This window comes from Pseudomonas sp. Irchel s3f7, from assembly GCF_900187615.1.
Classification (GTDB): Bacteria; Pseudomonadota; Gammaproteobacteria; order Pseudomonadales; family Pseudomonadaceae; genus Aquipseudomonas.
The window spans coordinates 1-56,965 of record NZ_FYDO01000027.1 but is presented as its reverse complement, the minus strand read 5'-3'; the positions used below and the strand labels follow the sequence as shown (position 1 = coordinate 56,965).

Genomic DNA, 56,965 nt, shown 5'->3' with positions numbered 1-56,965 from the left:
TTATGCATCACCCGGAGCTTTCATGACTTCCCCGAAACAACCGCCGGTCGCCGACGCTTTGAGCGACGAACAGGCAGAGCTGCCAGACAGCGTCGACTCCAGCGCCGACAGCGAAACCCAAGCCGAGATCCCCGCGTTCAAGTTCCCGTTCAAACCGGGTGAGCTGGCGTCCGCCAAGGGTTCCAACCAGCCGTGGTACAAAAACGGCGCCAAGAACGGCCACACCAAAACCCCGGGAATGGCACCGCCGGGGACTCGTCGGTCGATGGGTAAGCGCTAGGCCTTCGACACATGGAACAGCCATTCGCTGCCCCACTCAGGCAACGTTTGCCCAGCCAGGTCGTCGACAATAAACTCGGGCTCTTTTTCCCCGGATTCTGGCGGACACTCCTTCACGGCGGTGTTCAGGGGAATGTGCGAGTTGATTTCCATCGGATAAATGCGCATCCGAGGTCATGAGACGGCGATTCAGCGGAATCAGAGTGGAATCGGCTCCCGGCGGATCGCACGCATGCCAACGCTTTCATACAATCGCCGCGCCTGAAGGTTGTCTTCCCTCACCTTCAGGTCGACAAAACCCTCGCGCCGCTGCTGGAACACCTTGAAGGCCTGCAACAGCAGCGCTCGCCCCAGTCCCCGCCCCTGGAACCGTGGATGCACCACCAGATTCTTGATGTAGGCGCTGGTCCAGCAGTGGCACACGCCCACGACACCTTCGTTGTCCAGGGCGATGAAACACAGCGCCGGGTCATATTCCGGGTCGGTTTCGAATTGCCGTTGCCACATGTCCAATGTCGCCACGCGACCGCCGCCATCGAGATAACCGAGTTCCATCAAACGGTGCACGGCGTCGGCGAGTTCGGGGCGGTATTCAGTCAATTGCAGATCCGCAGGCCAATTGATGGCCGGCACGGCTTCAGTGAGGTCGCGCCGCATTAACCAACAAAAATCTTCAGTCAAGACTCAATAACCCTGCTCGGCGACAGCCTTGGCCGCGGTGATCAGGCACTGGGTCAGTTCTGGTGATGAAAACTTGGTCAGCACCGCGTTTGCTCCCGCCACTCGAGCTTTCTCGGCATTCATCGCGCTGTCCAGCGAGGTGTGCAACAGTACATAAAGGTGGGCGAAATCCGGGGTTTCGCGCAGGGTGCGGGTGAACGCGTAGCCGTCCATCTCCGACATTTCGATGTCCGAGACGATCAGGTTGATCTGCTGGGCAGTGCCTTGCAGGTCCAACAAGCAGTCGATGGCTTCCTTGGCGCTGCGGGCAGTGTGGCATTGCAGACCGAGGTTGCGCAGGGTGTGCACCGATTGTTGCAGGGCGACCTGGCTGTCATCGACCACCAGAATTCGCGCGCTGCCCAGGATTTCGGCGTCTTCCATGCTCAGTTCGGTCGGGGCTGCTTCGATTTGCACTGGGGCGATGCCGTGGATGACTTTTTCGATGTCCAGCACCTGCACCAGCGTGCCATCGACCGAGGTGACGCCAGTGATGTACGCCCGCCCGCCGCCCGAACCGAAGGGCGGTGGGCGGATGTCGGTGGTCAGGCAATGAACGATCTTGCTCACGGCTTGCACGTGCAGGCCCTGCTTGGAGCGGCTGACGTCGGTGACGATCAGGCAGCCGCCGTTCGGGTCTTCCAGCGGCCGCTCGCCGATGGCACGGCTGAGGTCGATCACCGACAGCGACGCACCGCGCAGCGTGGCGATGCCTTTGACGTGGGGATGGGACTCCGGCAGCTTGGTCAGCGGCGGGCAGGGAATGATTTCGCTGACTTTGAGCAGGTTGATCGCCATCAACTTGCCGCTGCGCAAGGTAAACAGCAGAAGCGAAAGTGAATCTGCGCGGGCTTTGGTGGTGGACATAAGAACCTTCTCGGGAAAAAGGTGATGGGCTGTCGCGGGATCGACGACAGCTATTGATGCCGGGTTATCGACTTGTTTGGGGCAGGCTTTAGGGGGAGTGCCTCATCTCGGACCAAACGGTGAAACTTTGTGGCGAGGGAGCTTGCTCCCGCTGGAGGGCGAAGCACTCCCCCCTGCATTCCATCAGGCAGAGCTCGGCGGCAACAAATACGACTGCTGCGCAGCCGAGCGGGAGCAAGCTCCCTCACCACAGAAGTGGCTATCGCCAGATACACTCATTTACTTCATCCCCAACCGCTTGGCCATCCGCCCCAGGTTCGCCCGATCCAAGCCTAGCTCACGGGCCGCACTGGCCCAGTTGTGGTGATGCCGCTCCAGGCAGGCGCCGATCAGTTGGCGTTGGTAACGCTCGGTGGCCTCGCGCAAATCGCCCGTTACGGCATCCATCATGGCAGCGGCGGGTTGTACTTCGGCGGTTTCGGCGCTGGCGTTGGGCAAGTCCAGATCGGCCGCACTCAGGCTGAGGATTTTCGGTCGCTCCTTGCAGCTGCCCAAGGCTTTCAAGGCGCTGCGGCCGATCAGGTGCTCCAGTTCGCGCACGTTGCCGGGCCAGTCATAGGCCAGCAGTGCCGCCTGCGCATCGGCGTTCAGGCGCAGGCTGTTGAGGCCCATGCGCGAGCGGTTCTGCTCCAGGAAGTAGCCGCTGAGCAACAGCACATCACGGCTGCGATCACGCAGGGCCGGGACCAGCAGTGGATAAACGCTGAGGCGATGATAAAAGTCGGCACGGTAGCGGCCGCTGCGCACTTCTTCGGCCAGGTCGCGGTTGGTGGCCGCGATCAGGCGCACGTCGACCTGATGTTCCTTGTCCGAGCCCAGTCGCTGCAATTGACCGCTTTGCAGCACGCGCAGCAATTTGGCCTGGACCGTCAGCGACAACTCGCCGACCTCATCGAGAAACAGCGTGCCGCCATTGGCCAGTTCGAATTTGCCGCGACGGTCATTCATCGCCCCGGTGAAGGCGCCGCGAACATGGCCGAACAACTCGCTCTCCACCAAGGTGTCCGGCAGTGCGGCGCAGTTGAGGCTGATGATCGGCTTGTCGGCGCGGGGCGAGGCGGCGTGAATGGCCTGGGCCACCAGCTCTTTGCCGACCCCGGTTTCGCCGGTAATCAGCACGGTGAGATCGCTGCCGCCGACCAGATTGATTTCCTCCACCAGCCGCTTGTGCGCCTTGCTCTGGCCGATCATCTCGCGAGTCTGCTGACCGCTGGCCTGGCGATAGACCTCGGCGCGCTGGTGCTCGTCCTCCACCCGATTGTTCAATCGCTCGATGCGTTCTGCGGCGTTGACGGTCGCGGCGGCTAGGCTGGCGAAGGCTTGCAGGGCATCCAGTTCGATCGGTTCAAAACGCTCGGGGTCGAGGGCGTCCAGTGTCAGCAAACCCCACGGACGCTCATCGATAAACAGCGGGCAACCCATGCAGTCGTGGACTTCCAGATGATCATCCAGGCCATCGACCAAACCGTCATACGGGTCGGGCAGATCGCTGTCGGCGGCGAAACGGGTCGGTCCCGGGCTGGCAAGCAGCGCTTCGAAACGCGGGTGCTCGCTGACTTTGAAGCGTCGGCCCAGTGTGTCGGTGCTCAAACCGTCAACGGCCAGCGGCACCAGCCATTCGCCATCGAGGCGCAGCAGCGCGGCCGCGTCGCACGGGAGCAGGGCGCGCATCGCTTCGAGCAGGCGTCGATAGCGCTCGCCTTCGGGGAGTTCGCGGGACAGGTCAGAGACCAGTGGCAAGAGTGCGGTCAGCAGGGATTTTGCAGTCATAGTGACTCCATGTAGTCGGTATGACTATAAAGCACGTCGTGTCTAAATGACTATAGAGTTATCAAGCTGTTGATTTATAACGATTTAATAGTTGGCATGGAAACTGATACGTATACAGCAAACAGTCAGTCGTCCTGGAGTCACCTTATGCTGAGCGTTCAAGACCGTGCCATCGTCAAATCCACCGTGCCGTTGCTCGAAAGCGGTGGTGAAGCGCTGATCACTCACTTCTACCGCATGATGCTCTCCGAATACCCGCAAGTCCGCCCGTTGTTCAACCAGGCCCACCAGGCCAGCGGTGATCAGCCACGGGCGCTGGCCAACGGCGTATTGATGTATGCGCGCCACATCGACCAGCTCGACCAGTTGGGCGACCTGGTGGCCAAGATCATCAACAAGCATGTGGCCCTGCAGATTCTGCCGGAACACTACCCGATTGTCGGCAGCTGCCTGTTGCGGGCCATCGCCGAAGTGCTGGGCGAAGAAATCGCCACACCAGAAGTGATTGCGGCGTGGGGCGCGGCCTACGGTCAACTGGCGGACATCCTGATCGGTGCCGAAGCCAGCATCTATGACCAAAAGGAACAAGCACCGGGCGGCTGGCGCGGAGCGCGGGAATTCTTCGTCGCGGCCAAGGTTGAAGAGAGCGCGGAAATCACCTCCTTCTACTTCGAGCCGGCGGACAAAGGCCCGATTCTGGCGGCTGAACCCGGCCAGTACATCGGCATGAAACTGACCCTTGATGGCGAAGAAATCCGTCGCAATTATTCGCTGTCGGCGCTGGCGAACAAGGGCCAGTACCGCATCAGCGTCAAGCGTGAAACGGGTGGTCGTGCCTCCAACTTCCTGCACGATCAGTTGCAAGTCGGTGCGAGCATCCAATTGTTCCCGCCAGCGGGCGATTTCACCTTGAGTGCCAGCGACAAGCCGTTGGTGCTGATCAGTGGCGGTGTCGGCATCACCCCGACCATTGCGATGCTCGAAGCGGCGCTGCAAACCCAGCGGCCGATTCACTTTATCCACTGCGCACGCAACGGCAGTGTCCATGCCTTCCGTGACTGGATCGACGGGCTGGCCGAGCGTCATCCACAACTCAAGCGCTTCTATTGCTACTCCGAGGATGACGGCGTGAGCCCGGCGGCGGACAAGGTCGGGTTGTTGAGTCAGCAGCAGTTGCATGAGTGGCTGCCGCAAGAGCGCGATCTGGATGCCTATTTCCTTGGGCCGAAAGGTTTCATGGCGGCCGTCAAACGCCACCTGAAAGCCTTGGGTGTGCCGGAGAAGCAGAGCCGTTACGAGTTCTTCGGGCCGGCTGCGGCGCTGGAGTAAGTCGGCGGGCGCGGTGATCCAGACTCATCGCGTCGCCTTCATCGCGGGCAAGCCACGCTCCCACAGGGTTTTGTGTCGTTCCCATCTATCAGGACCGACACAAAACTCTGTGGGCGTGGCTTGCCGGCGATTGCATCACCTCGGTCTTGAGCTGAAGAAAGTTGGAAAGTTAATCCCTTCTTAACCGCCTTATCGTTTATTCCCCCGAATCCCCCGGACACGTTCCTGACTCTCAAAGGTCCGGATCAGCGTGTAGACTGGCGGGCATTCGGATATTGAAGGGAAACACGATGAGCGAGGAAACCATGCGGTTGGGCCGTGAACGGCGCTATCTGGTGTTGCTGGGCATCATTTGCCTGGCGCTGATCGGCGGTGCGCTGTACATGCAAATTGTCCTGGGCGAAGCGCCTTGCCCGCTGTGCATCCTGCAACGGTATGCGCTGCTGCTGATCGCAATCTTTGCCTTCATTGGTGCGGCCATGCGTTCGCGTCGCAGCATCACGGTATTTGAGACCCTGGTGGTGATCTGCGCGCTGGCCGGTGTCGGCGTTGCCGGGCATCACGTCTATACCCAGTTCTATCCGGCGGTCAGCTGCGGCATCGATGTGCTGCAACCGATCGTAGATGGCCTGCCGTTGGCGAAGATCTTCCCGTTGGGCTTTCAGGTCGACGGTTTCTGCTCCACGCCGTACCCGCCGATCCTCGGTCTGTCGCTGGCACAGTGGGCGCTGTTCGCCTTCGTGCTGATCGTGGTGTTGGTACCGCTGCTGACCTCGCGAAACCGTAAAGCACTGCGCTAAGGTCTGCTGCTGACGCATTTTTGTCGGACAAAAAAAGCCCCGGCCCTCGATAAAAGGGCCGGGGCTTTTTCGTATGGGCGAACGCATTTCAGGGCTCGAGTGAGAAGACCGTGACAGGCGTCAGTCGAGGGTGCGACACGTGTGCGACACGTTGTCACAGTGCGTGTGTCGCAGGGCATTACAGAGTGCGGGATTAGCGCCTGATTACGTAACGGAATTGGCCGCATTCGGGAATTTCACGATTTAGTCATGTCGATCTGAAACAGCCCGTTTTAACAATGCCTGACGAATTGCCAAAGCCCTTGTGACATAGGGGCTCTGGCGAGGTCGTGGGCGCCGGCAAAGCCTTCCGACCTGTCTGAATCGCGGAAGGTAGACCTACTAATTTTGGTGTTTTTGTTGAGAATGTATTTCGATAAGATGCGCCACTTTTACGAAAATGGTGAATGATTGTTGCCGGTTCGGATAAAAATTATTTCGGGATGAGACATGGTTTATAAAACGTTACATATCTACAATCGCCCGCACTGAATTCCCGGCACTGCTCAATCCTTAACCAGGTGCTGAGCAGGAGAAGTGTCGAGAGAGCTTCACGCGACGCCCAGGTGTCGGTGCCTCCAACTATCCGCACCAAATGGAATTGGTCTGTAACAAGGCCTTTGACCACGAATTCGAATAAGAACTCACCGCTAGCCCAGGATTTGTCGAAACGCGTCTGACGCACGACGGGCAGGCCCTTATTCAATCCAAGAAAAATGCCAACCCTTGGCAGGGTGAAGTGTTGGCGATCAAAACCCAACTGCATTGCGCAAGCTGCTTTAGAGGTCGTGAGATGAGTAAAAACAGGTACCCCAGACTACTAGGCTTATTGCCGCTGATCGGCACGTTGCTGCTGTCAGGCTGCAACATGACCTTGCTCAATCCCAAGGGCCAGGTTGGTCTGGACGAGCGAAACCTGATCATCACCGCAACGCTGCTGATGCTGTTGGTCGTGGTTCCGGTCATCGTCATGACGTTCCTGTTCGCCTGGAAATACCGCGCGTCCAACACCAACGCTACCTACACCCCGAAATGGAACCACTCCACCAAGATCGAGATCGCGGTGTGGGCTGTTCCGGTGCTGATCATCATTGCCCTGGGTTACGTCACCTACAAGTCGACCCACGCCCTTGACCCGTACAAGCCGCTGGAATCCGACGTGAAGCCGGTGACCATCGAAGTGGTCGCGCTGGACTGGAAGTGGCTGTTCATCTACCCGGAACAAGGCATCGCCACGGTCAACAAGATCGTGTTCCCGGCACACACCCCGATCAACTTCAAGATCACTTCCGACGCCGTGATGAACTCGTTCTTCATCCCTGCGCTGGGCGGCCAGATCTACGCGATGGCAGGCATGCAGACCAAGCTGCACCTGATCGCCAACGAAAACGCTGAAATGGACGGTATCTCCGCCAACTACAGCGGCGCCGGTTTCACCGGTATGAAATTCAAGGCGATCGCCACTTCCCAGGAAGAATTCGACGCCTGGGTAAGCGAAGTCAAAAAGGCACCTAAACAGCTTGAACAAGCTGAATACGCAGCCCTTGCCAAGCAGAGCCAGAACAACCCAGTCGAGCTCTACTCCTCGGTGACGCCGAACCTGTTCCAGACCATCGTCGACAAGTACGAAGGCATGAAACCAGGTCCGAAAGTGAAGCACGAGAAGAAAGAGAAGGAAGTGGCCGCTACGGACATGGACTCGCATTCAGCTGCCGGGGCAGAGGAGTAAACGATGTTTGGTAAATTAAGTTGGGAAGCGGTCCCGTTCCACGAGCCGATCGTAATGGTGACCATCGCCATGATCGCGCTCGGCGGTCTGGCACTGTTCGCGGGTATCACTTACTTCAAGAAGTGGACCTACCTGTGGACCGAGTGGCTGACGTCGGTCGACCACAAGAAAATCGGCGTGATGTACATCATCGTCGCCATGGTCATGCTGCTGCGCGGCTTTGCCGACGCCATCATGATGCGTACCCAGCTGGCCATGGCCACCGAGGGTTCGCCTGGCTACCTGCCTCCTGAACACTATGACCAGATCTTCACCGCTCACGGTGTGATCATGATCATCTTCATGGCGATGCCATTCTTCACCGGCCTGATGAACCTTGCAGTGCCGCTGCAGATCGGCGCGCGTGACGTTGCCTACCCGTTCCTGAACTCCCTGAGCTTCTGGCTGCTGGTGTCCGGCGTGGTGCTGATCAACCTGTCCCTGGGCGTCGGCGAATTCGCCAAGACCGGCTGGGTTGCCTATCCGCCGCTGTCGGGCCTGCAATACAGCCCTGGCGTGGGGATGGATTACTACATCTGGGCGCTACAGCTATCGGGTCTGGGGACAACGCTGACGGGGGTCAACTTCCTGGCCACCGTGCTGAAAATGCGTACCCCTGGCATGAAGCTGATGGACATGCCGATCTTCACCTGGACCTGCACCTGGGCCAACGTCCTGATCGTGGCTTCGTTCCCGATCCTGACCGCTACCCTAGCACTGCTGACGCTTGACCGTTACATGGATTTCCACATTTTCACCAATGAACTTGGTGGCAATCCGATGATGTACGTGAACCTGTTCTGGGCATGGGGTCACCCTGAGGTGTACATCCTGATCCTGCCAGCGTTCGGTATCTTCTCCGAAGTCATCTCGACCTTCACCGGCAAGAAACTGTTCGGCCACCACTCGATGGTCTACGCATCGGGCGCAATCTCGATCCTGGGCTTCATGGTTTGGCTGCACCACTTCTTCACCATGGGTTCGGGGGCCAGCGTCAACGCCTTCTTCGGTCTGGCGACAATGCTGATTTCCATCCCGACGGGTGTGAAGCTATTCAACTGGCTGTTCACCATCTACCAGGGCCGTTTGCGCTTCACCAGTCAGGTGATGTGGACCCTGGGCTTCATGGTGACCTTCGCCATCGGCGGCATGACCGGCGTACTGCTGGCCATCCCGGGTGCTGACTTCGTTCTGCACAACAGCCTGTTCGTGATCGCGCACTTCCATAACGTGATCATCGGCGGCGCGGTATTCGGCTACATCGCAGGCTTCGCGTTCTACTTCCCTAAAGCGTTCGGCTTCAAGCTGCACGAAGGTTGGGGCAAGGCAGCGTTCTGGTTCTGGATTACCGGCTTCTTCGTCGCGTTCATGCCGCTCTACGTATTGGGCTTCATGGGCATGACCCGTCGTCTGAACGCCACCACCAACCCTGAGTGGGTGCCGTACCTGTACGTCGCCATGTTCGGTGCGGTGATGATCGCTGTCGGCATCGCTTGCCAGCTGATCCAGTTGTACGTCAGCGTGCGTGACCGCAACAAGCCGGAAAACATGTGCGAGCACGGCGACCCGTGGAATGCACACACCCTGGAATGGTCGACCTCGTCGCCACCTCCGTTCTACAACTTCGCCGTACTGCCAAAAGCCGACTGCGTCGATCCGTTCACCGAAGCCAAGGAAGACGGCACCGCGTACAAGGCCCCGGCCAAGTACCAGCCGATCCACATGCCAAACAACACCGCGACCGGTGTGGTCATGGGTGCTCTGTTGACCGTGTTCGGTTTCGCGATGATCTGGCACATCTGGTGGCTGGCAATCGCTAGCCTGGCCGGCACCGTGATCTACTTCGTGATCCACGCGGCCCGTGATGATCAAGGCTATATGGTGCCGGTCGACGTGATCGAACGCATCGAAGCCGAGCAGCACAAGCGTCTGGTTGCGGCAGGGAAAATCCCGGCCACCGCCACCCGTGTTGAAACCTCGTTGGAACAGGCTTAAACCATGTCGAACTTAGTGACCAATGCTGGACACACCCATGTCGATGGACATGGGCATGATGACCATCACCACGACTCGGGCGAGATGACCGTATTCGGTTTCTGGCTCTACCTGATGACCGACTGCATTCTGTTTGCGTCGATCTTCGCGGCGTACGCGGTACTGGTTAACAACGTAGCGGGTGGCCCGTCGGGCCACGACATCTTCGAACTGCCATACGTACTGGGCGAAACCGCTCTGCTGCTGTTCAGTTCGATCACCTACGGTTTCGCCATGCTGGCGTTCTACCGGGGCAACAAGAAACAGGTCCTGGGCTGGTTGGCCCTGACCTTCATGTTCGGTGCCGGCTTCATCGGCATGGAGATCAACGAGTTCCACATCTTGATCTCCGAAGGCTACGGCCCTAGCCGTTCCGGCTTTCTGTCCGGGTTCTTCACCCTGGTCGGCACCCACGGTCTGCACGTGACCAGCGGTCTGATCTGGATGGCGATCATGATGTATCAGGTGCAGAAAAAAGGCCTGACGGCGACCAACAAGACCCGTCTGAGCTGCCTGAGCCTGTTCTGGCACTTCCTGGACGTTGTGTGGATCTGCGTATTCACCGTTGTTTACCTGATGGGGACTATGTAAATGGCTAACACACACTCCCATGACAGCCACGACGCCGGTCACGGCAGCGTCAAGTCCTACGCCATCGGCTTCATCCTGTCGGTGATCCTGACCCTGATCCCGTTCGGTCTGGTGATGTACCCATCGCTGCCGAAGTCGATCACCCTGTTGATCGTGCTGGTCTTCGCCGTGATCCAGGTGCTGGTGCACCTGGTGTACTTCCTGCACCTGGACCGCTCGGCCGCTCAGCGTAACAACGTGATTGCGTTTGTCTTCGCCGCGATCGTGATCGTCCTGCTGGTTGGCCTGTCGCTGTGGATCATGTTCAGCATCCACACGTTCATGATGGCGAAGTGAGGTAAGTCCGCATGTCCCTCAAGCACTTTATCCAAATCACCAAACCGGGGATCATTTTCGGTAACGTGCTTTCTGTGGCAGGCGGATTTTTCCTGGCCTCCAAAGGGCATGTCGATCTGGCCATTTTCCTGGCCGCGATGATCGGCACGTCCCTGGTGGTTGCCTCCGGTTGCGTGTTCAACAACTGCATCGACCGCGACATCGACCTGAAGATGGAGCGCACCAAGAACCGGGCGCTGGTTCAGGGCTTGATCTCCCTGAAACTGGCCCTGATCTATGCGACCGTCCTGGGTGTCGCCGGCGTTGCGCTGTTGTACAAGGTGGCAAACCCGTTGGCTGCTTTGTTCGCGGTCATCGGCTTCGTGATCTACGTCGGCTTCTACAGCCTGTACCTCAAGCGCAAGTCGGTTCACGGCACGCTGGTGGGCAGTCTGTCGGGCGCCATGCCGCCGGTGATTGGTTATGTCGCCGTCAGCAACACCTTCGACATGGCCGCGCTGACCCTGCTGGTGATGTTCAGCCTGTGGCAGATGCCGCATTCCTACGCCATCGCGATCTTCCGCTTCAACGATTACCTGGCCGCATCGATTCCGGTGTTGCCAGTGAAGCGCGGCATCCAGGTGGCCAAGAAGCACATCCTGCTCTACATCCTGGCCTTCCTCGTGGCGACCTTGATGTTGACCTTCAGCGGCTACGCCGGCATGAGCTACCTCGCCGTCGCCGCGGCCATGGGCATGTACTGGCTGTACATGGCCTGGACCGGCTACAAGGCAGTGGATGACACGGTCTGGGCACGCAAACTGTTCGTGTTCTCGATCTTCACCATTACCGCGTTGAGCGTGATGATGTCCCTGGACTTCAAAGTGCCGAGTGAGTTGCTGCTGACGTACGCGCCTTAAGCGTCGGATGCTGTAAAGAAAAGCCCCGCCTTTGAGAGAAGAGCGGGGCTTTTTGTTGGGGCAAATCGCAAGGACTGCTCGTCAGGAAGATGATTCGTCGGTTGCATGACTATAAGCAAGTTGACTATATTTTGCTGATGCGAACCGTATTCTTCGAAACCACATCCTTCACTGCAACCGTTGGCGATTATCTGACGGACGATGAGTATCGTGCTTTGCAGTCGCACATGCAGTTGAACCCGCAAGCGGGTGATGTCATGCCTCGAACAGGCGGTTCCGAAAGCTGCGCTGGGCAGATGGACGCCGAGGTAAAGGTAGGCGAGGTGGCTTGCGGGTTATCTATTATTGGCTTATGAATGATGGCCAGTTCTGGATGTTTGCAATTTATGACAAAGATGAGCTTGAGAACTTGACCGCCGACCAAGAGAAGGTGCTCAAGAAAGCCATAGAGACAGAGTTGAAAAAACGAGGTACCCCATGAAAAAACGCGACCTGTTTGCAGAGTTGATGCAGGGCGTTGATGAGATGGCGGCTCAACGCGAAGGCAAGATTACGCTACGCAATACGTCCATCGAGGACATTCCGGCTCCAGAAGTGGGGGCGCAAGAAATCGTCGCGCTACGGGAAAAGCTGCACATGTCTCAAGCGGTTTTTGCCAAACGTATTCGAACCAGCCCCAGCACCTTGAGAAACTGGGAGCAGGAAAAGTCGAAGCCCAACGCTCAGGCTGCCTTGTTGATCAGGCTGGTGGAGAAATTCCCGGATATGGTGGATCGACTGGCAGTGGTTTGATTGAGTCAGCGAACACCTGAAAAGCCCCGCTTTCGAAAGAATGGCGGGGCTTTTTCATTTACGTGCGGTTGTTACACGGTGCATCGAGCACCTTCACCACGTCGTCGATGATTGCTTTGCTCATGTCCTGCAAAAAATGCGAGGCCCAGGCGTGTCGGTCGGAGTCGCGGACCATGGCGGCGTCTGAGGCGAGCAGTTTGGCGAGGTGGAGCAGGTCGGAGGCGTGTGAGAGGGCCTGAATGATCGGGACTCCACGGTTGATGCGAAACAGTGGTTCGTTAGCGAGGTAGGAGAAAGGGGTGAGGCCGATGGTTTTCAGGTCTTGGGGATTGGTCATTGAGCAACTCCTATATTTCAGTAGAGCTGCCCCATTCGTTCTCAGGCGAATGGGTGGCAGCTATGCGCAGGCTGAGAACCGGGAAATATAGAAACCGGCAGACCCGAAGGCCTCCCACGCACAGCCGCCATTGCACGAAGTCAGATATCCAAAAGTCTGTAATCGTGTTTCGACATTGAGGCGCCGATATATTACCCGGGTTCTCAGGCCCGGTCGCTGAATTGGCAGCGACGGGTCGAAGTTAGTCGGCGAGGGTGAGCTCGGCAATCGTAGCGATCTGGTGGCCGGGGGTGTCAGCGGTCGTTTGGACAGCGCAAACCCCCTGTAGGAGCGAGCCTGCTCGCGATGGCGGTGTGTCAGGCGACATTGATGCTGGATGTGACGGCCCTATCGCGAGCAGGCTCGCTCCTACAGGGGATAGGCGGTGGTCGGTTATTTTTGGGGCTTGTCCAGCAATCGGAAAAACCGCTCCCGCACCTGCACGTGATCGCTGTGCGCCACGTTGAACCGCAGAAACTGATTGGCATCCGCCGCTTTGCTGAGCAAGGTTCCCGGTGCCAAAACCAGGTCTATTTCCAGGCCCTTTCTGGCCAGGGACTCGGCCTGGAATCCATCCGGCAATCGCGTCCAGATGTACAAACCTTCGCCGGGCAGCGACGACGCCGAACACCCGGCTTCGCCCAGCCACGCCGCCACGCGGCTGTTCGACTCATAGAGCCGATCCACCGTGCGACGCATGTGTTTGGCATAGCTGCCGTCGCTGAGCATGGTGCAGATAATCTGCTCGGCCATTTCCGAGGTCATGCCACCGCAGGCCATTTTCAGGGTCACCATCCGCGCCGCCAGTAATGGTGAAACCACCGCGAAGCTGACGCGGCTGTTGGCCGTCAGGGTCTTGGAGAACCCTGAGACATAAGACACGTTGTCCAACCCGCTCGCGGCCAGGCGCGGCGTTCGGCGTTGCTGCATGTCGCAGTACAAATCGTCTTCGAGGATGTGAAAATTGTAGCGATGGCTCAACTCCAGCAAGCGGTAAACCTGCGTCGCAGTGAACGAATGCCCGGTCGGGTTGTGCAGGGCATTGTTGGTCATGTAGAGCACGGGGCGATGGGTGATCAGCAGTTGCTCGAACGCTTCCAGGTCCATGCCGTCGCAATCGCGGCGGATGCTGATGACCTTGGCGCCGTGCCAGGCCAGATTGGTGTGCATCGTGAAATAACACGGGTCGTCGAGCAGCACCGTGTCGCCGGGTTTGACCAGCAGGCGCATCTGCATGTCGATGGCTTGTACGGTGTTGGCGGTGGTGATGATCTGCTCGACCGGCACTTCGATGCCCAAGGTCGACATCTTGACCTGCAAGGCCTGGCGCAGTGGCAGGTAACCGCTGGCGTTACCGTATTCACCCATGCGCAGGGCCGTCGCGCGAAGGGTGCCGCGCACGGCTTTGAGCAACTCTTCGGCAGGCAGCCACGAAGAAGGCAGGAAACCGGCACCCGGACGCAGCGCGCCGTTGTCCTGAAGTACGGCGCGACGGACCACGCTGGGGGTGTCTTGCGGGAGCAGGTCCGGGCTGGTATCGGTCTGGACCGTGGTGATGGAGCGATGCACGTAGTGCCCCGAGCCCTGGCGTGACACCACCAGGCCCTTGGCGCGCAAGCGATCCAGAGCGTCAACCACCGTGGATTTACCCACGTTCATCAAGTCGGAGAGCTCGCGAATCGGCGGCAGCCTGGAGCCGTGGGGCAGGCCGCCCTGGCTGATCGCCACGGCCAATTGATCAACGATCTGCTGCACCAGCGGCACACCCGGCTGGAACTCGATCGCGGCGATCACTGCGCGCTGAACCTGCATTTTACTGGTCTCTCCGGCAGTAAAGTTCGTTGGATTCTATACGAACTTGCTCTGACCAAGACAGGCATCTCTTTCTACTATCACTTTGGAGAGTTTGCGGATTGTCGACCGTTGCCGGGTTGCACAGTCACCCGGTTCAAGAGGTGTTGGATGAGTGTAGAAACAGCCGCCGTCGTGGCGAAACCGGTGATCAACCTGCGGTTGTTCACCATTCGGATCATCACGGCCGTGGCGCTGTTTGCGGTGCTGGGCAAGGCCAACGTCTGGCTCGATACCGCCACCAACAGCATTCTGGCCCTGGGTTATCGGGCCTTGTTATTGCTGTTGCCGTTGACCTTGCTGGTCCTCGGTCGCCGTTCCTTGAGCGTCACGCTGCTGTGCGCTGCCCTCGGGCTGGTGCTGCTGGCGGTGACTCACAATCAGGGCGTCATCATGTTTGCCGCGGCGTTGTTTGCCTACGGCATTGCGATTGCCGGTTACCTGATCAAGAGCGAAGCGGCGCAAACCAAGGAAGGTGCGGCCTACAACCGTGTCGCCATGAACATGGGCAGCCTGTTGGCAGGGCTCATTTTGCTGTCGCCGCTACTGACCCCAACGATGTTTTTCCTCGGCGCCGCCAGTTTCGTCCTGCTGTGCCTGCCCATCGCGATGGGGGCAACGTTCACCACTGAAGCCGCAGTGGCCCGTCCGGCCAGCCAGGAAGGCAGCGGCTGGCGCAACAAACTGCCGTGGATCATTGCCGGCATCATCATGGGCATCAAGCTGTTCGGTGTGTTCTCGATCCTGCCGCAGGCGATCCTGCTGGAGACCGGCGAATTGCCGGCCTGGTATGGCCTGATGCTGATCCTCAACAGTGCCGTCGTGGTCTTCGCGCAAGTGCCGGTCATGAAGCTGATCGAGCGCACCGGGCGCTTCAAGGTCTTGGCGGTGATCGGGATCATCGCCGGCGGATTTGCCGTGCTGTCTGTCCCTGCCGCGTTCCATGTCGAAACCCTGGTCGGCGCGTTGATCTGGGTGGCGCTGCTGTCCATCGCCGAATGCGCGTTCAGCCACCTCGACTACTTCTCGGTCAAACAAAACAACATGTTCGTCAAAGAGGTGTCCCTGGGCGTTGGTGCCGGGCTGACGGTGCTGATCATGCGGGTCATGCCGCCGCCCTACAACGCTCTGGTGCTGGCCGCTATCGGCGCTGGCGGGATCCTGGTCTGGTACTGGCTCAATCGCAAGTCCATTGCGTCGCTGCATGACTGAGTCATCACCGCGTCGGTTTTCAATTTGCAAGTCGGGGGCATTATGAATACGACTTCATGCGTAGTGGTGGTGGGGTACAACGGCAGTCGGGTCCACGATATCCAGAAGCTGCGCGATCTCTGCAAATCGATGTACGACGCGAGGCTGATCCTGCTGGTCGAGCACATTCAACCTCATGATGATCAAGTGGCCGATCATGTCTGCAGCACATCGCTGGCGGAGAGCGACGTGGCGGCGTCCCTTGAATGGGTGGTCGGTTGCCTGAATGCCGACCGCTGGAAATTGATCGGCGTGTTGCCGTTCTCGGATCGCGGCGTGTTGCTGGGGGCGGCTCTGGCCAGTCATTTCGGCTTGCCTGGTATCACCCCGGCCGAGGCGCGGGCAGGTTTGGATAAACAGATCTTCCGCAGGCTCGAAGCCGCGGCCACTACCTCGCCCGAGGACTACCGCCCGGTGTTGTCCATTCGGGTCGAGAGCCTTGCCGAACTGCGCCAACGCGTCGTCGAACTGGGCGGCAAGGCGTTCATCAAGCCCGCCTGCGAAGGTGCCAGCCGCGGCTGCCGCGTCATCCGTCACCCGTCCGAATGCGACGACGCCTGGCAAGCGCTCAAGCCTTATCGCGAGGGCGGAATCGTGCTCGAAGAGCTGATCCAGAACGCTCGCGAATACAGCTGGGACTTTGTCGCCGGAAGCACCTGGATCACCGAAAAAACCACCACCGAAGGGGCCTATCGCGCCGAGATCCAGCAAGTGGTCCCCGCGCCGTTGACGCCCGATGTGCAGATTCGTCTGATGGCCGCCGGCCGCCACATGGCCGGGTTGGTTTCGCAGGACAACGGTGCCTGGCACAACGAAATTTTCCACAGGGCCAACCATCGCACCTCGGCGGTGGAAACCAACATGCGCCCCGGCGGCATGCACATCTGGGACCTGGCCAAGCGCGCATTCGCCGATTTCGACCCATGGCAGCGCTGGGTTCGCTGGGCCGTGGAAGGTCAGGTCGTCAGCCATGATCCGGTGCCTCGCGGCTATTGCGGCATTCGCCTGCTCCGGGCGACGGCTGTCGGGCTTTTGCGCGATGTGCCGGATGTCCAGTCGCTGGCCCGGTCGATGAACATCGATCTGGTGGAGGCGGTGCTGAGCAAGCAAATCGGTGACTCGGTCACCGCCGAGGTGAAAGACAACTTCTCGTTCATCGGCCACATCGTGTTGTTCAACGAACACTACGAACAGCTCAGCGACGACCTATTGCGCCTGGCCGAGGCGATCGAATCAAGGGTGGGTATCACCAGCCTGGCATCGCCGGCCAGGGCTGTGAGTTGAGTCGTCAGGATTGATATTTTTTTTGCAGTACTGAAAAGAGGGTTGGGTAAATGATTGAACACATGACCTGTGATGAACGCTTCATCGCGCTGGCAAAGGAATTCGGCTATGACATTTACGGTGAGAACACCGCGGGTGGGCATTACGCGCCGCTGATTCGCCACCACGATGAACTGTATATCAGCGGTCTGGTGCCGCGCATGAACGGCAAAATCCACTATCCGGGCCGGGTGGGACGAGACCTCACCATGGCGGATGCGCAAGCGGCCGCCAGCATCAGCGCGATGCGAGGGTTGGCGCTGATCGTCGATGCCATTGGTTCGCTGGACAAGATCAAGTCGCTGATTCGGGTCACGGTGTATGTGCGCTCCACGGAAGATTTTGTCGACCTCAGTGAAGTCGCCAACGGTGCGTCGGATGTTTTCAGTCACGTATTGGGCGACGCCGGGAAACATACACGGACCACGGTGGGTGTTTATCAGCTGCCAAAAAATGCAGCGATTGAAGTTGATATGATCGTGGCGTTGCGGCCGTCGGTGTTATGAGTGTTAGTTGCTCGCTTTACAGTGCTGAAGGGTTCGCCTAAGGTCAAGAGACTCATTAGCGCAGACGATGTTGGAAACGGAAATGAATAACGTTAAAGGTGCGTTTTTTTCATATAAGGACTTTCGTCAAAGTTTAGAACAACAGCCGATCAAACCCCGCGTGTGGACGGGGGCTGAACTGGCCGATATGCGCGCAACTCTCGAAACCAGCGACGTTGATATTGTTGCCCTGGCCCATGAGAAAAGCCTCGAGGGTTGCCAGTTGACCCCCGGAATGGCGGTGTCCATGCAATGGCTGATACCCGGTTCAACGCTCGATGGGCATGCGCATGCCTGGTGGCACCTGTTCATCATTCAGTCCGGCAGCGGCGCGTTGACCTTGGGCGATGCCGATGCCGTGAACATCAGCCCTGGCGACGTGTTGCTGGTGCCGGCCTGGACCCGGCACGGCTTCGCCAATACCAGCGCCACCGAGCCGCTGGCCATGCTTAACATCAGCAACATGCCGCAGATGGCACTGCTTTCCAATCATGCCGACAATGTGGGTTTGATCCCCCGCCAGCTGTAATTCCCCCTCTGCTGCACACCAGGGAGTCCGCGTTCGCTGACTCCCTTTTTCGTTTCTGTCGTGTTCACAAAAAGCCGTCTGGTGATTGACGCTTTTCAGTGTCTGTATCGATAGAAACAGACATTTTCTGTATCTGTTCAGCGCCTGATCGACTTACTACGATCGCTTCACATGCAACGGATTAATGCGGTTAGTGCAAGGGAGCCTTAAATGGAAAGTGCAAAGTTTAAACTGTATCTTGGTGCGGATTTTGTCAGCGCTTTTGCAATGTCAGCGTTTGTGGCGCTCAAGGAGAAACAACGTTCATTTGAACTTGTAACGCTTGACTTGAAGACGCGTGAACATTATCAAGCGAATTACCGTGATCTTTCGTTGACCTGCAAAATTCCGACGTTAGTTCATGAGGCGTTCGCACTGTCAGAATCCTCGGCCATTGCCGAATACCTGGACGAACTCTCCCCAGGCCCCAAAAAACTCTACCCGCAAGACCCCCGACAGCGCGCTCGCGCCCGCCAGCTTCAGGCGTGGCTGCGCAGTGATTTGCTGGTCGTTCGCAAAGAGCGGCCATTTGACCTGGTGTACTTCGGCAAAAAAGACACGCCGCTGTCTGACGACGCCCAGACCGCCGTCGAGCGCTTGTTCTTCGTCGCCGACCGTTTGCTGGAGGAGGGTGCCGAGCACTTGTTCGGTGACTGGAGCATCGCCGACACCGACCTGGCAATCATGCTCAACCGACTGGTCGCCAATGGCGATCCAGTGCCCTCGCGACTCGCGGCGTATGTGCATCGCCAGTGGGATCGCGACAGCGTTCGGGCATGGATGGACATCGCGCGCAAAGCGCCGGCCATCGCGTAAAACGATCATCAGGAGCGCTGTCATGCAAGGACTGTCAGAGCACGAACGCTACAAGCCCTACAACGCACGCACCATTCGCGACACGCCGTATTGGCACCGACTGACGCCGGCCTTGCAGGAAGCCATGACCGTCGTGGCCCGCGTCATGCCGTTTCGCACCAACGACTACGTATTGGGCACGCTGATCGACTGGAACAACATCCCGGATGATCCGATTTTTCGCATGACCTTTCCCCACAAGGACATGTTGTTGCCGGACGAATACGCATCGCTCAAGCACTTGATCGAGCAGGATGACCACGCCGCAATCAAGCGTCGGATCGAGGTGATCTGGCTGCGCATGAATCCGCATCCGGCGGGGCAGTTGACCCACAACAGCGTCGTGCTCGACGGAAAAGCCCTACCGGGCATCCAGCACAAATACCGCGAGACCGTGCTGTTTTTCCCCGGTGCCGGCCAGACCTGTCACGCGTACTGCACGTTCTGTTTCCGCTGGGCGCAGTTCATTGGCGAGGAAGAACTGAAGTTCAACGCCCGTGAATCCCTGGAGCTGGTGAGCTACCTGCGGGTACACCCCGAAGTCACGGACGTGCTGATCACCGGCGGCGATCCGATGATCATGAACACCCGTTCGCTGGCCGGGTACATCGAGCCGCTGCTGGCATTGCCACACCTCAAGAGCATCCGTATCGGCACCAAATCCGTGGCGTACTGGCCGCAGCGGTTTGTCAGCGACAAGGACGCACCGGAGTTGCTGGCACTGTTTCGGCGGATTATCGCGGCGGGGAAAAACCTGTCGATCATGGGCCACTACAACCACCCGGTGGAGATCCGCCAAGACATCGCCCGGCAAGCTATCGAGTGCATTCGCGCCACGGGCGCGACCGTGCGCATGCAGGCGCCGGTGATCCGCCACATCAACGAAAACCCGGCCGATTGGGCGGCGCTGTGGACCGAAGGCGTGCGGCTCGGCGCGGTGCCTTATTACATGTTTGTCGAGCGGGACACCGGCCCCAGCCACTACTTCGCGATGCCGCTGGCCCGGGCGTTCGAGATCTTTCAGGCGGCCTATCGCACGGTGTCCGGGCTGGCGCGCACGGTGCGCGGGCCGTCCATGAGCACCTTCTACGGCAAGGTGTTGATCAACGGCATCGAGACCGTTGTCGGGGAAAAAGTCTTCGTCTTGCAGTTCTTGCAGGCACGCAATCCGCACTGGGTGTTGCGCACGTTCTATGCGCGTTTCGATCCGCACGTCACCTGGTTCGATGACTTGCGACCGGCGTTTGGCGAGCGCTCGTTTTTCTTTCAGAACGAGTTCGCAACGGCGCCCGAATTGATACCGGTCCTGCTGCAAACGGCGTAGGACGATTCAGAGGAATAAGGATATGAGCGGCATTCCGTTTGATCAGCGCGAAGGCGTGATCTGGCTCGACGGCGAGTTCGTCGAATGGTCACGGGCGCAGTTGCATGTGCTGAGCCATGGCCTGCATTACGCGAGCACGGTGTACGAAGGTGAGCGCGTGTACAACGGCAGGATTTTCAGGTTGCGCGAGCACACCGGACGGCTATATCGCTCGGCGCAGCTGATGGACTTTACGATCCCGTTTGAACCCGCCGAGCTCGAAGCGGCCAGTCGCCAATTGCTGCATCGCAACAACGTCGTCGATGGCTATCTGAGGCCGGTGGCCTGGCGCGGCAGTGAGATGATTTCCACCTCGGCGCGTTTCAATCGCGTGCATGTGGCGATCGCCTGCTGGCAATGGCCGAGCTATTTCGACCCGGCGGCACGCATGGCCGGCATTCGCTTGAAAACCGCGACGTGGCGCCGTCCGCCACCGAGCAGCAGCCCCTTCGAAGCCAAGGCATCCGGGCATTATCAGATCGCCACGCTGAGCAAGCACGACGCCGAGAACAACGGCTACCACGACGCCTTGATGCTCGACTGGCGTGGTCATGTCGCCGAAGCCACCAGCGCCAATGTGTTCTTCGTCAAAGGCCGGACGTTGCACACGCCGGTGCCGGACTGTTTTCTCAACGGCATCACCCGCCAGACCGTGATCGAACTCGCCAGGGCGCTGGACTATCAAGTGATTGAACGCACGATGTTGCCTACGGAACTGGGCGACTTCGACGAGTGTTTTCTCACCGGCACCGCCGCCGAAATCACCCCGGTGCAGAGCATCGACCAGCAGCACTATCGACCGGGCAATGCCTGCCGCGACTTCATTGCCGCTTACACCTCAACCGTCAACGCCGAATAACCTGTCAGGAACCTCGCCATGTCAGATCAAGGGATTGTTGCGTCTCAACTTTACGTTTCGCTCGGCCATCGTCATGAAGAATTATCGACCCTAGGCTGGACGGTGCTGACCCCGGACGAATTTGCCGATGATGTCGTAGGAACCTTGCACGAGTTTGGTCCGATCATTCCGCAGTTCAACGGTCAGACGGCGTTCGCCATCACCCGCAAAGCGGGCTACGAAGATCTGCCGTATTCGCAGAGCATGAACGGCATCGGTCCGCATACCGAGGCGCCGGTGTATGGACCGCCGCCGCGTTATCTGGCGCTGCATTGTCATCAGCAGGCGACCTGCGGGGGCGGGCATACGGGGTTGGTCGACGGTTACGCGTTCTTGAAGTCGCTTGAGCGATACGAACCGGAACTGCGTGAATGGCTCGACGACACGCCTGTGGAATTCGTCGCCACCGCCAAACCGGGCGAAGCGGCGCAAACCCGGGTCAAGGCATACATCCTTACGCCGACCGAAGACGGGGATATTTTCCGCTTCAGCTACAACCAGTTTCACTACGGCGATGTGAATCCTTCGAAAGAGGCGTTGCAGCAATCGCAGGTCGCCCACAACCTTTCTCCACTGGCCAGATTTGCGCTGCTCGGCGAAGCGTACTTCGTCGAGCATAACGTTCCGGTGCTGATTCCCGACGGTTGCCTGCTGATTTGGGACAACTGGCGAATGATTCATGCCCGCAGTCGTTACACTGACCCGGCGCGCAACCTGACCCGCTACTGGCTGGCCTGATTTTTCCGTCGCCCATTATTCTTTTGGCGTCCCCCTTGGCGGGTACGCGTCCTACAGGTATCGCGTCATGCAGACAGCAATCGAGATCGCCCAGGTCGATCATCAACTGATCGTGCGGCTCAATCAGGCCTGGACCAAGCGTGCCACGGTGTGTTCGCCGGACAGGGGCCAGGTCGACGAAGTGTTCGACCCGGCGCGCCCGGATTATCCGGAGTGCATGGTGCCGTTTTTTCATCACCCCAAATTCCAGTCGCTGAGCGATGAGCTCAAGAACCGCGTCGTGACCTGGGGCTGGATCGGCTACAACCTGCGCACCGTCACCGCCGAAGAGCTCTTAGTGAACCCGGCGCTGAGCGTCATTGCCAATCAATACCTGGGCAAGGACGACTGGCATTTTCGCGAGGCGATGCAGCAGACCTTGATCGATGAGCACTACCACACGCTCATGCATTTGCGTGCCATCGAGCGAACCAGACTGGATCGCGCACTTGATCAGGATCTGGACCTGCCGCCCTCGGTCACGTACTTGCGCTTAAAGGCCCAGCGCGAAACTCTGCCCGAGCAATGGCAGCGGGATTTGGCAGCGATCACCTTCGCGGTGGTGGCCGAGATCAGCGTTAACGCTTATCTGGATTTGCTGGCCGACGACCAGACGATCCAGCCGCAAAACCGCCGCGTCGCCGAACTGCACAACCGCGACGAATACGCCCACAGCAAGGTGCTGGCGGAAGTGGCCAAGGTCATGTACGCCAACATGCAGCCCGAGCAGCGGGCATTTTTCGCACGCAACCTGTCGGTGGCGCTGAGTGCTTTTATCGCCCAGGACTACTCGATGTGGGAGGCGATCCTGACGCAGCTTGGGGTCGAGGACGCGGCGCTGATCATTGCCGATACTCGCGAGAGCAACAAAAACGCGACGATCATGCGCGACTACAGTGGCCTGCATAAATTGGCGCAGGACCTGGGCATCAGCGACCAGATCGACTTCGACTTCCGTCCGACCCTCAAAGCCACGGCTGCGGCCTGATCCCCGGAGGTGTTCATGTCCGTTCCTGTGTACGAAGTGTTCGCCATCCGTGTGGGCGCCAATGCCCAGCGCACCGCCAAGGAGAACTTTCTCTACGACGCCTGTTGTGGCGATCCAAATGCGCCGATGCCGCTGGACTATTACTTCTGGGTCATCCGCAACGAGGAGCAGGTGATCGTGGTCGACACCTGTTTTCAACCGGCCACGGCGGACCGGCGCAATCGTCAGCTGTACCGCCTGCCGGAAGATTCCCTACGGCAACTGGACATCGATCCGACGCAGGTCGAGCACCTTGTCCTCACGCATTTGCATTGGGACCATGCCGGCAATCTCGGGTTGTTTCCCAAGGCGACGGTGCATTTGCAGGAAGCGGAACTGCGCTTCTGCACCGGTCCGAAAATGGCTCATCGCACGGTGAATAAAACCTACGAAGTCGAGGATGTGATGTCGGCGCTGCCACCGTTGTTCGAGGGGCGGATGCGCTTGCACAACGGCATGGTTGAAGTACTGCCCGGCGTGACGTTGCACCCGGTGGGCGGTCATACACCGGGCAGTCAGGTGGTGCGGGTGAACACGGCGCGTGGCTGGATTGTGCTGGCGTCGGATGCCGCGCATTTGTGGGTCAACATTCGTGAACGCAGCCCGTTTCCGATCCTCGATGACCTGGCGCAAACCCTTGAAGCGTTCAGCGAGATCGACCGTCTGGCCGATGGCGAAGACCACGTCATTCCCGGTCATGATCCGCTGATCGCCGAGCGTTTTGCGCATTGGAAAGATGACCCGCATATCATCTGCCTGCACCAGCCCCCAGTCTGAGTCACATTCAAAACCTGTAGGAGCCGGCTTGCTGGCGAAGGCGGCGGCCCATTCAGCATTGATGTGACTGACACGTCGCTTTCGCGAGCAGGGTTTGGGTCAACCTTGATGTTTGAGGATTTTGCCCAACGTCTCCAGCGCCTCATCGATCCGCGGCGAGTACGGTGCCCCGCAACCCATTCGCACGAAGTGATCAAAGTGCCGGGTATTGGAAAAGATATCCCCAGGTGAAATCTGGATGCCGACCTTCAGCGCTTCATGAAAAAACGCCATGGATGAATGCCGACGGGGCAGTTCCACCCACAACAGCGTGCCACCTTGTGGGTTGGTCACGCGGGTGCCGAGCGGGAAATATCGGGTAATCGACTCGCTCATCTGCCGACGTTGCAGTGTCAGGGTTTTCCTCAAACGGCGCAGGTAACGTTCGTAGGACGGCGTCTTCATGAAGGCTCCGACGGCCAGTTGCGACAAGGTTTCGCAGCCTCGGGACTGGGCGTGTTTAAGCATCTCCACGCGGTCATGCCATTTTCCGGCGCTGATCCAGCCCAGTCGTATGCCCGGGGCCAGGGTTTTGTTCAGCGAGGCGCAATAGATCACGTTGTCGGTCTGGTCCCAGTGTTTGAGCGTGGACAAAGGTTGCTCGGTGTCCACCAGGTCGCCGTAGGTGTCGTCCTCGATCAGCACCGTGTCGTGCTCGGCGCACAGCATCACCAGCCGTGCCTTGTTGGCGTCGGGCATGATGCTGCCCAACGGATTGTGCAGATTGGGAATGACGATCAACGCCTTGATCCGCTCGGGGCCTTGCAGCAAAAGTTGCAGGGCCGCCAGGTTGATTCCCGTGTGGGCCGAGGCTGGGACTTCCATCACCCGCAGGTTCAGGCTTTCGAGAATTTGCAGCAGGCCGTAGAAGGTCGGCGACTCCACGGCGACGGTATCGCCGGGCTGCGTGACGGCGCGCAAGGCGAGGTTGATCGCTTCGGTCGCGCCGTGGGTGATCACGATTCGCTCGGCGACCAGATGAGTCTTGGTGGTCAGCGCACGCCTCGCCAGGACGTTGCGCAACGCGCTATTGCCGCACGTCGAACCCGTCGCGCCGAGCAGGTGCGAGTCGTAGCGCAGCGACTTGATCAGGTTGTCCTGAAGTGTCTTCAGCGGATAGAGCTCAGCTGCGCAATAGGCACTGGCGAAGTTGACCTTGATCGTTGCCCGCTGGCTGGCCTTGAGCACCGAGGACACCTGTTCATGAATGCCGACGTAAGCCCCGGAATCCATCGTTGGCGGGAGGGGTATCGAGGTGGATTTGGGCAAGGTGTCGGGCTGGCGGATGTAGTTGCCCGAGCGTGGCCGCGCCTCCAGCACGCCACAATCCTCAAGTTCCCGGCACACCTGTACGGCGGTCGACAGGCTGACCGCGTGTTTTTCCATCATCAGGCGGATCGAGGGCAAGCGTTCGCCGGTTTTCAGCGTGCCGCTGCGGATGGCATCCAGGTAATGGTTGGCCAACTGACGGTACAAGGGCGTCGTGTTCATGAAGACCTCAGCAGGTTGCACCACTGAGGTCTTGGGCTGGAAAGTGAGTTGACGCTCCCCGCAGGCGGACCCGTGATGCAGAGGGGTGAAGGGAAGTGTTGTCCTGCTGTGGATACTGGAAGACTAATCGCGGTTTTGCCCGAAACCCGGGCAATAAAAAGCCCCGTTTGGATGGCGGGGTTCTTGCGTCAGTCGCTGAGGAATGTGTGGCGAGGGAGCTTGCTCCCGCTTGAGTGCGGAGCACTCACAAAAATCGGCTGTACTTTGAGATTTTTGGGGCCGCTACGCTGCCCAGCGCGAGCAAGCTCGCTCGCCACAAGTGTGAGAGGTCGGGTTACTGCGCGGCGATGCTATAGCCGTCGAACGCGGTCTGCTGTTGCAGGGCGGTGATGATGTTCTTGCGGTTGACCGCTTGCTCGGCGCCACTGTTGTCCAGGAACGTCTCGCTTTCCAGTTCTGCTTCGTCGCCTTCGCCCACGAAAGTGAACCCGAGGAATTCCAGCGCTTCACGGTCAACGCTCAAACGCGAGCGTGGGGTGCGCAACGGCAAGGTCACACTGATGCCGTCCTTGCTGATGGTGAACACTTCGAGTTCTTTCTTGGCCTTGGCGGCTTTGCTCTTGCCGCTGCTCGGGTTGCTGATGGCTTGATGCGTCTGGTTCAGCACCTTCAGTGCCAGACCGTAGACGATTTCCTGAAACGCCGGGTCGTCCTTGAAGCTGGACAGGATGCGGCTGATCGGGAATTTGCTGCTCAGGTCTTCCAGTGCCGCAATGTCTGCAGCTTCGGCGTCCTTGAGCTGTTTGAGTTCGCCCATCAGTTCGTAGGCTTTGTCATCGTCGAAGCTGTCGTGGGCCTGGCGGATCGCGGCGCGCAGCTCGCGGATCTGGTCGCTTTCGCGGGTGGACTGGAAAGCGTCCAGCACCATCTCGCTGATGGTTTTGGCCTGGGGCACGTGTTGTGAAAGATTGATGGAGTTTTCGTATTCCGCTTTGGACGACAGGTTGGCTACGGTTTCGGCGGTGTTGGAATCGGACATTGAAATTTCACTACTTCTATAACTTGAATAGGGGCGAAAAAGCCCGGGGGCTTTTTCAGGTCGCCTAATCTATTGGACCGGGGCGGCGTTGTCACGGATGAACAGGCGGCTGGTCATCTTTTTGCTTTTCTGTGGGAGCCTGTTCGCGATGGCCGCGCCACGGTGTGTCAGGCCTGCCGCGGTGTATTGAGGTTCATCGAGCGCACCGCCAACGCTGTCGCCGTTTCCTCATCGATCGGCAACGAGAATCGAAAGGTCGCCCCGCGCCCCGGCACGTCGATCAACTGAATCTCGCGCCCATGCAATTGCAGGATGCGATGCACGATCCGCAGTCCCAACCCGCCATCGCGCCGGGCGCCGCCAATGTTGAACGGCCGCAAGAACAATCCTTCACGCAGTTCCGCAGCGATCCCCGGTCCGGTATCGCTGACCGTCACTTCGATGAACGCCCCTTGCACACGCAAGCCCAGTTCGATTTCGCCCCCTGGCGGTGTATGGCGCAGGGCGTTGTCGAACAGATTGGTAAGCACCCGCTCGATCAACCCCAGGTCGGCGCAGGCTGCCGAAACGTTGGGGGCGAACGTGGCCTTCAATTCGACCTGACGCGCCTCGGCGGTCAGTTCGAATTTCTGGAAAATATCCTGGGCCAGATCGGTCAGGGAAAAGCGCTCCAGCACCGGTTGCACAAAGCCATGTTCCAGGCGCACCAGCTCCAGCAGCGATTGCGCCAACCCGCCGACCTTGCGACTTTGATCCAGTGCGATGCCCAGGTAGCGGCGACGGTCGTCGGGGGACAGGGTCGCGTCTTTGAGCGACAGGGTTTCCAGATAGCCGTGCAGTGAGGCCAATGGTGTGCGCAGGTCGTGGGAGATGTTCGCCACCAGTTCGCGGCGCTCCTGGTCCTGGCGGGTCAGGGAGCGCCATTGCTCGCCGAGGCGTGCCTGCATCTGGCGGAACGTGGCGTCGAGAATGGCGATTTCATCGTGGCTGGCGGTTTTATCCACAGCGACGGGCAGGGCCGGGATGACCGGGACGCCATCGATGTCGAACTGGCTGACGGTCTCGGTCAAACGGCGCAAGGGCCGGGTGATCAACCTGAACGCCGTGAGACCGGCAATCAGGCACAGCAACGCGACAAGACCGATGGACAGCAGGGCGGTATTGAGTGCCGCGCTGGTCGCACCCCGCGCAGCCAAACGGTCGTGGTCTTCGCCGAGCAATACCACGTAGAGATAACCGGCCGGTTTGCCGTCGACCTTCAACGGCGCGGCGCTGAACACCTTGCGCGTATCGACGCTGCGCGGGTCGTCGCCGAGGATCGGCAAGGCATCGCCCCGCAGCAGGCGCTGGATCGGCGCGAGGTCGAGCCGTTCCCGGCGTATCCGGCCTTCGGGCGCGGCGCTACCGACAATCTTGCCTTCGGTATCGAGCAAGTACACCTCGACACTCGGGTTGACCTGCATCAGCTTGCTGAACAGATCACGCACGGCGTCAGGCATCAGGCCTTTGTTGTCCATCAGCACGGTATCGCTGGCGATGTGCTGGGCCAGGTCCCGGGACAAGCCTTGCACCACCTCCTGTTCATGCAGCTGGTTGGAGCGCACCTGCAACCACGCCGAGGTGCCGCAGCACACCAGCAACAGCACGGCGAACACCAGGGACAGGCGTTGCGTCAGGGTCAGCCTCATGGTTGCGCTTGCTCCCCGGTGGCGAACTTGTAGCCGCGGCCCCACACCGTGAGGATGCGCACCGGTTGCGCCGGATCGGTCTCGATCTTGGCGCGCAAGCGGTTGATGTGCGTGTTGACCGTGTGCTCGTAACCTTCGTGGCTGTAGCCCCATACGGCGTTGAGCAAGTCCATACGCGAAAACACTTTGCCGGGCTGGCGCGCGAAGAAGTACAACAAGTCGAACTCCCGGGGCGTGAGGTCCAGGCGACGGCCGTCGAGGGACACTTCGCGGGTGATCGGATCGATGGCCAAACCGTCCACAAGCAAACTGCCGGCGTCCATCTTCAGGTTGCGCGCCATGGCTTCGACCCGGCGCAACAGCGCTTTGACCCGGGCCACCAGTTCGAGCATGGAAAACGGCTTGGCCAGGTAATCGTCGGCCCCCAGTTCGAGGCCGAGAATCCGGTGCACTTCGCTGGAACGTGCGCTGGTGATGATGATCGGCGTGTAGCGCGCCATGGCCCGGGCGCGGCGGCAGATTTCCAGGCCATCGACGCCGGGCAGCATCAGGTCGAGGATCAACGCATCCCAGTTGCCTTGCTGCAACAGGCGCATGCCTTCGGTGCCGTCGGCGCTGTGCACGACCTCGAACTGCTCATCACGCAGATGCAGGCAGATCAGGTCGGCGATATGCAGGTCATCCTCGACCACGAGGACGCGTTTGGTCTGTTCCATCCAGCTCATCCTTTGGCGAGGTTTGTGCGTAATGGCGCTAACGAAAACCTTGTAGGAGCTGGCTTGCCAGCGAAGACGGCGGCACGTCCACAGTTGATGTGACTGATACATCGCCTTCGCCGGCAAGCCGGCTCCTACAAGGACAGCAATCGCAAGGTTCAAAATTGCATGACGCATTGTGCGGGTTTTTCGGGGGCCGAGTTATCACGAATTGTTTAACTTCCCGTGAGGATTTGGCGACCCCCTCAAGCCTAGGCTGTGTTCCATCAACGGCCCCTGGAATTTTTGGAGACGGTCATGTTTTCACGACGGCAATTTTTGGCAGTCAGCGGTGGAGTGGGGGTGGCAGCCTTGGCGATCGGCCTGTTGCCAAAGTTTTCCACAGGCGCTGCGCTGATCAGTGAAGCCCGCGCAGAGGAGGCATTCGAAGTGACCCACAGCGACAGTGAATGGCACGCGATTCTGAGTGACGAGCAATACGAAATCCTCCGCGAAGAGGGCACCGAACGCGCCTTCAGCAGCCCGCTGAACAACGAGCACCGCGACGGCACGTTTGCCTGCGCCGGTTGCGAGCTGCCGCTGTTTTCTTCAGCGACCAAGTTCGACAGCCGCACCGGCTGGCCGAGTTTCTGGGCGCCATTGGACAAGGCCGTGGCGACCCGCCAGGACCGCTCCTATGGTGTGTTGCGTGAAGAGGTTCACTGCCGGCGTTGCGGCGGGCATTTGGGGCATGTCTTCGATGACGGCCCGAAACCGACCGGGCTGCGTTACTGCATGAATGGTCTGGCGCTTAAGTTCGAACCCACGACTCAGGAGTCCGCCTCATGAAAAATCTTTTCACGTGGCGTCGCACGTTGTTGGCAATGGTTGCTGCCGGCGTTATCGGGCAATGCTCGGCGCTTTCTTTCGGCGCGGCAGAGGCTGTCCTGCTGCCGCCACCGACACTCGACGAAAGCACCCAGGCGCGCAGCGAAACCGCAGTTTTTGCAGGCGGTTGTTTCTGGGGTGTCCAAGGGGTGTTCCAGCATGTCAAAGGCGTTAAAAACGCGGTCTCCGGGTATGCCGGTGGTGCGGCCAACACCGCGCAGTACGAGCGGGTCAGCGATGGCAATACCGGGCACGCGGAATCGGTCGAGGTGACCTTCGATCCGAGCCAGGTCAGCTACGGCACGCTGCTGCAAATCTACTTTTCGGTGGCCCATAACCCGACCGAACTCAACCGTCAGGGCCCCGACACCGGGACTCAATATCGTTCAGCCCTTTTCCCCCAAAGCGCCGAGCAGCAAAAAGTCGCGCAGGCCTACATCGCCCAACTCGACGCGGCCAAGTCGTTCAGTAAACCCATCGTGACCAAACTGGAAACTTTCAACGGCTTCTACCCGGCAGAGGAGGAGCATCAGGACTTTCTCACCGAGCATCCGACCTATCCGTATATCGTGATCAACGATTTGCCGAAAGTGGCGCAGCTCAAACAGCTGTACCCCGAGCGTTATCAGGACAAACCGGTGTTGGTGAAGGCGGGGAGGTAGGCGTTATCCGGAGATCACATTCTTGCCGGCGATTTTCGACCGATACAGCGCCTGATCGGCCCGGGCCATCAGGCCGGTTTGCTGTTCATCGTCGAAGCGCTGGACCACGCCGAAGCTCATGGTCACGTTGAAATCGCCGACTGGCAGCAAATCCACAAGGCCGTGGCGGATTTTCTCGGCCAGGGTTCTGGCTTCGGCCAGCGACGTGTTGGGCAGCGTCATGATGAATTCGTCGCCACCCCATCGCGCCAACAAGTCGCCTGCGCGCACGAAGCGCTTCACGTTGTCGACCACATGCACCAGGGCAGCGTCACCCAAGGCATGACCGTAGTGATCGTTGATGATTTTGAAGTCGTCGATGTCCATGGCAATCAGCGACAGTGGCTCGCGAAAGCGTTGGGCGCGCTCGCAGGCCTGGGGCAGCACCTGTTCCAGGCGATAGCGATTGGCGATGCACGTCAGGGTGTCGGTTTGCGCCAGCTTGCGGTTTTCATCGAGTTGCAGCTGTAGCTGCAGATTGACCCGCGACAATTCGCGGGTGCGCTCTTCAATCAGTGCTTCGAGGGAGTGATTGCGCCGTTCGAGTTCTTCGAACAGGCGTCGCTTGTCTTCGATGCTGCGGTGGGCGCCGATCATCCGCGCCACCGAGCCGTCAGCATTGCGCGCCAGGATGTGGCCGCGGTCTTCGATCCAGAGGTATTGGCCGTCCTGCATGCGGCAGCGATACTCGGCTTGATAACCCGGCGCCCGCTCGCTCAGGTAGTCGTCAAACACGGCCATGACCCGCGGGTAATCCTCGGGGTGGATGAGGTTCTCCCAGGTCAAGACGTTGTTGTCCAGGGAGTGAGGCGTATAGCCGAGCATCTCGTACCACCGCGCTGTGCGGTAGACGAAACCGGTGTTGGCGTTTCAGTCCCAGATCCCGTCGCTGACCAGCTCCAGGATGGTGTGCAACATGTCGTCGTTCATGTCCGACACGTTGAATTTAAACGGCTCGATACTCGATGCCTCACCCATCTCGCTCTCCCTGCGTCCTGATGTCTGGCTGATAAGCGGCAGATTAGTGCATGAGTATTGTGGCGGCTAGTGTTTGCCCCACATCTGCAGGGCGAAATCGACGAAACGGCGCAATTTTGGCAAGCGGTAACGATCCTGTGCGTACATCAGGTTCATCGGACGGCTCGGTGGACAGTAATCCGGCATCAGGGCCAGCAATTTTCCGTCCCTGAGATCTTGTTCGACCAGGGCGTCAGGCAGCATCACGATGCCCATGCCGGTGCGCGCAGCTTGATGCAGCCCGGCCGAACTGTTGATCAACATCGGACCACTGACCGCCACCAGAACGTCGCCGTCCGGTCCGGCCAGGCGCCATTCCTTTTCCACCGAATGCCAGTCATCACCGGCCGGATAGGCGAACGACAGACAGTCGTGGTGTTGCAGGTCTTCAGGTATTTGCGGGGTGCCCCGGCGTGCCAGGTACGCCGGTGATGCGCACATGGTCAGCGTGTAGTCGATCAGCGGCCGGGCGATCAGGTTGGAGGCTTCGAGCTCGCCGAGGCGGAAAGCCACGTCGAGTCCGTTTTCGAGCAGGTCCGGGCGTCGATTGGTCAGCGTGACGTCCAGTTTCACCCGCGGGTTGTGCAGGCTGAACTCGCTCAGGGCCGGGGCCAGGCGTTCAGTGCCGAAGGTCAGCGGCGCGGTGATGCGCAGTGTGCCGCTTGGTTCGTCGAGGGCCTGTTCGGCCAACCGCTCGGAATCGGCCACCAAGCCCAGCACTTCCAGGCAGCGCTGGTAGTACGCCGCGCCGAACTCGGTGAGCCGCTGGCGTCGCGTTGTCCGGTTGAGCAGACGCACACCCAGGCGTTGCTCCAGCGCCTTGAGGTGATTACCGACCATGGTCGTGGACATTTCGCACTGCAAGGCAGCGGCCGTCATGCTGCCGGCTTCCACCACTTTCACGTAAACGGTCATTGCCTGGAACAGGTCCATTATCAATCCATGGTTGAAGATGATTGAAGTTTTATCGCGTTTATCCAGCTCGGGTGGCTAACCATACTGCAAAAACACCGACCCTTGCTGGAGCTTGATGTCATGACCGCCGCCTGCCTGATGAGCACTTACCAACCGCTTGCCCTGAGCTTCAACAAGGGCCTGGGCACACGCCTGTGGGATCAGGCCGGGCGTGAATACCTGGACGCGGTTGCAGGCGTGGCGGTAACCAACGTCGGCCATTCCCATCCGAAAATCGTCGCCGCCATCACGGAGCAGGCCGGGTTGCTGTTGCACACCTCCAACCTCTACAGCATCGACTGGCAACAGCGGCTGGCGCAGAAATTGACGGCGTTGTCGGGCATGGACCGGGCGTTCTTCAACAACTCCGGTGCCGAGGCCAACGAAACAGCACTGAAGATTGCGCGCTTGCATGGCTGGCACAAAGGCATCGAGCAACCGCTGGTGGTGGTCATGGAGAATGCGTTTCATGGGCGCACCCTCGGCACGTTATCCGCCAGTGACGGCCCGGCCGTGCGCCTGGGCTTCAACAAATTGCCGGGGGATTTCATCAAGGTGCCGTTCGGCGACCTGAAGGCGTTGGATCGCGTGCAGCAGGCGCATGGCTCGCGCATCGTGGCGATCCTGATGGAACCGATTCAGGGCGAGAGCGGCGTGCAACTGGCGCCGCCCGGTTACCTGAAAGCCGTGCGCGAACTGTGCAACCGGCGCTCGTGGCTGCTGATGCTCGACGAAATCCAGACCGGCATCGGCCGCACCGGCCAGTGGTTCGCGTTTCAGCACGAAGGTATCGTCCCGGACGTCATGACCTTGGCCAAGGGCCTGGGCAACGGCGTGCCGATTGGTGCCTGCCTGGCCCGTGGCAAAGCCGCCGACCTGTTCACGCCCGGCAGCCACGGCAGCACCTTCGGTGGCAATCCGCTGGCCTGTCGGGTCGGTTGCACCGTGCTGGATATCATCGAAGAACAAGGCCTGCTGGAAAACGCCCGGCTTCAGGGCGAACATTTGCTGAGCAGATTGCGCATGGAATTGGCGGACCACCCGAACGTCTCGGCGATCCGTGGGCAGGGCCTGATGATCGGCATCGAACTCAAGCAACCGATCCGCGACCTGAGCCTGATCGCCGCGCGGGATCATGCCTTGCTGATCAACGTGACGCGTGGGCAAACCATTCGGCTGCTGCCGCCGTTGACCCTTGATGAGCGGGAGGTGGAGATGATTGTCAGAGGGGTGAGTCGTGTTGTGAAAGCGGCGTGAGGATGGCTTCAGTAATGGTATCTGCACATTACGATGCGTAACTCTCCGTCCTCGATGGTGTAGACCAAGCGATGCTCAGCGGTAATTCGTCGTGACCAGAAGCCACTCAGATTGTGTTTGAGTGGCTCTGGTTTTCCCGGGCCATCGAACGGCTCGCGCTGAATTGACTTGATCAACAAGTTGATTCGTTTGAGCCCCGCCTTGTCGTTTTGCTGGAACCAAAGATAGTCGTCCCAGCCTTCAGGAGTGAACTCGGTTTTCATTCTTCGATAAGTTGCCTGGCTTTGGTTTTTCCGGCCCGCAGGTTGCCGATTGATTTGATCAGGCGTTCAGCATTGGCGGGGGAGCGAAGCAGGTAGGCGGTCTCTTCAAGGGCGTTGTATTCCGCCAGGGACATCATCACCACCGGTTCACCTTTCTGACGGGTGACCAGCAATGGTGCTTGGTCCTCGTTGACCCGATCCATGGTCTCTGCCAAGTGTGCGCGTGCGGTGGTGTAGTTAATGGTTTGCATGGTGCAGTCCTCGCTTGATGCAAAGAACGTACAGAAATGAGTACAGGATGACAAGGCGATACCTCTCAGTGGTCGTTTTTGCTTTTGCGCATGAACGTTTGTACTGAGTGTGGACGAAACCTCATCGGGACGTTTCTGTGAGCGGCGTAGTCCTTGTCTGATAGACCGATGTGAAGATGATCAATCGCTGAGCCGAATTATTTTAGCGAGATCCATGATTTGAACCCGGTCCATCAACTGAATCCTTGAACCGCCAAACCCTTCGATCACCCAGCGTTCTTCATCGGCCGCGATCCGCGCCATGCCCAAGGCTTCGGCGCGGGGTCGGGCGATGCTGTGTTCGTCGCTCAGCCAATGAAGCGAATCCAGGTCGACCCAGGTCGCTTGCAGTGGCCCGGCCAGTTGCTGCGCGAGCCAGCTTTTGCCCGAGCCGGAGTTACCAATGATCAGCGTTCGGGTGAGGTCCATGAGCGATACCGATCAACTGTAGGAGGGTTTTTGCGCTCAATCATCGCTTTCGGGTGCGACCATTCGTGTCTTCGGCGAGCCATTCGAATTGTGCTGAAAGATATCCTGCGGCTGGCCGCTGTCATTGAAAAACACTTGGCCGATCCCCGCTGAATTCCATAACCGTTCGCCCGCTTCAGCATGTTCCGGCACGTGCGGCACGATGCGCATGCGCCGACGTTTGGTCAGCCAGTTCAGCGGTGAGCGCGGCGAATACAGCCAGCGGTTGAGGCGGTCGAACCACTCCAGCAGGGTTGGCGGGAACTCGTTCTTGATGCCGCTGCTGGTGATCTGCCAGATTTTCGGACCGGCCTTGCGATGGCGGATCAGCACTTCGTAGACGAAGGAGTAATGCACATCCCCCGACAGCACCACGTAGTTTCCCGGTGTGCGCGAGTGGCGGAAGATGTTCAGGATCACTTGCGCGGCACCGCGATGGGCCATCCAGTTTTCCGCGTCCACCAGCAGGGGGAAACCGCACCAACTGAACACCCGCTGCACGGTTTCGATCAGTTTGACGCCGAAGATCGGCGCCGGCGAAACGATGATGGCGCTCGGATGGTCCAGCAGTTCCTGTTGCAGTTCGCTGAGGGCTTCCCAGTCCAGCAGGCCGGAGGGTTGCTTGAGGTTCATCTCGCTGCGCCAGCGCCGGGTTCGGGTGTCGACAACGACGACCGCCGGGGTGGTGGGCAGTACAAAATGCCAGTTTTGAAACTTCAGCAGGTCATCGATCAAGTCGTCCTGAACCGGGCTGTCGAGGTAGCGGTCGTGCCCGGTGGCACTGAACGCGCGGGCCTTCTCCACGACGTCACGGAAGGCGTCCGGGTTGTTGCCCCAGCCCTGGCACAGCATGTAGGCAATCAACGCATTGCCGATGATGCGTTTGGAGAACGGATGGCCGTAGGCCGTTTCTTCCCATTGCGCGGAAAGATTCCAGTCATCGGTAATGTCGTGGTCGTCGAAAATCATCAGCGTCGGCATGTGCGCCAATGCCCGGGCGACGTTGCCCAGCCCGGCCTTGAAGCCATCGATGTACGTCTGCTCCAGCGCGTAGCGCTCGCGGCGTTGCGCTGTCAGTACCGGTGGTTGCGGTGCAATCAAGGTCCAGGGAGTTGACGACCAGACCAGCAAGTACATGGCCATGACTTCGGCGAACGTCACCAGGTGGTTATCGGCACTGCTGCTGGTGAAAATCGGTTTGCGTGCACCACCGAAAAACCGATCGCGCAGGGTTTCGTTGCTCTCCAGCGCCGGTAGCAAGTCGGCGCGGTGGTAGTAGCTGGCGGGGTGTTCGTAAAGCTTGGCGCTGTCGCTGACCACGGCGCCTTCGAGGTGTTCTTCGAACAGTCCCAGTCGCTCGATCAAAGCATGAATCGCCCGCAGCATCGGCCCCGCGACATCGTCGGCGTAAACCTGATCGCCGGTCATGATTAGCAGGGCAGGGCGATCCAGGGCTTCATGTTGTTGCGCCAACAGCTCATCGACGCACAGCAAACCGTCGGTCGCCGGGTGATGAGGCTTGCGGCAGGAGCCGTGCAGCAATTGATCCACCCGTGAGCGCAGTACGAAGTCCGGGCGCACGGCATCGCCGTACAGCAGGTGCGGTGCCCAGTCGGCGATACCTTCAACGCCGTCGATGAGCAGGTCGTATTCGATCCGCTCGTCACAGGGCAGGGCGGTTTCGAGCGATACGTCGATCAAATGAACGAAGGCATGGGCGCCCACCGCCACCACGGTGCAGTGCGTCGTATCGAGGCGGATGTCACCGATACCCTGCACGCGCAAAGTCAGCTCCAGTGCCCGCGAGCCGACCAGCCACAGCACCAGACGCGAGGGCTCCAGTCGTCGCAACAGCGGGCCGGCCAGGACTGGTGGCAGGGAAGTGCATTCGTCGGGCAGTGGCAGCGTCGCGGACATCCGGATTCAAGACTCTTGGGGCACAGAGGCGGGCGATGATAGCGCAGGTCGAGGGCTGACAGGCTAATGGGGCGTGTCTTGTCATGTCATGCCTGTCACGAAATGAAAAGCCATTGTCGTCTGATGAGAAGCGTGCCGACAGGCCTCGTCCTACAGTCCAATCAGTGCAATTCGATGCCACGCCAACCTGCTGATCGGAGAATAAGAAAAATGGCCAAAGCTGTACGCTTTTACGAAACCGGTGGTCCTGAAGTCCTACGTTACGAGGACGTCGAAGTCGGCGATCCCGGTCCGGGCCAGGTTCGTCTTCGCCACGTAGCAGTTGGCCTGAACTATGCCGACACCTACTTCCGCAATGGTACTTACCCGATCCCGATGCCGAACGGCATGGGCGTTGAAGCCTCCGGGGTGGTCCAGGCCATCGGCGAAGGCGTGACCAACGTCCAAGTGGGCGATCGCGTCACCTACACCGGTTTTCTCAATACCCTGGGTGCCTATAGCACCGAGCGCCTGATCGCGGCCGCACCGCTGATCAAGCTGCCAGAAACCATCAGCTTCGAAACCGCCGCCGCGATGACCATGCGTGGCTTGACGTCTTCGTACCTGATGCGCCGCATCTACGACTTCAAGCCAGGCGACAGCATTCTGTTGCACGCCGCCGCCGGTGGTGTTGGCATGATCGTTTCGCAGTGGGCCAAGCTGCTGGGCCTGAACGTGATCGGTACGGTGTCGACCGAGCAAAAGGCCGAAATCGCCCGCGCTCACGGTTGCGACCATACGATCAATTACAGCCATGAAGACGTTGCCGCTCGCGTTCGCGAATTGACCGACGGTGTGGGCGTCAACGTGGTGTTCGACAGCGTTGGCAAGAACACCTTCATGGGTTCGCTGGATTCGCTGAAACCCCGTGGCCTGATGGTCTGCGTGGGCACTGCGTCCGGCCCGATCCCGGCGTTCGACCCGGTGATGCTGGCGATGAAAGGTTCGCTGTACCTGACCCGTCCGGCCCTGGCCAACTACATCAGCGACCCGGCCGAAAAAGCCGCCCTGGCGGGCGAGTTGTTCGACCACGTCGGCAGCGGCCGGATCAAGATCGAGATCAACCAGCACTACGCCCTGCAGGACGCTGTGCAGGCGCACCGCGATCTTGAATCTCGCAAGACTACCGGCTCGTCGATTTTCGTCGTTTAAGGAGCTACCAGCCATGAAAGTCGAACAATTGACCTACAGCATTGGCGCCGAACTGATCGGCGTCAACCTGGCCGACGCAATACATGATGACGGTCTGTTTGCCGAGATTCGTGCCCAGCTGCTCAAGCACCGCGTGGTGTTCCTGCGCGATCAGGACATCTCCCGCGCCGAACACGTGGCGTTCGCCCGTCGCTTCGGCGAGCTGGAAGATCACCCGGTGGCCGGCAGCGATCCGGATCACCCGGGGCTGGTGCAGATCTTCAAGCGGCCGGATCAGCCGATGGACCGCTACGAAAACGCCTGGCACACCGACGCCACCTGGCGCGAAGCACCGCCGATGGGCTGCGTACTGCGCTGCGTGGAATGCCCGCCCGTGGGCGGCGACACCATGTGGACCAACATGGTCGCGGCTTACGCGAACCTGCCGGAAGACGTGAAGGTCAAGATCGCCGACCTGCGTGCCCGCCACAGCATCGAAGCGAGCTTCGGTGCCGCCATGCCGATTGAAAAACGCCTGGCGCTCAAGGCGATGTACCCGGACGCCGAGCACCCGGTGGTGCGCACCCATCCGGAAACCGGCGAGAAGGTGTTGTTCGTCAACGCCTTCACTACCCACTTCAGCAACTACCACACCCCTGACCGGGTGCGCTTCGGCCAGGACGCCAACCCTGGCGCCGGCGAGTTGCTGCGCTACCTGATCAGCCAGGCGTACATCCCTGAGTATCAAGTGCGCTGGCGCTGGAAGCCGAACAGCATCGCTATCTGGGACAACCGCAGTACCCAGCACTACGCCGTCATGGATTACCCACCGTGCCATCGCAAGATGGAGCGCGCCGGGATTATCGGCGACAAGACGTTCTGATCGAGCGCCACCTGCATCGCACTCGTAAACACGTCCGCCCGGCATGGCCCCGGGTGGGCGGGACAATCATAAGAACTGGAGTAACCCATGCAATTTTTCGACGATTCCCTGCACCCGGAAAACATGGATAAGGTAGTCATTACCGTGGCCCCGTACGGCCCGGAGTGGATGCCGGAAGATTTCCCGGAAGACATCCCGTTGACCATGGATGAGCAGGTTCAGAAAGCAGTTGAATGCTATGAAGCCGGCGCCACCGTGCTGCACTTGCATGTGCGTGAACTGGACGGCAAGGGCTCCAAGCGTCTGTCGAAGTTCAACGAACTGATCGCCGGTGTGCGTGAAGCCGTGCCAGACATGATTATCCAGGTGGGCGGTTCGATTTCCTTCGCCCCGGAAAGCGACGGCGAAGCGGCCAAGTGGCTGTCCGACGACACCCGTCACATGCTGGCCGAACTGACCCCGAAACCGGATCAGGTCACCGTGGCAATCAACACCACGCAAATGAACATCATGGAGTTGTTGTACCCGGAGTACCTCAAAGGTACCTCCCTGGACAACCCGTTGATTCACGCTGCCTACAGCGAAATGACCGTACCGGCAGGTCCGGGCTGGGTTGCCGAGCACCTCAAGCGCCTGATGGGCAACGGCATCCAGCCACACTTCCAGCTGACCGGCATGCACGCCCTGGAAACCCTTGAGCGCCTGGTGCGCCGTGGCGTTTACAAAGGTCCGCTGAACCTGACCTGGATCGGCATCGGCGGCGGTTTCGACGGCCCGAACCCGTTCAACTTCTTCAACTTCATCCACCGCGCTCCGGACGGTTGCACGCTGACCTCCGAATCGCTGCTCAAGAACGTCATGCCGTTCAACACCATGTCGATGGCCATGGGCATGCACCCGCGTGTGGGCAACGAAGACACTATCATTGATCACAAGGGCGACCGTTTCGGCTCGGTTGCACAGATCCAGCAAACCGTGCGCATTGCCCATGAACTGGGTCGTGAAATCGCCACCGGCAAAGAAGCCCGCGAGATCTACCGCATCGGCGTGCAGTACGACAGCATCGAAGAAACCCTGTTGGCCAACGGCATGGCCCCCAACCGCAAGGCTGGGCAGAAAGGTGTACCGCAACGCGGTTAACCTAGGGGTCGGGACGAGAGGCCGTGACCACTCGTCTACCCGACCGCTGCATGCTTGATAACAAAAATAAAACAAAGCTCTTGAGGAGGCTGAATGGCCTTTCACCCAATCGCCGCTGGCGATGACGACTCCGGTGGAGTCGGCGTTGCGCGCCAATATGCCTGGATCGTCTTTGCATTGACATTCGGCTTGTTGATTTCAGATTACATGTCGCGTCAGGTACTGAACGCGGTGTTCCCGCTGCTCAAAAGTGAGTGGTCGTTGAGCGACGGACAGCTCGGTTTGCTCAGTGGCATCGTTGCCCTGATGGTGGGCCTGCTGACGTTTCCCCTGTCGTTGCTGGCAGACCGTTTCGGCCGGGTCAAAAGCCTGGCGCTGATGGCGTTCCTGTGGAGCGTGGCCACACTTGGCTGTGCGCTGGCACAAGATTATCAACAGATGTTCATTGCGCGGTTCATGGTCGGCGTCGGCGAAGCCGCCTACGGCAGCGTGGGCATCGCCGTCGTGATCTCGGTGTTCCCCAAAGAGATGCGGGCAACCCTGGCCAGTGCCTTTATGGCGGGCGGGATGTTCGGCTCGGTGCTGGGCATGGCGCTGGGCGGTGCAATTGCCGCCAAGCTGGGCTGGCGCTGGTCGTTCGCCGGTATGTCGCTGTTTGGTCTGTTTCTGGCGGTGCTGTACCCGCTCATCGTCAAGGAAGCGCGTATTGCGCCACAACGTGCTGCCCAGGTTGCGAACAAAACCGCAGCGGCGGTCAAGCGTCCGCTGCGTACGCTGTGGTCCAGCCGTTCGGTGGTGTCGACCTACATCGCCAGTGGCTTGCAGTTGTTCGTTGGCGGCACCGTGATGGTGTGGATTCCCAGCTACATGAACCGCTACTACGACATGCCCACCGACAAGGCTGGCGGCATGGCGGCAATCATCGTGCTGTGCAGCGGTGCAGGGATGATCCTGTGCGGCATCCTCAGTGACCGTCTGTGCCGGAATTCGCCTGATCGCAAGGTCAGCCTGGCCATCTTTTTTTGCCTGGGCAGTTGTCTGCTTTTATCGGCCGCGTTCGCGCTGCCGGCCGGGCCTTTACAACTGGTGCTGATCTGCCTGGGCATGTTGATTGCCACGGGCACCACCGGCCCTTGCGGCGCCATGGTTGCCAACCTGACGCATTACTCGGTCCACGGCACGGCGTTCGCTACGCTGACCCTGGCCAACAACATGCTGGGCCTGGCGCCGGGGCCGTACATCACGGGCAAGGTATCGGACCTCATCGGTTTGCATGCCGCGTTCCAATTGGTGCCACTGGTCAGCCTTGCGGCCGCAGCGGTGTTCTTTTATGCCAAGTGTCACTACCACAAAGATATTGCCCGTCTTCAGGGTCAGAGCGTGTCTGACCCCGTCAATGAAGCCGGATTAGAGGTGAAGTTGTGAGTCGTCGTTTACGTATTGATGTGTTTTTCGATTTTATTTGCCCCTGGTGCCTGATCGGAAAGCGCCAGCTGGAGCATGCACAGGTCCAGTTCCGCAGTCGCCATCCGGATGTGCAGATCACCACGGTATGGCATGGCGTGCAGTTGCTGCCTCAGTTGCCGGTTCAAGGTGAACCCTTTGCCGACTTCTATCGCAAGCGTCTGGGCAATGCCGATGCGGTGGCGATGCGTCAGGCCCAGGTACAGCAGGCCGCTGCGACGGTCGGGTTGTCGATTGACCTGAGCCGCATCGCGACGATGCCCAACACCGCTGACGCCCATCGTTTGTTCGAGCGTGCCAGCACGCTGGGCAACGTTGCCCAGCGTGAGATGTTGCTTGAACGGTTGTTCGCCGCGTATTTCAAGAAAGGCGAAGATTTGGGTTGCGGTGAGACGTTGCTCGCCATTGCCCGCGATTGCGGCATTGACGTAAACGACGTAGCCGACGCCTTGCTGGGCGACGCCACGCCATTTGAAGGAGCGCCCGGCGCAAGCAGCGGCGTGCCAAGCTTCCAGTTCGACCGCCGGATGACGGTGGTGGGCGCGCAACCTGCCGAGTCATTGCTCGCGGCCATGAGCGAAGCGCTGAAAGAAAGTGACCGTGAGCGGCAGACGGCATGACCCGGCGCATTCCCGTACCTGCCGGCAAGCACCCGCAGGCCGGCGGTCGGGCGCTGTTCGAGTTCGAAGATAAAAGCCTGGCACTGTTCAACGTCGACGGGCAGTTGTATGCCATCGACGACAGCTGTCCGCATCAGGGCTCTTCGCTCTGCGGCGGGCGCCTTGAAGGGCGGGTGATTCAATGCCTGGCCCATGGGCTGCGCTTCGATTTGCACAGCGGTTACCTGCTCAATTCCAAGCAGGTCAAAATCAATAACTACCCGGTCGAGATCATCGACGGCCAGGCGTTTATCGTCATCGCTACCGAGGAGTCCGCGCCATGAGCGCTTTAGCTCTCTCCCGCATCCAAAGCCGCACCCGCGAATTGGCCCCGGGGTTTATCGTCAGTCTGATTGTCGCGGCCGCGGCGTCGTTCTTGTCCGAGCACTACGGTGCGCCGGTCATGCTGTTTGCCTTGTTGCTGGGCATGGCCCTGAATTTTCTGGCCGATGACGGCCCCTGCAAGGCCGGTGTCGAGTTCACCGCCCGCACGGTGCTGCGCATCGGCGTAGCGTTGCTGGGCATGCGCATTACCCTGGAACAGATGGCGGCGCTGGGTTGGAAGCCGATTGCACTGGTGGTGATCCTGGTGGTAGTGACCATCAGCGTGTCTGTGATCGCCGCCAAGGCCCTGGGCTTCCAGCGTCTGTTCGGTATGCTCACCGGTGGCGCGACGGCCATCTGTGGCGCCTCGGCGGCCCTGGCACTGGCAGCGGCGCTGCCGAACCATCCGCAGAAAGAGCGCGCCACGCTGTTCACGGTGATTGGCGTGTCGGCATTGTCGACCATGGCGATGATCGTCTACCCGATGATCGCCAACTGGCTTGAGTTGTCGCCGCAGGTCGCGGGCGTGTTCCTCGGCGCCACGATCCACGACGTGGCCCAGGTGGTCGGCGCCGGTTACAGCATGTCCACCGAGACCGGCGACACCGCCACCGTGGTCAAGCTGATGCGTGTTGCCATGCTGCTGCCGGTGATCGTCACCGCCGCCATGATCACCCGCATGCAAGGCGCGGACACGAGCGGTAAGCGTCCGCCGCTGCTGCCGTGGTTTGCCGTCGGCTTCCTGATTCTGGCGTGCATCAACAGCACCGGCTGGATCGCCCCGGCGGTGCAGGGTTCGGTCAACGAATTGTCGCGCTGGTGCCTGGTGATTTCCATCAGTGCCCTGGGCATGAAAACCCGGCTCAAAGAGCTCGCCGCCGTCGGTATCAAGCCGATCCTGCTGATGGTGGGAGAGACGGTGTTCCTGGTTGTGCTGGTGCTGTTGCTGTTGCGCTGGGGACTCTAAGCAAGCGATTCAAATGTGTTATGGCAGGGTCCTACGGCGTCGACTCCTCATGCTGTGGGGCTCCAGTCCGGTGTCACAAACACCGGTCTTTCACGGCGACTGTACCAGCAGTCGCCGTTTTTTTTTGCCTGGCGATCAGGTGTCTTTGGCGTCGCTCGGGGATTTTCCGCCCGCCAGTTTTTGCGAATTGCGCCACGCCGCCGGCGGCATGCCGAACTGGCTGATGAACCACCGCGTAAACGAACTCGCCATGGAATACCCAAGCATGTCGGCGATGCGGCTGAGCGAGTAGGCCGGGTTGTCCAGATAACGCAGCACCAGGTCGCGACGTACATCGTTGATCACGTCGTTGAAGGCGCAGCCGTCGTCCTTGAGGCGACGTTGCAGGGTCCGCACGTTCATGCCCTGGCTTTGGGCGACCTGTTCGATGGTGGCGCGTCCCATGGGCAGCAGCAGGTAGATGGCTTTGCGCACTTCGAACAGCATCGAGGTGTTTTCGTTGCCTTGCAGCGTGTCGAGGTAGCTCTGGGCGTAGCGGGCCATTGTCGGGTCGGCATTGGGGTTGGTTATGTCGAGGCTGGCGTCGGAACAGACGATGCCGTTGAACTCGCTACCGAACTCCAGGGTGCACCCGAACAGGCGCCGATGCAGTTGCAGGTTGTCGGGGGGCTGGTGCATGAAGTTGACGCTGTAGGGGTGCCAGTGCGAGCCGAGCAGGGCGGAGCACAAGCGGAACAACACGCCGATGGCCAGCTCCGTGGCCTGGCGGCTGGGCATCGGCGAATCGGTGACCACCTCTTCGCGAATGATCACCATCTTGCCGGCCTCTTCAATGAAAATGGCCAGCGAATCGTTCATCAAGTGCCGGTATTGCTTCACCACGTGCAAGGCATCGCGCAGGGTCCGCTGGTGGCTGAGCAGCAGGCTGACCACGCCGAAATCCGAAAGCTGGCGCGACTCGGCCATACTCAGGCCAAACGTCTGACAGCCGCTGGCGGTCGCCGATTCTTCCAGCAGGCGCACGGCGGCATCGATGTGGATGCGGTGTTCGGGGGCCTGCAGTTGCGACCTGCTCAGGCCGACAGCCGCCAGCACGTCGCGCGGGTTGAATCCCAGGTATTGGGTGACCTCAAGGTAGTTGGTCAGTACGGCGGCGCGAACAAGCTTTGACATGCGAAAGTCTTCCCTGGTGCCGATGGCGATTGGCATGAGCGTGGCGACTATATCCAGCGCATAGGCGGTTGAACAGTTGTCATATTGTGTGTGGTTTACCTGTTGCCGTGTCGCGAATCATCTACGCTGTGAGTTGTCATTTGGATCCATCCGTTGATTACAGTGATCCTGCGCCAACCTGCGGGGATTTTCGACCAGTGGTTATCTTGTCCCAATGTCTGACAATTTGTCATCAAAAGAAAAGTGCATGACGTCCAATGTAAAGCGCCTTGGCTGGGCGCTCTTTAATGTCGACACAACAAAAAGACTCTGGCGAAAACAGCCAGTCGAGTCACCGAAAAAATGAAGGTGTTGACGTGGACAAACTGCAAACTGGCGCTACCGTTCTGATCGTCCCGGGTCTGCGTGACCACGTTGCCGAACATTGGCAGACGTTGCTTGAAGCCAGGCTGAGCAAAGTGCGCAGTGTTCCGCCACTGGAAACCGACAAACTCGATTGCATGGCCCGTGTGCGGGCGATCCAGCACGAGCTGGAGCAGATCGACGGGCCGGTGATTCTGGTCGCCCACAGCGCCGGCGTACTGATGGTCGCGCATTGGGCGAAGCATTACAGCCGTCCGATCAAAGGCGCCTTGCTGGCCGCGCCACCGGATCTCGATGCCGTCTGGCCGTCAAACTATCCATCTTCCGAGACCCTGCGCAGTCAGGGCTGGAATCCTCTTCCTGAAGGTCCGCTGCCGTTCCCGAGCATCGTGGCCGGTAGCACCAATGATCACCTTGCCAGTCTTTCTGCCGTCACCCGAATGGCGGAAGGCTGGGGCTCCGAATTGCTCAATCTGGGCGATGTCGGGCACCTGAATCCGGCCGCAGGATTTGGCCATTGGCAGCAAGCCGAGGCACTCATCCTGCAGCTAGACAAGTTGGACAGCTAAAACAGGAACCGGTCTGGCAATACGCTAACCGGCATTTGCCCTCACTCCTGGAAACGCAAACCCGCAGAGGAATGCGCGAGGGCGGCTGCGCTTAAAACAAAGACAAAAAGGCGGAGACAACGCAATGCACAACAATAAGAGTTACGGCTTCACCACTCCACGCTATACCTTGCTGGCTTCGGCCATTCTCGCGGCAACCGTGCCGGCGGCCCATGCGGTCGAGATCGATACGGGCAACGCGGACTGGAACGTACGCGTGGATAACACCATCAAGTACAACTACGGTGTTCGCACTGAAAGCGCCGACAAGCGCATGTTGGCAACGCCGAACAACAACGACGGCGACTACAACTTCCGCAAGGCCGGGACCAACATCACCAATCGCGTCGACTTGCTGACCGAGATGGATGTGGTCTTCAAAAACGCCATGGGCTTTCGCGTCAGCGCCGCCAGCTGGTACGACAAGGCCTATGAGAACGTCGGCTCCAATTCCAACCCGTTCGTCAACGGCAACGATGCACGTTCGGGCCTGGTCGCCAACGATCCACGCCTGGCCGGGGTCGTCAATGACAACGTCGGCAATGGCAGCTCGCACCTGAGCAACTATGCCTCGCGTTACTACACCGGTCCTTCCGGTGAAATCCTCGACGCCTTCGTGTTCTACAGCACTGAAGTTGGCGAAGAGTCGATGTTCAGCGCCAAGGCCGGCCAGCACAACGTGTTCTGGGGCGAGACCATTCTCAACCCAGTGCATTCGATGAGCTACGGTCAGTCCGGGCTCGACCTGGCCAAACTGGCCGCGTCGCCGGGTACCGAAGCCAAAGAACTGTTTGTACCGCGTAACCAGCTGTCGATGTCGTTCACCGTCAATCCGGAATTGACCGTGGGTGCCCAGTACTTCCTGAATTGGGATGCTGCGCGTCTGCCGGAAGCCGGCACTTATTACGGTGGTTCCGATCTGGTCGGCTTTGGTGCGCAATCGTTCCTGTTGGGCAACACCAACGGCAGGGTTCAGGGCAGCCCGCTGGGTTGTGGCCTGGCGCCATGCAACGGTTTGACCAACGTGCGTCGCGGTAAGGACCTGACGCCGCATGACAGCGGCGACTGGGGCATCATGGCCAAATGGTCGCCGACCTGGCTGGATGGCACCCTCGGCGTTTACTACCGCGAAACGTCGGAAATCCTGCCGCAAGCCTATCTGGATGCCCGAGGTCTGACCTCGGCCAACCCGAACGGCACCCGTCCGGCCGGGCAAGTGCCTGCAGTGGTCAACACCCTTAACTCCCTGAGCACCGCCTCCTACCAACTGGCCTATGCCGACAACATCAAGATTGCCGGCCTGAGCTTGTCCAAGGACGTGGGCGGGGTGAGCGTGGGTTCGGACCTGAACGTTCGCCACAACATGCCGTTGGCCAGTATTCCGGCGATCGTCAGCACCACCAGCCCGCTGGGTCTGGGTAAAGGCCTCGGCCTATTGCCTGCACGTACGGACGCCACCGGTGTGGTCTATGACGCCCCGAGCCGTGGCGACAGCATGAGCGCCACCGGCGACACCTTGCACTGGACGCTCAACGGTCTGATGACCTTCCCGAAAACCCCGATGTTCGACCAGGCGACTGTGCTGGCCGAGCTGTACTACAGCAACCTGCTCAAGCTCGATAGCGAAAACGAGGCGCTCTACAAGGGCAAGTCCAGCTATCGCGGCATTGACGCACCGACCCGTGACAACTGGGGTCTTGCGGTCAACTTCACCCCAACCTGGTACCAGGTGTTCCCGGGTGTTGACTTCAACGCACCGATGTCCGTCAACGTCGGTCTCGATGGCGTGTCCCCGGTCACCGGTGGCGGTGCCAAAGACACCGGTACCTATGCCCTCGGCGTAGGTGCCGTTGTGTACAACAAATACTTTGTCGACCTGAAGTACGTGGACTCCTTCGGCCAGACCGACAAGTGCGAAAAAAGTGGTGTGAGTACCGGCCCAACCGGTGGTGACGGCTCTACCCCGAACGCCTTTAGCGGCAACGAAAACTACGCCTGCTACGCCGGTGGCTACTCAGCCTTCTCCGGTGGTGGTGCTACGACTGAGGATCGTGGCGCGGTGTACCTGACGATGAAAACTACATTCTGATTCACCACTGATTTGCTTAACGCAAGCAGGAGAATAACAACATGAAATTTGTAAAAACCGTGTTGGCCGCTTCGCTGGCCATGGTCTTCGCCGCTCAGGCACAGGCTGCTGTTTCACCTCAGGAAGCTGCCAAGCTTGGCGCTAGCCTGACCCAGGTAGGGGCTGAAAAAGCCGGGAACGCTGATGGTTCCATTCCTGCCTACAACGGTGGCTTGACCACTCCACCGGCCAGCTTCAAGACCGGTGACAGCATGCGTCCGGATCCGTTTGCCAGTGAAAAACCTGTGCTGGTGATCGACGGCAAGAACGTTGATCAGTACAAGGGCTTGCTCACAGCGACCACGGTTGAACTGGCCAAGCGTTTCCCGACGTTCCGTGTCGACGTGTTCCCGACGCACCGCACCGTGTCGCTGCCTCAAGCGATTCTGGACAACGGCGTGAAAAACGCCGTCGGTGCCAAGTCCCTGGAAGGTGGCCTGGCCATCGACAACGTTCTGCCGGGCATTCCGTTCCCGATTCCGCAGACGGGTAACGAAGCGATGTGGAACTTCCTGTTGCGTTATCAGGGTGTGAGCATCAGCTCCAAGTACGACTCCTGGAACGTCGACTCCGCAGGCGTTCCGACCCTGGCGACCACCGGGCAAGCGAACATCTCCTACCCGATCTATGAAAACCTCTCGCAGCCGATCAGCAGCGCCGACGTGTACTACCAGATGAAGCTGGCGTACACCGGTCCTGCGCGCCGTGCCGGTGAGGCGATCATGCTCAAGGACGCCGCCAACCCGTTGCAGCAACCGCGTCGCGCCTGGCAGTACTTGCCGGGGCAGCGTCGAGTGAAACTGGCGCCGAGCCTGGCTTACGACACGCCTAACCCAGGTACCGCCGGTGCGGGCACCTACGATGACGTGTTCGTGTTCAACGGTGCACTGGATCGCTACGACTGGAAACTGGTCGGCAAGCAAGAAATGATCGTGCCTTACAACACCTACAAGCTGACCTACGTGCAGGATCCGAAGTCGCTGACCACCGCCAATCACCTGTCACCTGACTTCGTACGCTGGGAAAAACACCGCGTATGGGTCGTGGAAGGCAACCTCAAGGCCGGTGCACGTCACATCTACCAGAAGCGTCGCTTCTACCTCGACGAAGACAGCTGGACCGCTTTGGCCTCGGATCAATATGACGCTCGTGGTCAGCTCTATCGCGGTTCCTTCGCCTTCCTCAGCCAGAGCTATGACAAGCAGGTTCCGGACTCCACCCCGTTCATGATCTATGACCTGGTAGGCGGTTCCTACAACATCAACGGTGTAGTCGGCCCTTACGGCGGCATCAAGTACATCGAGCCGCTCTCCAAGGCCCAGTGGTCCTCGGAATCCCTGGCCGGCGCCGGCATTCGCTAAGCCAATCGCAAAAAAATGCGCCCGTTCGGTCCACCGCCCACAAGGCGGTGAGACCGTCGGCGGTCGGTTCGCGCCGATCGCTACGAACGCCAGGTTTTAACGTCAGGCACACCTGTGTGTGCCCCGGCGCGGTTTTCCGAAGAGGACGCAGTATGTGTTCGTATAAAAATAATAGGTTGCAACTGGCGCTTGGCGTTGTGCTCTGCCTGTCGCAGGGCGTCACCCAGGCGGCCGATTATGTCGACGTGCTGGACCTGCCCGCCAAGGTGAGTGCCTTGGCCATCAAGAGCCCGTTGTCCGGCATGACCCGTGCCGGTGAGCGCGTGATTACCGTTGGCCAGCGTGGCCATATTCTGTTTTCCGATGATTCCGCAAAGCACTGGCAACAGGCCGTCGTGCCGGCCAGCGCTGACCTCACTGCGGTGAATTTTCCGACTGCCACCCAAGGTTGGGCGGTGGGTAATGACGGCGTGGTGCTGCACAGCAGCGACGCCGGTGCGACTTGGCAAAAACAGCTCGACGGCCGCCAGATCGGCGCCTTGCTGGTCAAGCATTACACGGCGCTCGCCAGCGCCGAACCGGGCAATGAGCAATGGCCCCAGTTGGCCATGGAAGGCCAACGACTAGTCGATCAGGGCGCGGACAAACCGCTGCTCGACGTCTGGTTCGCCAACGAAAAAACCGGCTATGTAGTCGGCGTGTTCAACCTGATCCTGCGCACCGACGACGGTGGTCAGACCTGGACGCCGTATCAGGACCGTACCGACAACCCCCAGGGTTTCCACCTCAACGCCATCGCTTCCACTGGCGACAGTGTGTACATCGCGGGCGAGCAAGGCTTGCTGCTCAAGTGGGATGAAAGCGCCCAACGTTTTGCCGCCGTGCCGACGCCTTATCAGGGCAGCTTCTTCGGTGTGATCGGCAAGCCCGGCGAAGTGCTGGTGTATGGCCTGCGCGGCAACATCCTGCGCAGCACCGATGGCGGCCAGAACTGGACCGCGCTGGACAGCGGCCTGCACGTCAGCATCACCGCCGGACTGATCGATGACCATGGCAATTACCGCCTGTTCACTCAGGGCGGGCAGATGTTGGTCAGCCAAGGGACTGGTGCGCAATTGCGCCTCAAACAGCAACCTGCGCGCACACCGGTTGCCGGTGCCACCCAGTCCGCCGATGGCGTATTGGTGGTAGCGGGCAGCCGTGGCGCCCAGACGCTTGCCGTCGATCCAGCCCTCGAACCCTAAGAGCGAGAACCCAGACATGGGCAATATCAAACAAGACGCCATGCCGGTGATCCGCGATCTGCGTGATTTCGATCAGCAATCCGGCAACCTCCTCGAACGGCTGGTGTTCAACTACCGCCCGCTGTTCATGCTGCTGATGGCGCTGGCGACCGTGGTGCTGGGCTTCATGGCCGTGACTCGCCTGGAGTTGCGCCCAAGCTTTGAAAAAATGATTCCGCAGAGCCAACCCTATATCCAGAACTTCCTGGAAAACCGCGCGTCACTGCGCGGCTTGGGCAACTCGGTGCGCGTGGTGGTCGAGAACACCAAGGGCGATATTTTCGACCCCGAATACCTCGACGTGCTCAAGCAGGTCAACGACCAGCTATTCCTCACCGAAGGTGTCGAACGTGCGTGGATGAAGTCGCTGTGGAGCCCGGCCGTGCGCTGGACCGAAGTCACCGAGGACGGTTTCCAGGGTGGCCCGGTGATGCCCGACACCTATTCGGGGCAGCCTGAGCAGATCGAACAACTGCGTCAGAACATTTCCCGCGCCGGCATCGTTGGCAGCCTGGTGGCCAGCGACTTCAAGTCGACCATGCTGATCGTGCCGCTGATGGACAAAGCCGCCGCCGGTGGCCAACGCATCAACTACCACGAATTCTCGCAGATGCTCGAAGAGCAGTTGCGCGACAAGATCGAATACGGCGGCGACAGCGCTGCGCGTAAATCCGGTGTCGAAGGCACCGGTCATTACAAGGTCCGGGTGATCGGCTTCGCCAAACTGATGGGCGACCTGATCGACGGCCTGATCCAGGTGATGATGTTCTTCGGCCTGGCCGTGGTCACTTCGCTGATCATCATTTATGCCTACACCCGTTGCGTACGCAGCACCCTGCTGGTGGTCGGCTGCTCGCTGATCGCGGTGGTCTGGCAACTGGGCATCGTCGCCTGGCTCGGCTACGCCATCGACCCGTATTCGGTGCTGGTGCCGTTCCTGATCTTCGCCATCGGCGTGTCCCATGCCGCGCAGAAGATGAACGGCATCATGCAGGACATCGCCCGTGGCACCCATAAACTGATCGCTGCGCGTTATACCTTCCGTCGCCTGTTCATCGCCGGTGTCACCGCGCTGCTGGCCGACGCCGTGGGCTTCGCCGTGCTGATGCTGATCGACATTCCGGTGATCCAGGACCTGGCAATCACCGCCAGCATCGGCGTTGCGGTACTGATCTTCACCTCGCTGTTGTTGATGCCGGTTGCACTGTCCTATGTGGGCGTTGGCGCGAAAGCCGCCGAGCGTGCGCTGAAAATCGACAACCGCGCCGAGAAGCACAAAGGCTTTGGCAGACTGTGGGACGCGCTCGATCGCTTCACCACGGCCAAGTGGGCCAGCGGCGCTGTTCTGGTTGCAGTGTTGATGGGCATTGGCGGTTTCGTGGTCAGCCTGGACCTGAAGATCGGCGACCTGGAAAGCGGGGCGCCGGAGTTGCGCGCCGACTCGCGCTACAACCGCGACAACGCCTACATCACTCAGCATTACGCGCTGTCCAGCGACCTGTTCGCGGTGATGATCAAGACCGCGCCGGAAGGCTGCCTGAACTACAAGACCCTGGTGCTCGCTGATCGCCTGGCCTGGGAGCTGCAACAGTATCCGGGCGTGCAGGCGACGTCTTCGCTGGTCAACGCGGTGCGACAGATCACCGCCGGCACTTATGAAGGCAACCCCAAGCTCAACAGCGTCCAACGCAACCAGGACGTGCTCAACTACGCCGCGCAACAAGCCTCGGTCAACTCCCCGGAGCTGTTCAACACCGATTGTTCGCTGATGCCGGTGATCGCCTTCCTCAAGGATCACAAGGCTGAAACCCTCGATGCCGTGGTCGCGATTGCCGACAAGTTCGCCAAGGAAAACAGCACCGAAGATCGCCAGTTCCTGCTCGCTGCCGGCAGCGCCGGGATCGAGGCGGCGACCAATATCGTGGTGCGTGAAGCCAACCACACCATGCTGCTGTACGTGTATGCCGCGGTAACGTTGTTCTGCCTGATCACCTTCCGCAGCTGGCGCGCGACGCTGGTGGCCCTGTTGCCGCTGGTGCTGACCTCGATCCTCTGCGAAGCCTTGATGGTAGCCATGGGCATCGGCGTGAAAGTCGCGACCCTGCCGGTGATCGCGCTCGGGGTGGGGATTGGCGTGGACTACGCCTTGTACCTGCTCAGTGTGCAGTTGCACTTCCAGCGACAGGGCATGCCGCTGTCCGAGGCCTACCGCAATGCCGTGTCGTTCACCGGCCGCGTGGTCGGGCTGGTGGGCATCACCCTGGCGGCAGGCGTGGTGTGCTGGGTCTGGTCGCCGATCAAGTTCCAGGCCGACATGGGCATCCTGCTGACCTTCATGTTCCTGTGGAACATGCTCGGCGCGCTGATCCTCATTCCTGCGCTGTCGTACTTCCTGTTGCGTACGCCGGTGCTGGAGCGCAGTGACGCTACCGACGGCGACGAAGCGTCCACCGACAACACCGAAACCACTCAACGTCCCGGCATACCCAATGCCCTGACTATTCCCGAGTAAGCCAAGATGTCTGATTACAAAGCTCCTTTGCGCGACATGCGCTTCGTCCTCAACGAGGTTTTTGAGGTGTCCCGGCTGTGGGCCAATTTGCCTGGCCTGGCCGACGTGATCGATGAAGACACCGCCGCCGCGATCCTAGAAGAGGCCGGCAAGATCAGCGCCGGCGTCATCGCGCCGCTCAACCGCGCCAGCGACGAGCAGGGCTGCACCTGGAGCGAAGGTGCAGTCACCGCGCCGGACGGTTTCATCGCGGCTTACCAGGCCTTCGCCGAAGGCGGTTGGGTCGGTGTCGGCGGTGATCCGCAGTTCGGTGGCATGGGCATGCCCAAGGCCATTTCGGCGCAGGTCGAAGAGATGGTCAACTCGGCCAGCCTGTCGTTCGGTCTGTACCCGATGCTGACCGCCGGCGCCTGCCTGTCGATCAACGCTCACGCCAGCGAAGAACTGAAAGCCACCTATTTGCCGAACATGTACGCCGGCACCTGGACCGGTTCGATGTGCCTGACCGAAGCCCATGCCGGCACCGACCTGGGCATGATTCGCACCAAGGCCGAACCTCAGGCCGACGGCAGCTACGCCATCAGCGGCAGCAAGATCTTCATCACTGGCGGCGAACACGACCTCACCGAAAACATCATCCATCTGGTACTGGCTCGCCTGCCCGATGCACCCGCGGGGCCGAAAGGCATCTCGCTGTTCCTGGTACCGAAAGTGCTGGTCAATGCCGACGGCTCGCTGGGTGAAAACAATTCGCTGTCCTGCGGTTCCATCGAACACAAGATGGGCATCAAAGCGTCCGCGACCTGCGTGATGAACTTTGACGGCGCGACCGGCTGGATCGTCGACGCACCGAACAAAGGCCTGGCGGCGATGTTCACCATGATGAACTACGAGCGTCTGGGCGTTGGTATTCAAGGCCTGGCGCAGGGTGAGCGTTCGTACCAGAACGCGCTGTTGTACGCCCGTGACCGCCTGCAAAGCCGCGCACCGACCGGCGCGCAGCACAAGGACAAAGCGGCCGACCCGATCATCGTGCACCCGGACGTGCGCCGCATGCTGCTGACCATGAAAGCCTTGAACGAAGGCGGCCGTGCATTCTCCAGCTACGTGGCCCTGCAACTGGACATCTCCAAGTTCAGCGAAGACCCGGCGGCCCGGACCCGCGCGCAGGAACTGGTGTCGCTGCTGACCCCGGTGGCCAAGGCATTCCTCACCGACATGGGCCTGGAAACTACCATTCATGGCCAACAGATCTTCGGCGGCCACGGCTATATCCGCGAGTGGGGCCAGGAGCAACTGGTGCGTGATGTGCGCATCACCCAGATCTACGAAGGCACCAACGGCATCCAGTCCCTGGACCTGGCCGGGCGCAAGATCGTCGGCAGCGGCGGTTCGCTCTATCGCCTGTTCGCTTCGGAAATTCGCGATTTCACCGCCAACGCTGGCGCTGACCTTGCCGAGTTCACCCAGCCGCTGAACGCCGCCGTCGACACCCTCGACGAACTGACCGCCTGGTTGCTCGACCGCGCACCCAACAACCCGAATGAAATCGGCGCGGCTTCGGTCGATTACCTGCAAGTGTTCGGCTACACCGCCTACGCCTACATGTGGGCGTTGATGGCCAAGGCCGCGCTGGGCAAAGAAGGCGAAGACGATTTCTATGCCAGCAAACTCGGTACCGCACGGTTCTACTTTGCCCGACTGCTGCCACGTATCCACTCGTTGAGCGCGTCAGCCAAAGCTGGCAGTGAATGCCTCTACCTGCTGGAAGCCGAGCAGTTCTGAGCCCACATAACAAGGATCGGGAATCACATACATGATGGCGACAAAAATAATTCCGCCCGCTGACGGCGCCTATGCCTATCCGTTGCTGATCAAGCAATTGCTGCTGTCCGGCGTGCGCTACGAGCCGGGCCGGGAAATCGTCTACGCCGACAAACTGCGCTACAGCTACGAGACCCTCAACAAGCGTATTCGCCGCCTGGCCAATGCGCTGACCGCCGCCGGCGTCAAGGCTGGCGACACCGTGGCGTTGCTCGACTGGGACAGCCACCGCTACCTGGAATGCTTCTTCGCCGTGCCGATGATCGGCGCGGTGTTGCACACGGTGAACATTCGCCTGTCGCCGGAGCAAGTGCTGTTCACCATGAACCACGCCGAGGATGACCTGGTGCTGGTGCATGATGATTTCCTGCCACTGGTCGAGCAGATCCACGGCCGCCTGGAAACCGTCAAAGGCTACCTGCAACTCACCGATGACGAGGCGACCAAGACCTCGCTGCCGGTGTTGGGCGAGTACGAGCACGTGTTGTCCCTGGCTTCGGAGCAGTACGACTTCCCCGACTTCGACGAGAACTCGGTGGCAACCCTGTTCTACACCACCGGCACCACCGGCGACCCGAAAGGCGTGTACTTCAGCCATCGCCAACTGGTCCTGCACACCCTCAATGCCGTCGGCACGCTGGGCGTCTATCAAGGCGCGCCGCTGTTGCGCTCTGACGACGTGTACATGCCGATCACGCCGATGTTCCACGTACATGCGTGGGGCGTGCCGTATGTCGCGACGCTGATGGGCATCAAGCAGGTCTACCCCGGTCGCTACGAACCCAACAGCCTGGTCAAGCTGTACCGCGAAGAGAAGGTGACCTTCTCCCACTGCGTACCGACCATTTTGCAGATGATCCTCAACTGTGAAGAAGGCAAGGCGACCCGTTTCGACGGCTGGAAAATGCTCCTCGGCGGCAGTGCGCTGACCCTGGGCATCGCCACCGAAGCCAATGCCAAAGGCATGGTGGTACACGCCGGTTACGGCATGTCGGAAACCTGCCCGCTGCTGTGCCTGACTTACTTGCGCGACGCCGACCGTCAACTGTCCGCCGAAGACCAACTGCCGACGCGCATCAAGACCGGGACGCCGGTGCCGATGGTCGATCTGAAAATCATCGATGCCGATGGCAAAGATGTCGCCCACGACGGTGAAGCCCTCGGTGAAATCGTCGTCCGTGCACCTTGGCTGACCCAAGGCTATTTGAAAGAACCGGAAAAAGGCGCTGAGCTCTGGCTCGACGGCTGGCTGCACACCGGTGACATGGCCTCGATCGACCCGCTGGGCGGCGTGGAAATCAAGGACCGCATCAAGGACGTGATCAAGACCGGCGGTGAGTGGATCAGCTCCCTGGAACTGGAAAGCCTGATCAGCGAACACCCGGCGGTCATGTCGGTCGCGGTGGTGGGCATCGTCGATGAACAGTGGGGCGAACGCCCGATGGCCATGGTCGTCTGCGAGCCAGGGCAATACCTGGACCGCAAGATCCTGGAAGTGCATCTGCAAGCCTTCGTCGACGGCGGGCGCATCAACAAATGGGCGATCCCGAAGCAGTTCAAATTCGTGACCGAAATCCCCAAGACCAGCGTCGGCAAGATCAACAAGAAGCTGATTCGGGAAAACGCAGCGAACTGAGGGATAAACCTGCCACTGCTGCTGTAGGAGCGAGCCTGCTCCGGGCGGCGTTCCGACGATGGACTGGAGAGCGCCGCGTTTAGCCAGAAAACACGCGTTTTCGTTAACGACCATCGCGAGCGTGCTCGCTCCTACAGGAATTCACCGCTGTCAGGCGGTTTCTGGATAGCGTTCAGGGCCTCATCTTTGTCATAGTTCTTCGCCCCGTAAGTCGCAGTTTTCAACGTTTGTGCCAAGCTGAACGGGGTATTGAACCACCGCGCACTCCATTGCCGGTCAGTCAAACCCCAGGAAGCTCCCCATGAACGTCTCCCGTGCCTCAAACATCCGCCAAGAGTTCTACAAAGCCGTCTGGTTCTACTTCAAAGTGGTATGGCCGATCTTCTCGATCCTGCTGCTGGTGATCATCGCGTGTGGCCTCATCATCGCCCATCTGGAAGGCTGGACCGCGGGTGAAGGTGTCTACTTCGCGTTTGTGACGGGCCTGACCATCGGCTACGGAGAGTTCGTGCCCAAGCTGGGTGTCTCGCGCTTTTTGGCGATCCTGCTGGGTTTCAACGGCGTACTGATGACCGCGACCTTCGCGGCGATCGCCGTCCGGGCGATTGAAGTGACGGTGACGGCGTCGCGCAAGGATAAAGAGTAGAGTCCCAACCCAAATCCCCTGTAGGAGCGAGCAGGCTCGCGAAGGTCTCAAGGACACCGCGCTTATCCAGGATTCGCGCGTTATCGTTGATGACCATCGCGAGCAGGCTCGCTCCTATGTATGGACTCGCCCCCACTGTCTACCTGCTTTTTAAACACTGCTACCCGGTTGCATCTATGTATAAGGCCTATTCGAGGAAGCCATCTTTGGCTTCTGGCCAAC

At 59.8% G+C, this 56,965-nt stretch carries 51 protein-coding genes and 4 pseudogenes; 38 read left to right on the top strand and 17 right to left on the bottom strand.

Features of this window, described 5'->3' with window-relative positions:
• Window positions 1–22: 22 nt before the first annotated feature.
• Entirely contained in the window at window positions 23–280 is a 258-nt protein-coding gene (locus tag CKW19_RS21960) for a hypothetical protein (protein WP_095059828.1), read from the top strand.
• 65 nt (window positions 281–345) lie between these two features.
• Here CKW19_RS21960 and CKW19_RS21955 read toward each other — a convergent pair.
• The 4 genes and pseudogenes from CKW19_RS21955 to norR form a co-directional block, all read right to left on the bottom strand.
• Window positions 346–444: pseudogene (locus CKW19_RS21955) on the bottom strand (YkgJ family cysteine cluster protein); the annotation flags it as partial.
• Between the two features lie 33 nt (window positions 445–477).
• Complete coding sequence (locus CKW19_RS21950) at window positions 478–936, bottom strand: N-acetyltransferase (protein WP_095059827.1); 459 nt, start codon at window positions 934–936, stop codon at window positions 478–480.
• Window positions 937–963: 27 nt separating this feature from the next.
• Complete coding sequence (locus tag CKW19_RS21945) at window positions 964–1,866, bottom strand: chemotaxis protein CheV (protein ID WP_095059826.1); 903 nt, start codon at window positions 1,864–1,866, stop codon at window positions 964–966.
• 279 nt (window positions 1,867–2,145) lie between these two features.
• Window positions 2,146–3,696: a nitric oxide reductase transcriptional regulator NorR gene (norR, locus tag CKW19_RS21940; protein WP_095059825.1), complete on the bottom strand. Its 1,551-nt coding sequence runs from the start codon at window positions 3,694–3,696 to the stop codon at window positions 2,146–2,148.
• Window positions 3,697–3,843: 147 nt separating this feature from the next.
• Between norR and hmpA the strand changes: the two genes are divergently transcribed.
• From hmpA to CKW19_RS21890, 9 genes and pseudogenes are all read left to right on the top strand, one after another.
• The gene (gene hmpA / locus CKW19_RS21935) at window positions 3,844–5,025 is read left to right on the top strand and encodes an NO-inducible flavohemoprotein (RefSeq protein WP_095059824.1); all 1,182 of its coding nucleotides are present in this window, start codon (window positions 3,844–3,846) and stop codon (window positions 5,023–5,025) included.
• Between the two features lie 290 nt (window positions 5,026–5,315).
• Window positions 5,316–5,825 (top strand): disulfide bond formation protein B, encoded by a 510-nt coding sequence (locus CKW19_RS21930; protein ID WP_095059823.1) that lies wholly within the window; start codon window positions 5,316–5,318, stop codon window positions 5,823–5,825.
• A gap of 832 nt (window positions 5,826–6,657) precedes the next feature.
• Entirely contained in the window at window positions 6,658–7,593 is a 936-nt protein-coding gene (cyoA, locus tag CKW19_RS21920; RefSeq protein ID WP_095059822.1) for a ubiquinol oxidase subunit II, read from the top strand.
• A gap of 3 nt (window positions 7,594–7,596) precedes the next feature.
• Window positions 7,597–9,627, top strand: a complete 2,031-nt coding sequence (gene cyoB, locus CKW19_RS21915) for a cytochrome o ubiquinol oxidase subunit I (RefSeq protein WP_095059821.1) — start codon at window positions 7,597–7,599, stop codon at window positions 9,625–9,627.
• A 3-nt stretch (window positions 9,628–9,630) separates the two neighbouring features.
• Complete coding sequence (locus CKW19_RS21910) at window positions 9,631–10,257, top strand: cytochrome o ubiquinol oxidase subunit III (RefSeq protein WP_095059820.1); 627 nt, start codon at window positions 9,631–9,633, stop codon at window positions 10,255–10,257.
• The gene (gene cyoD / locus CKW19_RS21905; RefSeq protein ID WP_095059819.1) at window positions 10,258–10,593 is read left to right on the top strand and encodes a cytochrome o ubiquinol oxidase subunit IV; all 336 of its coding nucleotides are present in this window, start codon (window positions 10,258–10,260) and stop codon (window positions 10,591–10,593) included.
• An 11-nt stretch (window positions 10,594–10,604) separates the two neighbouring features.
• Window positions 10,605–11,492: a heme o synthase gene (gene cyoE / locus CKW19_RS21900; protein ID WP_095059818.1), complete on the top strand. Its 888-nt coding sequence runs from the start codon at window positions 10,605–10,607 to the stop codon at window positions 11,490–11,492.
• 137 nt (window positions 11,493–11,629) lie between these two features.
• Window positions 11,630–11,973: pseudogene (locus CKW19_RS21895) on the top strand (toxin).
• A complete protein-coding gene (locus CKW19_RS21890) occupies window positions 11,970–12,284 on the top strand; it encodes a DNA-binding transcriptional regulator (RefSeq protein ID WP_075946541.1) in 315 nt (104 codons plus the stop codon). The pseudogene CKW19_RS21895 and the gene CKW19_RS21890 overlap by 4 nt, the downstream one beginning before the upstream one ends.
• A gap of 58 nt (window positions 12,285–12,342) precedes the next feature.
• Here CKW19_RS21890 and CKW19_RS21885 read toward each other — a convergent pair whose 3' ends face one another.
• Window positions 12,343–12,621, bottom strand: a complete 279-nt coding sequence (locus CKW19_RS21885; protein WP_095059817.1) for a DUF3077 domain-containing protein — start codon at window positions 12,619–12,621, stop codon at window positions 12,343–12,345.
• 432 nt (window positions 12,622–13,053) lie between these two features.
• Window positions 13,054–14,472: a PLP-dependent aminotransferase family protein gene (locus CKW19_RS21880; protein ID WP_095059816.1), complete on the bottom strand. Its 1,419-nt coding sequence runs from the start codon at window positions 14,470–14,472 to the stop codon at window positions 13,054–13,056.
• 150 nt (window positions 14,473–14,622) lie between these two features.
• Between CKW19_RS21880 and CKW19_RS21875 the strand changes: the two genes are divergently transcribed.
• The 10 genes from CKW19_RS21875 (at window position 14,623) to CKW19_RS21830 (ending at window position 23,895) form a co-directional block, all read left to right on the top strand.
• Complete coding sequence (locus CKW19_RS21875) at window positions 14,623–15,723, top strand: hypothetical protein (RefSeq protein ID WP_095059815.1); 1,101 nt, start codon at window positions 14,623–14,625, stop codon at window positions 15,721–15,723.
• Between the two features lie 42 nt (window positions 15,724–15,765).
• Window positions 15,766–17,046, top strand: a complete 1,281-nt coding sequence (locus CKW19_RS21870) for an acetyl-CoA carboxylase biotin carboxylase subunit family protein (RefSeq protein WP_095059814.1) — start codon at window positions 15,766–15,768, stop codon at window positions 17,044–17,046.
• 50 nt (window positions 17,047–17,096) lie between these two features.
• Window positions 17,097–17,591: a RidA family protein gene (locus tag CKW19_RS21865; RefSeq protein WP_095059813.1), complete on the top strand. Its 495-nt coding sequence runs from the start codon at window positions 17,097–17,099 to the stop codon at window positions 17,589–17,591.
• Window positions 17,592–17,673: 82 nt separating this feature from the next.
• Window positions 17,674–18,159: a cupin domain-containing protein gene (locus CKW19_RS21860; protein ID WP_095059868.1), complete on the top strand. Its 486-nt coding sequence runs from the start codon at window positions 17,674–17,676 to the stop codon at window positions 18,157–18,159.
• A 210-nt stretch (window positions 18,160–18,369) separates the two neighbouring features.
• A complete protein-coding gene (gene yfcF / locus CKW19_RS21855; protein WP_095059812.1) occupies window positions 18,370–19,014 on the top strand; it encodes a glutathione transferase in 645 nt (214 codons plus the stop codon).
• Window positions 19,015–19,036: 22 nt separating this feature from the next.
• Window positions 19,037–20,377 carry a KamA family radical SAM protein gene (locus CKW19_RS21850; protein ID WP_095059811.1) on the top strand — a complete coding sequence of 447 codons (1,341 nt, stop codon included), beginning with the start codon at window positions 19,037–19,039 and terminating at the stop codon, window positions 20,375–20,377.
• Window positions 20,378–20,399: 22 nt separating this feature from the next.
• Window positions 20,400–21,275, top strand: coding sequence for a branched-chain amino acid aminotransferase (locus tag CKW19_RS21845; RefSeq protein ID WP_095059810.1), 876 nt, complete (start codon window positions 20,400–20,402; stop codon window positions 21,273–21,275).
• A gap of 18 nt (window positions 21,276–21,293) precedes the next feature.
• Window positions 21,294–22,052, top strand: coding sequence for a TauD/TfdA family dioxygenase (locus CKW19_RS21840; protein WP_095059809.1), 759 nt, complete (start codon window positions 21,294–21,296; stop codon window positions 22,050–22,052).
• A 67-nt stretch (window positions 22,053–22,119) separates the two neighbouring features.
• The gene (locus tag CKW19_RS21835; protein ID WP_095059808.1) at window positions 22,120–23,079 is read left to right on the top strand and encodes a diiron oxygenase; all 960 of its coding nucleotides are present in this window, start codon (window positions 22,120–22,122) and stop codon (window positions 23,077–23,079) included.
• Between the two features lie 15 nt (window positions 23,080–23,094).
• On the top strand, window positions 23,095–23,895 hold the full coding sequence (locus CKW19_RS21830; RefSeq protein WP_095059807.1) for an N-acyl homoserine lactonase family protein: 801 nt from the start codon (window positions 23,095–23,097) through the stop codon (window positions 23,893–23,895).
• A 99-nt stretch (window positions 23,896–23,994) separates the two neighbouring features.
• On the opposite strand, the gene CKW19_RS21825 is transcribed toward CKW19_RS21830, so the two are convergent.
• The 4 genes from CKW19_RS21825 to CKW19_RS21810 form a co-directional block, all read right to left on the bottom strand.
• Window positions 23,995–25,425 (bottom strand): PLP-dependent aminotransferase family protein, encoded by a 1,431-nt coding sequence (locus tag CKW19_RS21825; RefSeq protein ID WP_095059806.1) that lies wholly within the window; start codon window positions 25,423–25,425, stop codon window positions 23,995–23,997.
• Between the two features lie 334 nt (window positions 25,426–25,759).
• Window positions 25,760–26,464 carry a hypothetical protein gene (locus tag CKW19_RS21820; protein ID WP_095059805.1) on the bottom strand — a complete coding sequence of 235 codons (705 nt, stop codon included), beginning with the start codon at window positions 26,462–26,464 and terminating at the stop codon, window positions 25,760–25,762.
• A gap of 167 nt (window positions 26,465–26,631) precedes the next feature.
• Window positions 26,632–28,152 (bottom strand): ATP-binding protein, encoded by a 1,521-nt coding sequence (locus CKW19_RS21815; RefSeq protein ID WP_095059804.1) that lies wholly within the window; start codon window positions 28,150–28,152, stop codon window positions 26,632–26,634.
• Window positions 28,149–28,868, bottom strand: coding sequence for a response regulator transcription factor (locus CKW19_RS21810; protein WP_095059803.1), 720 nt, complete (start codon window positions 28,866–28,868; stop codon window positions 28,149–28,151). Before CKW19_RS21810 ends, CKW19_RS21815 begins: the two co-directional genes overlap by 4 nt.
• Window positions 28,869–29,165: 297 nt before the next feature.
• Between CKW19_RS21810 and msrB the strand changes: the two genes are divergently transcribed.
• Together msrB and msrA are read left to right on the top strand one after the other, a co-directional pair.
• Complete coding sequence (msrB, locus tag CKW19_RS21805; protein ID WP_095059802.1) at window positions 29,166–29,696, top strand: peptide-methionine (R)-S-oxide reductase MsrB; 531 nt, start codon at window positions 29,166–29,168, stop codon at window positions 29,694–29,696.
• Complete coding sequence (gene msrA / locus CKW19_RS21800; protein ID WP_095059801.1) at window positions 29,693–30,397, top strand: peptide-methionine (S)-S-oxide reductase MsrA; 705 nt, start codon at window positions 29,693–29,695, stop codon at window positions 30,395–30,397. The genes msrB and msrA overlap by 4 nt, the downstream gene beginning before the upstream one ends.
• Window positions 30,398–30,400: 3 nt before the next feature.
• Here the strand turns inward: msrA and CKW19_RS21795 are convergent.
• Together CKW19_RS21795 and CKW19_RS21790 are read right to left on the bottom strand one after the other, a co-directional pair.
• Window positions 30,401–31,414, bottom strand: a pseudogene (locus tag CKW19_RS21795) (diguanylate cyclase domain-containing protein).
• Window positions 31,415–31,480: 66 nt separating this feature from the next.
• Entirely contained in the window at window positions 31,481–32,386 is a 906-nt protein-coding gene (locus CKW19_RS21790) for a LysR family transcriptional regulator (RefSeq protein WP_095059800.1), read from the bottom strand.
• Between the two features lie 102 nt (window positions 32,387–32,488).
• Between CKW19_RS21790 and CKW19_RS21785 the strand changes: the two genes are divergently transcribed.
• Window positions 32,489–33,664, top strand: a complete 1,176-nt coding sequence (locus CKW19_RS21785; RefSeq protein WP_095059799.1) for an aspartate aminotransferase family protein — start codon at window positions 32,489–32,491, stop codon at window positions 33,662–33,664.
• 8 nt (window positions 33,665–33,672) lie between these two features.
• On the opposite strand, the gene CKW19_RS21780 is transcribed toward CKW19_RS21785, so the two are convergent.
• From CKW19_RS21780 to CKW19_RS21765, 4 genes and pseudogenes are all read right to left on the bottom strand, one after another.
• Window positions 33,673–33,927, bottom strand: coding sequence for a Txe/YoeB family addiction module toxin (locus CKW19_RS21780; protein ID WP_095059798.1), 255 nt, complete (start codon window positions 33,925–33,927; stop codon window positions 33,673–33,675).
• Window positions 33,924–34,178 carry a type II toxin-antitoxin system prevent-host-death family antitoxin gene (locus CKW19_RS21775; protein WP_095059797.1) on the bottom strand — a complete coding sequence of 85 codons (255 nt, stop codon included), beginning with the start codon at window positions 34,176–34,178 and terminating at the stop codon, window positions 33,924–33,926. The genes CKW19_RS21780 and CKW19_RS21775 overlap by 4 nt, the downstream gene beginning before the upstream one ends.
• Before the next feature lie 249 nt (window positions 34,179–34,427).
• Window positions 34,428–34,646 (bottom strand): annotated as a pseudogene (locus CKW19_RS21770) (adenylate kinase); the annotation flags it as partial.
• 36 nt (window positions 34,647–34,682) lie between these two features.
• Window positions 34,683–36,602, bottom strand: a complete 1,920-nt coding sequence (locus CKW19_RS21765) for an alkaline phosphatase D family protein (protein WP_095059796.1) — start codon at window positions 36,600–36,602, stop codon at window positions 34,683–34,685.
• A 210-nt stretch (window positions 36,603–36,812) separates the two neighbouring features.
• Here CKW19_RS21765 and CKW19_RS21760 point away from each other — a divergent pair, with 210 nt between their 5' ends.
• The 7 genes from CKW19_RS21760 (at window position 36,813) to CKW19_RS21730 (ending at window position 43,209) form a co-directional block, all read left to right on the top strand.
• A complete protein-coding gene (locus CKW19_RS21760) occupies window positions 36,813–37,793 on the top strand; it encodes a quinone oxidoreductase (protein WP_095059795.1) in 981 nt (326 codons plus the stop codon).
• A 13-nt stretch (window positions 37,794–37,806) separates the two neighbouring features.
• On the top strand, window positions 37,807–38,655 hold the full coding sequence (locus CKW19_RS21755) for a TauD/TfdA family dioxygenase (RefSeq protein WP_095059794.1): 849 nt from the start codon (window positions 37,807–37,809) through the stop codon (window positions 38,653–38,655).
• Between the two features lie 87 nt (window positions 38,656–38,742).
• Window positions 38,743–39,795 (top strand): 3-keto-5-aminohexanoate cleavage protein, encoded by a 1,053-nt coding sequence (locus CKW19_RS21750; RefSeq protein ID WP_095059793.1) that lies wholly within the window; start codon window positions 38,743–38,745, stop codon window positions 39,793–39,795.
• Between the two features lie 93 nt (window positions 39,796–39,888).
• Window positions 39,889–41,220: an MFS transporter gene (locus CKW19_RS21745; RefSeq protein ID WP_095059792.1), complete on the top strand. Its 1,332-nt coding sequence runs from the start codon at window positions 39,889–39,891 to the stop codon at window positions 41,218–41,220.
• Window positions 41,217–41,879: a DsbA family oxidoreductase gene (locus tag CKW19_RS21740; protein WP_095059791.1), complete on the top strand. Its 663-nt coding sequence runs from the start codon at window positions 41,217–41,219 to the stop codon at window positions 41,877–41,879. Before CKW19_RS21745 ends, CKW19_RS21740 begins: the two co-directional genes overlap by 4 nt.
• A complete protein-coding gene (locus CKW19_RS21735) occupies window positions 41,876–42,202 on the top strand; it encodes a Rieske 2Fe-2S domain-containing protein (RefSeq protein WP_095059790.1) in 327 nt (108 codons plus the stop codon). The genes CKW19_RS21740 and CKW19_RS21735 overlap by 4 nt, the downstream gene beginning before the upstream one ends.
• Window positions 42,199–43,209: a YeiH family protein gene (locus CKW19_RS21730; RefSeq protein ID WP_095059789.1), complete on the top strand. Its 1,011-nt coding sequence runs from the start codon at window positions 42,199–42,201 to the stop codon at window positions 43,207–43,209. The genes CKW19_RS21735 and CKW19_RS21730 overlap by 4 nt, the downstream gene beginning before the upstream one ends.
• Before the next feature lie 135 nt (window positions 43,210–43,344).
• Here CKW19_RS21730 and CKW19_RS21725 read toward each other — a convergent pair whose 3' ends face one another.
• Window positions 43,345–44,382: an AraC family transcriptional regulator gene (locus tag CKW19_RS21725; protein WP_095059867.1), complete on the bottom strand. Its 1,038-nt coding sequence runs from the start codon at window positions 44,380–44,382 to the stop codon at window positions 43,345–43,347.
• A gap of 356 nt (window positions 44,383–44,738) precedes the next feature.
• Between CKW19_RS21725 and CKW19_RS21720 the strand changes: the two genes are divergently transcribed.
• From CKW19_RS21720 to CKW19_RS21685, 8 genes are all read left to right on the top strand, one after another.
• A complete protein-coding gene (locus CKW19_RS21720; protein ID WP_095059866.1) occupies window positions 44,739–45,314 on the top strand; it encodes an alpha/beta hydrolase in 576 nt (191 codons plus the stop codon).
• Between the two features lie 124 nt (window positions 45,315–45,438).
• Window positions 45,439–47,442 carry a DUF1302 domain-containing protein gene (locus CKW19_RS21715; RefSeq protein ID WP_095059788.1) on the top strand — a complete coding sequence of 668 codons (2,004 nt, stop codon included), beginning with the start codon at window positions 45,439–45,441 and terminating at the stop codon, window positions 47,440–47,442.
• Between the two features lie 41 nt (window positions 47,443–47,483).
• Window positions 47,484–48,842: a DUF1329 domain-containing protein gene (locus CKW19_RS21710; protein ID WP_095059787.1), complete on the top strand. Its 1,359-nt coding sequence runs from the start codon at window positions 47,484–47,486 to the stop codon at window positions 48,840–48,842.
• A 152-nt stretch (window positions 48,843–48,994) separates the two neighbouring features.
• A complete protein-coding gene (locus CKW19_RS21705; protein ID WP_095059786.1) occupies window positions 48,995–50,086 on the top strand; it encodes a YCF48-related protein in 1,092 nt (363 codons plus the stop codon).
• A gap of 16 nt (window positions 50,087–50,102) precedes the next feature.
• Window positions 50,103–52,637 (top strand): RND family transporter, encoded by a 2,535-nt coding sequence (locus CKW19_RS21700; RefSeq protein ID WP_095059785.1) that lies wholly within the window; start codon window positions 50,103–50,105, stop codon window positions 52,635–52,637.
• A gap of 6 nt (window positions 52,638–52,643) precedes the next feature.
• Window positions 52,644–54,422, top strand: coding sequence for an acyl-CoA dehydrogenase C-terminal domain-containing protein (locus tag CKW19_RS21695; RefSeq protein WP_095059784.1), 1,779 nt, complete (start codon window positions 52,644–52,646; stop codon window positions 54,420–54,422).
• Between the two features lie 31 nt (window positions 54,423–54,453).
• Window positions 54,454–56,097, top strand: a complete 1,644-nt coding sequence (locus CKW19_RS21690; protein ID WP_095059783.1) for a fatty acid--CoA ligase — start codon at window positions 54,454–54,456, stop codon at window positions 56,095–56,097.
• 301 nt (window positions 56,098–56,398) lie between these two features.
• Window positions 56,399–56,743 carry a potassium channel family protein gene (locus CKW19_RS21685; protein WP_095059782.1) on the top strand — a complete coding sequence of 115 codons (345 nt, stop codon included), beginning with the start codon at window positions 56,399–56,401 and terminating at the stop codon, window positions 56,741–56,743.
• The last annotated feature ends 222 nt before the right edge of the window (window positions 56,744–56,965 follow it).

Bases quoted from the DNA above. Each gene is read 5' to 3' on its own strand.
- CKW19_RS21960 (WP_095059828.1), top strand. From the start codon at position 23: ATGACTTCCCCGAAACAACCGCCGGTCGCCGACGCTTTGAGCGACGAA.
- CKW19_RS21950 (WP_095059827.1), bottom strand. From the start codon at position 936: ATGCGGCGCGACCTCACTGAAGCCGTGCCGGCCATCAATTGGCCTGCG.
- CKW19_RS21945 (WP_095059826.1), bottom strand. From the start codon at position 1,866: ATGTCCACCACCAAAGCCCGCGCAGATTCACTTTCGCTTCTGCTGTTT.
- norR (WP_095059825.1), bottom strand. From the start codon at position 3,696: ATGACTGCAAAATCCCTGCTGACCGCACTCTTGCCACTGGTCTCTGAC.
- hmpA (WP_095059824.1), top strand. From the start codon at position 3,844: ATGCTGAGCGTTCAAGACCGTGCCATCGTCAAATCCACCGTGCCGTTG.
- CKW19_RS21930 (WP_095059823.1), top strand. From the start codon at position 5,316: ATGAGCGAGGAAACCATGCGGTTGGGCCGTGAACGGCGCTATCTGGTG.
- cyoA (WP_095059822.1), top strand. From the start codon at position 6,658: ATGAGTAAAAACAGGTACCCCAGACTACTAGGCTTATTGCCGCTGATC.
- cyoB (WP_095059821.1), top strand. From the start codon at position 7,597: ATGTTTGGTAAATTAAGTTGGGAAGCGGTCCCGTTCCACGAGCCGATC.
- CKW19_RS21910 (WP_095059820.1), top strand. From the start codon at position 9,631: ATGTCGAACTTAGTGACCAATGCTGGACACACCCATGTCGATGGACAT.
- cyoD (WP_095059819.1), top strand. From the start codon at position 10,258: ATGGCTAACACACACTCCCATGACAGCCACGACGCCGGTCACGGCAGC.
- cyoE (WP_095059818.1), top strand. From the start codon at position 10,605: ATGTCCCTCAAGCACTTTATCCAAATCACCAAACCGGGGATCATTTTC.
- CKW19_RS21890 (WP_075946541.1), top strand. From the start codon at position 11,970: ATGAAAAAACGCGACCTGTTTGCAGAGTTGATGCAGGGCGTTGATGAG.
- CKW19_RS21885 (WP_095059817.1), bottom strand. From the start codon at position 12,621: ATGACCAATCCCCAAGACCTGAAAACCATCGGCCTCACCCCTTTCTCC.
- CKW19_RS21880 (WP_095059816.1), bottom strand. From the start codon at position 14,472: ATGCAGGTTCAGCGCGCAGTGATCGCCGCGATCGAGTTCCAGCCGGGT.
- CKW19_RS21875 (WP_095059815.1), top strand. From the start codon at position 14,623: ATGAGTGTAGAAACAGCCGCCGTCGTGGCGAAACCGGTGATCAACCTG.
- CKW19_RS21870 (WP_095059814.1), top strand. From the start codon at position 15,766: ATGAATACGACTTCATGCGTAGTGGTGGTGGGGTACAACGGCAGTCGG.
- CKW19_RS21865 (WP_095059813.1), top strand. From the start codon at position 17,097: ATGATTGAACACATGACCTGTGATGAACGCTTCATCGCGCTGGCAAAG.
- CKW19_RS21860 (WP_095059868.1), top strand. From the start codon at position 17,674: ATGAATAACGTTAAAGGTGCGTTTTTTTCATATAAGGACTTTCGTCAA.
- yfcF (WP_095059812.1), top strand. From the start codon at position 18,370: ATGGAAAGTGCAAAGTTTAAACTGTATCTTGGTGCGGATTTTGTCAGC.
- CKW19_RS21850 (WP_095059811.1), top strand. From the start codon at position 19,037: ATGCAAGGACTGTCAGAGCACGAACGCTACAAGCCCTACAACGCACGC.
- CKW19_RS21845 (WP_095059810.1), top strand. From the start codon at position 20,400: ATGAGCGGCATTCCGTTTGATCAGCGCGAAGGCGTGATCTGGCTCGAC.
- CKW19_RS21840 (WP_095059809.1), top strand. From the start codon at position 21,294: ATGTCAGATCAAGGGATTGTTGCGTCTCAACTTTACGTTTCGCTCGGC.
- CKW19_RS21835 (WP_095059808.1), top strand. From the start codon at position 22,120: ATGCAGACAGCAATCGAGATCGCCCAGGTCGATCATCAACTGATCGTG.
- CKW19_RS21830 (WP_095059807.1), top strand. From the start codon at position 23,095: ATGTCCGTTCCTGTGTACGAAGTGTTCGCCATCCGTGTGGGCGCCAAT.
- CKW19_RS21825 (WP_095059806.1), bottom strand. From the start codon at position 25,425: ATGAACACGACGCCCTTGTACCGTCAGTTGGCCAACCATTACCTGGAT.
- CKW19_RS21820 (WP_095059805.1), bottom strand. From the start codon at position 26,464: ATGTCCGATTCCAACACCGCCGAAACCGTAGCCAACCTGTCGTCCAAA.
- CKW19_RS21815 (WP_095059804.1), bottom strand. From the start codon at position 28,152: ATGAGGCTGACCCTGACGCAACGCCTGTCCCTGGTGTTCGCCGTGCTG.
- CKW19_RS21810 (WP_095059803.1), bottom strand. From the start codon at position 28,868: ATGGAACAGACCAAACGCGTCCTCGTGGTCGAGGATGACCTGCATATC.
- msrB (WP_095059802.1), top strand. From the start codon at position 29,166: ATGTTTTCACGACGGCAATTTTTGGCAGTCAGCGGTGGAGTGGGGGTG.
- msrA (WP_095059801.1), top strand. From the start codon at position 29,693: ATGAAAAATCTTTTCACGTGGCGTCGCACGTTGTTGGCAATGGTTGCT.
- CKW19_RS21790 (WP_095059800.1), bottom strand. From the start codon at position 32,386: ATGGACCTGTTCCAGGCAATGACCGTTTACGTGAAAGTGGTGGAAGCC.
- CKW19_RS21785 (WP_095059799.1), top strand. From the start codon at position 32,489: ATGACCGCCGCCTGCCTGATGAGCACTTACCAACCGCTTGCCCTGAGC.
- CKW19_RS21780 (WP_095059798.1), bottom strand. From the start codon at position 33,927: ATGAAAACCGAGTTCACTCCTGAAGGCTGGGACGACTATCTTTGGTTC.
- CKW19_RS21775 (WP_095059797.1), bottom strand. From the start codon at position 34,178: ATGCAAACCATTAACTACACCACCGCACGCGCACACTTGGCAGAGACC.
- CKW19_RS21765 (WP_095059796.1), bottom strand. From the start codon at position 36,602: ATGTCCGCGACGCTGCCACTGCCCGACGAATGCACTTCCCTGCCACCA.
- CKW19_RS21760 (WP_095059795.1), top strand. From the start codon at position 36,813: ATGGCCAAAGCTGTACGCTTTTACGAAACCGGTGGTCCTGAAGTCCTA.
- CKW19_RS21755 (WP_095059794.1), top strand. From the start codon at position 37,807: ATGAAAGTCGAACAATTGACCTACAGCATTGGCGCCGAACTGATCGGC.
- CKW19_RS21750 (WP_095059793.1), top strand. From the start codon at position 38,743: ATGCAATTTTTCGACGATTCCCTGCACCCGGAAAACATGGATAAGGTA.
- CKW19_RS21745 (WP_095059792.1), top strand. From the start codon at position 39,889: ATGGCCTTTCACCCAATCGCCGCTGGCGATGACGACTCCGGTGGAGTC.
- CKW19_RS21735 (WP_095059790.1), top strand. From the start codon at position 41,876: ATGACCCGGCGCATTCCCGTACCTGCCGGCAAGCACCCGCAGGCCGGC.
- CKW19_RS21730 (WP_095059789.1), top strand. From the start codon at position 42,199: ATGAGCGCTTTAGCTCTCTCCCGCATCCAAAGCCGCACCCGCGAATTG.
- CKW19_RS21725 (WP_095059867.1), bottom strand. From the start codon at position 44,382: ATGTCAAAGCTTGTTCGCGCCGCCGTACTGACCAACTACCTTGAGGTC.
- CKW19_RS21715 (WP_095059788.1), top strand. From the start codon at position 45,439: ATGCACAACAATAAGAGTTACGGCTTCACCACTCCACGCTATACCTTG.
- CKW19_RS21710 (WP_095059787.1), top strand. From the start codon at position 47,484: ATGAAATTTGTAAAAACCGTGTTGGCCGCTTCGCTGGCCATGGTCTTC.
- CKW19_RS21705 (WP_095059786.1), top strand. From the start codon at position 48,995: ATGTGTTCGTATAAAAATAATAGGTTGCAACTGGCGCTTGGCGTTGTG.
- CKW19_RS21700 (WP_095059785.1), top strand. From the start codon at position 50,103: ATGGGCAATATCAAACAAGACGCCATGCCGGTGATCCGCGATCTGCGT.
- CKW19_RS21695 (WP_095059784.1), top strand. From the start codon at position 52,644: ATGTCTGATTACAAAGCTCCTTTGCGCGACATGCGCTTCGTCCTCAAC.
- CKW19_RS21690 (WP_095059783.1), top strand. From the start codon at position 54,454: ATGATGGCGACAAAAATAATTCCGCCCGCTGACGGCGCCTATGCCTAT.
- CKW19_RS21685 (WP_095059782.1), top strand. From the start codon at position 56,399: ATGAACGTCTCCCGTGCCTCAAACATCCGCCAAGAGTTCTACAAAGCC.